Below are 57,671 nucleotides of genomic sequence, written 5' to 3' on the forward strand. Positions count from 1 at the left end.
GCTTGCTACAACGCTGAGTCGCCGCGAAAAGCGCCCAGCCCGCAGGGTTTGGCGGCTTTTGGCCTGATGCTGCGTTACAAAGCGCTGGCGTAGAATGACTACGCTACGCGCTTCGTGCCTTGCCTCAGGCCAAAATCCGCGCAAACGCGGTTGGCAAACCAAACGTCAACAGACCCTAAGGAAAAACTAAAAATAACCATCTTAATTCGCGCTTAGGAGTCGGATTTGGTGGTGAATTTCTTAGTGCCTCTGTGGTGAGTTTTTAATTTTTATCGGAGAACTACAAATGAAAAAAATCGCTCTAAGTATCATGATGGCCGCCTTGTTAGGCGCTTGTTCAACCACCCCACCGGCAGCGATTGTTGATCCTGCGGCACAAGGTAATGCGGGTAAAGACGGCAATAGCAGCGAAATCAAAACCGTGGATACCAGCAAAACCAGCGGCAAGTCGATGTACCCAGAATTAACCGACCCAAGCAATGTGTTGTCGCAACGTCGGGTTTATTTTGATTACGATTCGTATGTGGTTCGCCCAGATTTTAATGAAATGGTGCAAGCGCACGCTAAGTTTTTGTTAAGCCACAAAGACGTTAAAATCATCTTGCAAGGCAATACCGATAACCGCGGTACCGCTGAATACAATTTGGCTTTAGGTCAAAAGCGCGCCGAAGCGGTGAACTCAATGCTCAAAGCTTTGGGCGTACCAGCTGGCCAAATCGAAGCGGTGAGCTTTGGTGAAGAGCGTCCGCTAGAAAACGGTGATACCGATGAAGCATGGTCACGCAATCGCCGTGCCGACATCGTTTACGCGGGTGAGCAAAGCCAGTAATCGACAGCGAGTTGGCGATTTATTGCCGTTGGCACCCCCAACGTCAATAGACCCTAGCGTCATCCGCACAAGCCCCGCCGGTCGGGGTTTGTGCTTTTTATAAGAAAACGGATTAACTTATGACTCACTTCAAAAAAAGTCTGATTGCTTTGGCGTTTTTGGCTTGGAGCGCGCATTCACAAGCCGGTTTATTTGATGACAATGTGGCGCGCCAGCAAGTGCTGGATTTGACCAATAAAGTGCAGACTTTGCAGCAGCAAAATCAAATGCGCATTGAGCAACTTGAAGCCGGCAATAAACAAATTCTCAATTTGGTACGCCAAATTGAACTGCAAAAAGATGAATTGGCCAAACTCAATGGCCAAAATGAAGTACTGCAATTTAATTTAAATGAAGCAATTCAGCGGCAAAAAGATTTGTATATCGATTTGGATAATCGCTTACGCGCGATTGAACAAGTGAAAGCCGAGAATAAAGCCGTACATCAAGCCAGTGAGCAAGAGAGCTTTGATGCCGCAGTGGCCTTGGTGCAAGCCAAAAAATTCAAAGATGCGAGCGCAGCTTTAAATAAATTTGCGATTGAATTTCCTAAAAGCGACAAACTGCCCGCAGCGCAATATTGGCTGGGCACCAGCTACGCGATGAGTAAAGATTATAAATCAGCGACGACCGCATTTAAAAACGTGGTAGAAAACGCGCCAACTGATCCGAAAGCCGCCGATGCCTTATTGGGTTTGGCGTCCGTCGCGGCGGCAATGAATGATAAAAAGACCTCGCGCAACTATTTAATTACGATTATTGAACAATATCCGCAATCAGATGCGGCGGTGCGCGCCAAGAAAGCCTTGATGGCGCCCAATTAAGCCATCATGCGCATAGGCAATTGTTACCTGCTGTAAACATGATTTCGGTATAAAATAGCTCCTCGGCATCGATCATCGATGCCGTTTTTTATTCCCCCGGACTGTATTCCGGCTAGGAGATTGGTAATGCGTACCACCCTTAGAATCACTGAAATATTCCATTCGCTGCAAGGCGAAACGCGCCGTATGGGTTTACCGACGGTGTTTGTACGCCTGACTGGCTGCCCAATGCGCTGCGGTTATTGCGATAGCGCGTATGCGTTTACTGGCGGCAAAACGCTAGAAATCGACGACATCCTGCAGCAAATCCGTGATTTTGGCTGTAAAACGGTGTGTGTCACTGGCGGTGAGCCTTTGGCGCAAAAAGCAGTGCATCTATTATTTGCGCAGCTGTGTGATGAAGGTTTTGACGTGAGCGTTGAAACCGGTGGCGGCCAGCCGATTGATACGGTGGATCCACGCGTGTCACGGGTGTTGGATATCAAAACGCCGGGCTCGGGCGAGATGCACAATATGCATTGGCCGAATGTCGATGCGGTAAATCAAAACGATGAAATCAAATTTGTTTTGGTCGATCGCGCCGATTATGAATGGGCACGCGATAAAGTGCGTGCCGAGCAACTTGAGCTGCGTGCGCCGGTGATTTTTTCTCCGGTTTGGGAAAGCCTCAAACCCGCCGATTTGGCGCAGTGGGTGATTGATGATCGCTTGCCGGTGCGAGTTCAAGTGCAATTGCATAAAATCCTCTGGGGCGATAAACCAGGGGTATAGGCTAGCAAGCCAATATAATAGCAATTCAGCTGAATATACCTAGGATATCCGATGGTCTTTAAGCGTTTAGCAGTCAAGCTGTATCATTTGCCCAGTCGCAGTCGAACCACCATTGCTTTGTGGTTAGGCGCGGCAATTGTTGGCTTGGTGGCTTTTTTGCTGGCGAGCGCGGCCGATTGGGCGTTTGCTGGTTTTAGCGCGATGCAGCAAAAATGGTGGTGGTGGCCTTTGCTGTCGCTGCCATTGGGCGGGATGGCGATTCGCTGGATTATGGAGCACATTGGTTCTGGCGCTCAGGGCAGCGGGATTCCGCAGGCGCAAGCCGCTTTGCAGCTCAATCATGATGTCGGGCAGATCGAGCGTTTATTATCACTACGGATTGCTGTCGCTAAATTTATCGGCATTGTGTTGGGGCTTGGTAGTGGTTTTGTCTTAGGCCGTGAAGGGCCAACGGTGCAAATCGGCGCCAGTATTATGTTTGCTTGCCGCAAGCTCCTACCGATTGATGATCCAGTTTTTCGCCGGCAATTGATTTTGGCGGGGGGCGCAGCAGGGATTGCAGCGGCATTTAATACCCCGTTGGCGGGGATTGTGTTTGCTTTTGAAGAGCTGGCGCGCTCGGTGGAAGAAAAAACCTCGGGTAAATTGCTCGGCGCGGTGATTTTAGCCGGTTTGGTCTCTTTGGCTTTGCAAGGCGATTACGTTTATTTTGGCAAGATTCATGTGCCGCCGTTTAGTTATTCTATTTTATTGCCCTTGGTATTGATTGCGGTCTTGGCAGGTTTGATTGGTGGGGCGTTTTCTTGGCTTTGTGTGAATGTATCGACTTGGATGCCACCCAAGATCAAGGATTACCGGCAATACCACCCGTATTACTTTATTGCCGCGTGTGGATTTTTAATTGGGCTATGCGGTTTGATCGCGCCGATTTATGGCAGTGGTGCTGAAATCACCAGCGAAGTGATTGCAGGGCATACCGATTTGGCGTGGTACTTTTTGCCGCTTAAATTCATTGGGCAATTGGGTACGTTTTTAACTGGATTACCGGGCGGGATTTTTGCGCCGTCATTGAGTTTGGGCGCGGGGATTGGCAGTTGGTTTGTGCCGTTTTTTGATCCTGAGCTAAAAATTAAGTTGATTGCCTTGGGCATGGTGGCGGCATTGGCGGCGATTACCCGCGCACCACTGACGTCGGCGATTATTTTAATGGAAATGACCGACGGCCACGATATGGTGATTTCGATCATGATCTCGGCGATGATCGCTTCGAGCGTGGCCCGAATTTATAAAACGAATTTATATCATGATCTCGCTGAACAAGTGCTTGCTGGATTAAGCCAAGCGGCAAGCGCGCAGACGAATCAACAAGAGAAGTCAAAATGATGAAGAAAAAAGCAGTTATTTTATTGTCCGGTGGTTTGGATTCGGCAACGTGCTTAGCGATTGCCAAAGCCAAAGGTTTTGATTGCTATGCATTGTCGTTTGATTATGGTCAGCGGCATAATGCTGAATTGCAAGCTGCGGCGCGGGTAGCGAAAGATTTAGGTGCGATTGAGCATCGGGTGATTAAGATTGATTTGGCAGGCTTTGGCGGTTCGGCGCTGACTGATGCCAATATTGCCGTGCCGGTGGCTGGGATTGAGGTGGCAAATGAAATTCCAGTGACTTACGTGCCAGCCCGCAATACCGTGTTACTGTCGTTTGCCTTGGCGTGGTCCGAAGTGCTGAAAGCCGATGATATTTATATTGGCGTGAATGCGGTGGATTATTCGGGCTATCCCGATTGCCGCCCAGAGTATATTTCGGCGTTTCAAGCAATGGCGCGTTTGGCGACTAAGGTGGGTGTTGAAGGCTCTTCGCTGAATATTCATACGCCACTGATTCGTTGGTCAAAAGCGGAAATCGTCACTGAAGGCCAAAAATTGGGCGTTGATTACAGTTTGACGGTGACTTGTTATCAGGCCAATGATCAAGGTGAGGCGTGTGGGGTGTGTGATGCGTGTCGTTTACGCGCCGCTGGTTTTGCTGCCGCAAAGATGGCTGATCCAACGCGCTACGCCGCTTAAATTTTTTTCGGCCGATGATGGCCATTCTTTTTATTGGTTTTTATGTCAAATTCGATTCAACATCGCCTTGGTTTGGTTTTTGCCATGGTCGAAGAGCAGCAAGGTCTTACTCAGTATTTGCAAGATACACAAACGCAAACCGTGGGTAATCGTGAATACATCACCGGTACTTTATGGGGCGTGCCTTGTGTTTGCGTCTTATCAGGAATTGGTAAGGTGGCGGCAGCGAGCACCGTAACCAGCTTGATTCAGCAATTTGGCGTGTCGCACATTGTATTGAGCGGTGTGGCTGGCGCGGCCGATCACGGCTTGAGCGTCGGTGATATTGTGATTGCCGATCAGCTGATTCAGCACGATATGAATGTATCGCCCATGCTGCCGAAGTTTGAAATTCCGCGCACCGGCAAGAGCCGTTTTGATAGCTGCACCGATTTAAGCGCGCAATTGCGTAGCGCTGCTGAGCATTTTTTGGCCAATGAATTTGCTGAAAAAATTAGCAATGAATCACAGCAACAATTTGCGTTAAATCGCGTCAATATCGTCAATGGTTTGATTGGTAGTGGTGATCAATTTATCAATGATATGAAGGTATTGGCGGGCTTAAAGCTTGAACTGCCGGATTTATTGGCGGTTGAAATGGAAGGCGCAGCGATTGCTCAGGTTTGCGATGATTATCAAATCCCCTTTGCGATTATGCGAACGATTTCAGACGAAGCCAATGACAGCGCACCGCTGGATTTTAAATTGTTTATTGACGAAGTGGCAGCGCAATACAGCATCGGTATTTTGCGACAGTTTTGCGCGCAATGGACGCATGCCAATCGCTAATTACCGCGAATAAGAAAAAAGCCATTCATTGCTGAATGGCTTTTTTTATGGGTATGTCGATCAACATAATGAAATGTATGGCATACATCTATATACCCATGATTTTAGTGGCAATGTTCAGATTACGTGTTGATGATTTTAAGTGCCTGCGGCACATTGTTTTACAGTCGCAGTCCGCGACGGGGACCCCATTTTCTTTGACTCGCCAAAGAAAACGGGGGAAAAGAAAGGCGACCCGAGCGCGCCCAGCTCCGCTGTGCCCTCGATTGTCGTGAGCCAAACGATAAAACCGTTTGTCTCTCTCCTCACTCGGTGCGCTTAAACGGGATTTAAAGCCCCAGCCCGAAGAGCGAGGCACAGCATCAACACCAAATCTGAACATCGCCGATTTTAGTAGCCATAACCCAATTCATGAATTTGCGTTACATCACCCGCAATAAAGCGGACTTTGGCCATAAAGCGATTGGGGCCAAAATTATAAATCCATTCGGTATAAACCTGCTCGCCACCATTGCGGCGATAGCCGCGAGCGTCGATATACGTTAAGGGCATGGTGTATTGCTGCGCTTCGGTAGGCTCGCCGCAATATTGTTCAACTCGACGCATTGAGTCGCCAACATCAATTAATGCTTGATTGCAGCGCAAACTGCCCGCCATCACTGAGCTGGCTAAACAGGCGAACAACACGATGGCAAATTTCATATTGAATTCCTTTTTGGCCACAATAAAAGTGGCGCAGCAATGCCAAAAGCCAGCGCTAAGACAATCATCACGGCTTTTACGCCGCTGACACCTGCCGCCACCAGTAAAGCTTGGCCGGAATCCGTCGCTGGCAGGCTGGCAATCCCCAGTAACGCTTGTACTGATTTATACATATACGTGCCGGGCACCATTGGAATTGCGGCGCTAATAGCATAGATAATGGCGGGTTCATTGCGCCGAGTCGACCACCATTCGGCAATTAAGCCAATTAAAATCGCCGCCGCTAAGGTGGCAAAAACAATATCACCTTGTAAAAAAACCACCCATTTTCTTGCTGCATGCCCCAAAACCGCCAAACCAGCGCATAGCCATAAAGCGCGTGGCGGCACATTAAATAACAGCGCAAAGCCCAAAGCTGCCGGCGCCGCCCATAATTCTAAAAGCCAAGTTTGCATTTATATCCCCAAGATACGCAGCGCTAAGCTCACCCCAATGGCAATCCCCAGCACAATCACGCCACTCATAGCAAAGCGCACCATGCCATTGAGATAGTTGGCATTAAGTAAATCGGCTGCGCCATTAATCAGTGGTACGCCAGGAATTAAAAACAAGACTGAAGCGGCTAATGCCGCCTCCGGCGTTTGCGTCCAATGGCTGAGTAATCCGGTGCTGAGTAGTGCAACAAAGCTGGCAGCGGTGGCAAACACTGAGGGTTTGAAATGACGCAGCACACAGTAAAAACGCACCAGCATGCCTAGCGTTGCACCAAACGTGGTGATAACGATTGCTGCGTTATCGCCACCAAACAAGGCAGCAAAGCTGCCGCAAGATAGACCGACCAAGATAATGATGAGCCAACGCGGATAGTGGACAGGCTTTTGCGCCATTTCATCCAGCGCTTGCTGCGCTAATTCGGGATTGGCCTCGCCCTGTTCAATGGCGCATAGCCACTGATTGAGCGTGGTGAGCAAAGCAAAATTAGCCCCCATATGCGGCGCTTTGCGAAACCCCGTCTCGCGCTCACTCCCCCATTCAATGGTGGCGCCAATATTGGTCGAAGAAATAATCACCTCAACCCGCGCAGCACCGAGCGCCTTCGCTGTGCGCTGAATCGTTAAAGAGGTGCGATGCGTTCCTGCGCCGGATTGATGCGCGAGTAGGCCAGCCTGTAAAGAAATAGTCAGTATCGTCGCGAGAGAGTAGCTTGGTTTCATAGGCTCTATGATAAACAAAGCAGAGTCAATCTTCTTGGTATCTATCAAAAATACAGGCTTAAACCACATAAAAGTACTATAAAAACACCACTTAACAAGTAAACATAACTTGATGTCCGGCGGCTTAAGTAGAAACCAACTAGCGCTGCATTTACTTTTTGAATTCGCGTGTTGAACTTAAAATCAATGAAAACACCCACACTTTTAACTGCATTTATTTTTTCACTCAACATTCATTTATTGACATTTCTTTTTTTAATTTTTTTTATCAACAATGAACCCGTAGCCAATAAAAAAGATCCTTTTAAATTTAAGATAGCAATTAGTAGAAATAACATTCACGCCAACTTAGCGCCCATTCCGAAAGCAATAAAAAACAAAAATAAAAATACATCAGTAACGACGCAAAAAATACCAGACGCAGTGAAAAATTTAACGTTATCCCAAGACTACATCAGCAGTTTAGTGATTCAAAGTGTGGCTGCTCCTAAGGAGACGGAAGCGATACTAATTAATGCTGATGAATTTGAAATCAACACCGAAATTGATGTAATTTTTAAAGCTAAAATTTACATCAACGAGAAGGGGCTGGTTGAAGATATCGTGGTAGAAGAAACAAATATGGAGGGAGATAAATTGATTGAATTAAAAATAGCCATCGGAAAACTAAAATTTATACCCGCTATAAAAGAAGGTAAAGGTATACCGAGTGTAAAATCGATCCATCTTTAATTACCATTTGTTTTCTGAGTCGCTAGCATAGTCAACAGTGCCACTATTGTCCTTGTCCCACCCTTTTCGGCCGGTATGGCTGATTTCTAATATCCCGTCGTCTGCTTGACTTCCTTCAGGCGTTGCGGTCAAAGTATAGCTAGATGGCTCACAATTACTTAATGCAATAGTGTAATATTTTGTTGCGCCATCAACCGGACTCGCAGTAATAATACTGGTGGAGCATGTACCAGAGACACTATACTTATTCTCGGTGGTATAAATTCGTTCTAATATATTAGTATTTTGCATTAAAACAGTTTGTGCATCAGTTCGCCGTGCTTTTTTAATGTAAGTGCTATAGCTAGGAATTGCAATGGCTGCAAGTATGCCGATTACTGCCACCGTAATCATTAGTTCCATTAATGTAAAGCCACGATTTATATTCAACATACTCACCTCGAAAAATGGGCTTTGTATAAAAGCCAATTATAAATTAAATTATCGAATGACTTCGGTCCAATTAATAGGTACGACCACGCGAGAATCACACACCTTAACTCCAGTGCCTTTGCCTGAAGGATCTACGTCAATTGCTTTTTTACATGGCTTTACACCTTGATGATTATAATCACGACCAAAACCACGCTCATCATTTAAACCGGATGGTGTAGCACCTTCTACCGTGGTGGTGCCATTGGGGGACGAAGTGGATGAAATCAAACCCACATTAGGCGCAGAAACTTTAGACTTATCGCTACTATTGGTCATCTCAAAACGCTGGCGGGTCTGCCCACCATCATCCAGATTTAATGCCATTAATGCAGAGCGTGCAGTAAATGAACACTGGTTAGTTAGATCTTGATAGGGAATTAAAGTATTGAATAAAATAGTGTTGCCGGCGATGCGTGGCATCCCCACGCTGCGTTCTTCAGCCAAGGTGTAATCAATGTACCAGCCAAATTCAACACTAACATTTTTAAATAGGTTTTCATCCGTGCAATTAGCTTGAAAAGACCCATCGACTTTTTTTGGTAAAATGCAGCGGTAGTTTTCAATGTCACTCAAGGTTAAACCCGGCTTATTTAACTGAATTAAATCATTGCTATTATAGGACTGAATTTTTTGCTGTATTAATTTAGAGCTTGTTATGGAGGCAAATGAAGCGACATCACCAGATGCAGCACCGGTAGAGCTCAGTTGCTCTTCTTTATCCACGATGCCATAGAAACTAGCTACATTAGATTGACCTGAGCAAGACGCAGCAAATCGATCACAATCCTCAGAAAACTTACCCGTGCCAAAATAAACCATCAAGCGTTTATTCACAATACTGAGTGCAGTCTCGACTTTTTTCTCAAACGCCACCGCAGGTGGGCTCACAATCGACTGTGCACCATCAGTGCGGGTGGCTTTAAATAAGGGTTTGCTGGCCAACCCCAGTTTCCAATTCGCTGGATCTGCGCTCTTGACATCAAATTTCCATAAATTACCTAACATATCACCCGCATAAATTACGTCTGCGGTACCGTTGTTATCTAAATCAGCGGCAGTGGGGGCTGATAAACCATTTACGCCAGTACCTGCCAGCGTTGCATCAATCAATATTTTCTTCGCGGTAGTTGTATTCCAGCCCGATCCAGGGCCTGCGACATCCAATAAAAATAAAGCCGCATTGCCGTTGTCGCTATTAAAGCCATTGCCGATGATGGCATACCATTTTCCATCATTCATTTTGCTAATGAGTGGGCTATACGGTTGATAGCCCATATCAGGGCTACCCTGTGTGGTGTTGGTGGTATTAAAATACTCCCAGCGGGTGGTGCTAGGGATGGTTGTGGAGTTCACACTGAGTGGCGTGGTGATATCCAGTGCAAATACCCCTTTTCCGCCAAAACCAGCGGTGGCGATTAGCAGTGTGCTCCAATTACTGCCTATTTTCACATCCTGTACTGCAGCTTGGCCATTTAAAAAATACTCATGGTTATAAGATTGGTCTTCTAATTTCCTTAATTTATCAAATACAAACGATGGAATATAGCCAAAACGCTCTGTCCCATTATTGGTTTGATTAGTCACTACATCGTCCATAAAGGCATGAAATACCCCACCATTGGCACCGGCATAAACGAAATTAGTCCGATCTTTATTTGCACCGGCAAAAGTCTTATAACCGGCATCTGAATAATAATTTTCGTCTCCAACAGGGCCCACTGCATAGGGTTGGGCATCTAATATATCGGCGATGTAATTGGTTTGATTGACAAATTTTTCCCGTGCTCTAAATTTGCCGGTCACCGTGCCTTCGTTACTATTATCACCACGAATATAGTTTGCGCGCGCTGCCATCACAGGCGTCACTACCGAGCCACCCGGATCGCCACTGGGATAATTAAGTGCGGCTTTTTGATTCGATGATAAATCCTTCAACCCAGCGGCACTATCAAAGGCAGTGCCTGTCCGCGTATCGGGATTCCAGGTCATTAATACTCGCTTTACCGGTGATAACAGTTTTGAAGGATCATTGGCATCCCAATAGACGGTACCCAATTGCAGCGTAGAAGTGGAAAGGGACAGCGCCGAAAGATTGCCGCTCCATTGCTTGGCTTTATAAGCGGTACGATAAATGCGGAAGTCGCTGCTGGTTGAGCTGCCCCCAGCAGCACTGCCGACGGGCGCACTCGAACGGCTGGTGGCATCAATGCGGGAAAAAGCGCGGTCTAGCTGCTCTTTTAATTTTAATGGATTAGTGACTAAAAAATAATTATCTGGAATCTTGTCACCATCCACATCCCATTCGGCGTCATTATCAATGACGTTTTTATTTGGGCTGGTATCTTCGTCATCGTCAACAAAGCCGCCGTACTTAGCCGCATACCACAGTGGTGATTTCAAATCGGTCACCGTTGCCGACGTGCTATTCACCGCAAAAATCCGTGAATCAGTGAGTGCGGTTAAATTGCCAATGGGGCTGATTGGCGCGCCTGAGTCAGTTGGCTTGCCTAAGACCACTGTTGCTGGTTTGGCATCCATCCAATAATTAACATTAGCACCGCCAACATCTTTAACTACTAAATAAACCCCGTCTTTAGTCGAGCCAGAAACCACATAGCCCATATGCTGATCAATACCCCCTGCGGCGTAGGTAGAATCCACTGTGACTAAGATTGTATTGTCGCTTTGCAACTGAATCGTATATTCAGCGATGGCATCCATATCGTGGTCGCCACCGTACTCAACGTCTTCGAAGTTAATACGGAATTTATAATAGGGGCGACCACCGTTCAAAGCTAAATCGGTTGGGAAACCCGGAACATTCCGAATCTTATCGATATAGTAATCAACAATTTGATTGGTTGGGCGGTAATTCGCTGCGGTACCAGTTCCGCCACCATTGGATGGTGATTTGGCAAATGGGGTAAAAATTACATTTTTACCATTCACAGGAACTTCAATTTTTGGCAATGGCGATGACAGTGCAATTGCAAATGTGCTAACCAATTGCTTTTCTGCTACTGCATTAATGTCGTTAATGCGGCCAAATTGAGCGACTGCAGCAGTCGCAAAAGTCCCTGATTTGCCAGGCTCATCAGGCAAGCCTTTTAAATTTGCAAATGTTGTTGCCGTTTTAACCGTTGGCGCTAAATCATTATTGCTACCATTTGAGCCAATCACTACTGATTTTGCACCAGAGCCAAACTCATCTTGCCATATTTTATCTAAAGCGTTCGATTGATTAAATGAATTGCCATTCAGGCTGGCATTGCTAATACCATCATCAAATGATGGATTAATATCTGACAGTAAGGTGATGACGGGTTTAGCACACACACTATTGCGGGGTACACCATTATTACTGCCATAGGGATTAGTCCATGCTGCGACTGATAAACCTAAGGCATTGCCTTTGGCATCAGTGGTTAAGTTGGCGTTCGCACCAGAAAAATAGCGCATGGTTTCCCACATCATTTCGCCGACTGGATTACCCCAGCCACTACAACTACCGTTGATTAATTGCTTAGCAAACGCATTGGCATACGAGCATTCACCATCATTAGCACTAACACCAAACCACTCTCGGCTATTGGCAAAACCTTCAACTCTAAAGTTATCAATGGATCGGATCACCCCAACCGCCGCTTTGAAAGTACCATTCGTAATATCCACTTCATCATCAATGGTGGAAATATTTTTGCGTAATACTCCGCCTTGTGTATTACTTGAATAACTACCACTCATTAAACCAAAACGCATTGAGTCAGCGTCACCATACTGCTGAATTAGGCCAAATGGTTTGAATGAGGTGCCATACTTTTTGCACTCAGTTTCTAATAGCCCCGTTTTACAGACCTGCACCCGAACGTTGTAGTTGGTCATATCAGCAGTTGGAATGTTGACGCGGTTATTACTGCCGTCGGCGTATTGCGCATCAGCAACCGGCCTTTCAATACTGAGCCATTCCCAAATACGGCGCGGGCTATTTGTAATGGTTCTAAGTAAAGGTGGATTATTAAAACTGGTGCTGCACGGATTGCTAGTTGTACACATGGTGGTGTTGGCAAATAAATGTCGGCTTGTACCAGTAGGTAAAGCCATAGGGGTATATTCGGTAATGTTATATCCATCATTGGCTACGCTTTGATACTCTTTACCCCAGCTGTGGGCGTCTTGGGGAATAAAAGCGCGCTCTAATTCGGTCTCGGTGGCGGTGTCTTTACTGCGCTTCCCGCCATATAGCACCCGGCGAATCGCATCAATCCGCGAAGTGGTGAGGTAATTTAGAAAATCACCGCTCCAAGGTGCGGAGCCATTATTTAGGCATTTTTTATTTGTCGTGATTTCGATCGGTTCAAAGCGACCGCCAGTATATTGATAGCATTTATAGCTATCAAAATAGCCATAATAATCAATTTTGAAATTGCCTTTTACCGCAGCAAAACTGGGTTTAACTTGCCAGCCTTGATACCCCACATCATAGATACCATCACCATCTAAATCGGATGCGTCGTTGTAGGCTTCATAAAAAAGCCGATGATCCTTGCCTACGACCAGCATATTGAGGGGTGGTTCATTCGAGGATTGGTACAGCGGGGCAAATGGATCGCGACCGCTTTGGGTGAAGTTTTGCACAGGAGCAGCATGAATGACTTGTGCCGAAAAAATACTAAAAATCATTAATGCTAAAAATTTAATTTTCATGATTTTGCTCCTAGTGATCAACATGCCTTAACAAGCGAACGAATTAAAACAGAACTATTGGCTTCAGCGCCTGTGCCTGCGGCCCAAACTTCATACAGAGTACAGCCATCGGCATCTTGTTGATTTAAATCGCGCAATGCCCAGCGTGGTTGAGCGGCTACACCTGATATTGCTAATGTCTGTGATGTATTAGCACTGTTTACTTTATTGCAAGTTGCATTGTTTATATGACAGGTTTTATTGTCGTCTGTCCAAGTTCCATTTGAAATTAACGTAGCATATGCATTTTTTCCACATAGACCTTTTTGACATTGATCTAAAGGAATACCAGAAAATGAAATATCGTCTACTAATTGCGCTTGAGCACGCTGTAAAGCCAATTGCGCCATTTGAAAAGCTTGCGCTCGCGCTCTATAATTTCCTGCGGAACGCTCAACTGAAGTTGCACTTTTAACTGCATATACAACTGCGATTGTAATTGCAATTAAAAAAATAATACTGGTAATTAAAACGAAACCATCTTGCCTGTTTGATTCGTACATTTTATTTGCCTTTAATCAATTGTATTTATTTCTTAAGCTGACCGTGGTATTAAATGTGCGATAGTTTGCACCATCATTAGCATCGATAGCGGCTTGAGTGTTATCGCACTTAAGGTAAGTTCGGCCTGTGGTTTTTGCTGCAATATTATTTTTGCTACTCTTTGTAACTAAGCAGACTTTAATTGAGTAAACATCCTCCCAATTTACTGACGTGTTTTTATATGCATCAGCAATATGATCTTTTTTTCCTATGTTTATGCCGTCAGCATCCGCTTTGTCTTCGCCATATAGAATATTAAAATCAATAACATTGTCAGTGATGACTTGCTCATCGGAAACTACCCCTGCTGCTGATAGCTTGCCACATTTAAGTTGTGCCCCATCTAGATAAATCTTATAACCGTGCAGAGCTGAGTCTTTCAGTTGTGGAAAATTGCTATTTCCAGCGCTATCAGCAGCACAGCTAATACTATGCCCTAGTGGATCGCCATAAAAACGAGCACTAATTGAATTGGCATTACCTTTGATAATATTTTTGGCATCAATCCCATGAGTAGTTGCCATATTTTTAAAATATACTGCGATGTTGGCTTCATCTATATATCCAGCTTGATATGCAATTCTTTGAATGGTAAATAATGCATATTTCCCTTCATCAGCTTGTCGATTGACTTCAGATTGAGTGCTGAATGTATTTTTAGTTTGCAAGTAGATATTAGCCACTGCCAATGTTAATAACATTGCAAGTGATAATCCAATCATTAATTCAATGAGTGTAAAGCCTAGGTTGTATTTTATTAATTGATGTTGGCTCATTTTCTTCTCAATTAAATTAATTAGATATTGTGGTAGAAAAACGCTTTAGTATTCTGACTTGTTTATCATTAGCATCGGAGTCGTCTGTTGCCGCACCCGAGGTATTTTCTGTTTTTGCAACTTGCTCTTCATACCAAATCTTGATGACATAGGGCGCCGCGGCATAATCGGCACTGCTTGCTGCTAAGCAACCTGTGCCACCATTGGGTTTGGTGCCATCCTCAGGTGTATCGTCCTTGCAAATTACTGCGCCACCTTCTGCCCCCATTGGTAAAGACTGTTTCACCAATAAAAGCCAATCTGCGACTTCTTTTTTGGCTAAATCTTGGCTAAATGTTGCTGTTTTAGTATTTTTTGTGAAGCCAGTTGGTTCTGCACAGGTATATTTGCTGGCTGAACTGTCGTAGGTGCACGTGAGCTGAGCGTAGTCAGGGGCGACAGGAATTTTCACGTCGGAATTGTAATAAACAGCATCATTCCCTGGCTCTGGTACATCAAATTGCTTAGGCGCGTTAGTTTGGATTTGCTCAGCCATGGTGGTGGCTAAATCGCTGGCAATTGAGCGTAAATTCGAGCTGTGTGAGGCGCGTAATGAGTAGGCTTGCAGTGAAGCTAGGCCTAATATACCAAACGCCAACACCACGATAGAAATCAATACTTCGAGCAGAATGGTGCCGGACTGGTTTGACTGTTTCATGATGGTGGCTCCTAGCTGCAAGTGCCATTTTGGGTACGACTAATCCGGCCCAATTTATCGACATTGACGACTCTTTTAGTGGTACCTGAATTGCAGAAGGTGATATTGGTATCAGCCAAGTCACCTAAGATGACAGCGCGAAACCTTATGGCTAGTTGATCACTATCAATACTATCGACGTTTTTAATCGCTTGGGTTACCCGCAATACTTCTTCATCTGTATCTTTGAGTTTGTCGCCATTGGTATCGACAAAGATGATCCAGCCAGTGCGCCAGTCTGGCGTGCCGGTTTTGCAGGTGGGCGCATCGGCGGATGGATTACCTGAGTTGCAAATGGTGATGCTTATGCCTCTTTTGATCGCTTCTGATTTGGCGAGGCCAAGGCTATTGATCAGCTCTTCGGAGGCCCCGGTTAACTGACCATTTTTCATAAATGTCTGCAGATTGGGGGCGGCGATGCTGGCAATGATGGCCAGCAAGGCCACTACAATCATCATTTCTATTAATGAAAAGCCTACTTGTTTCATATTATTTCCAATACATTAAGCGTGCGCTAAGTAAGTGAAAAATAAGGGAAAGTTTTTTTTTATACAATCAAGCGTTTAAAAGCAGGTGTTCTGTTGTATGGCGATTTTAATCGCTGAGCCGTTTTTTAATTTAGTCGCGGATTTTATTCTTGTCGCAACGATAAGATAAACGACTGTGTTTTTGCTATAAACGGTTTGATTTGTGTAAGTTTTTGATGATTTGCAATATTCATTCGTCGAATATCAGCAGTAGCAATGGCCGCTACACCACCGCCAGCGGCGGAACGACTTGCGGCGTTGCCAATCCTAGCGGCACCCCAAGTAATACCTATTACACCTTTACTGCGGCGTGTACTGACACTACATTTACGCTGACGGCGACTCCCATTACTGGCAAGTCACAGGCGAGCGACGGCACGCTCATTCTGGATAATACCGGCGCACGTACTGGTACTGGAACTTGGCCTACTTAATCCGCAGCCGAGCTGGATAATCTGGCTTTTAGCTCGGGCAAAATAAAATCAATAAAGGCGCGGTATTTTTTGGGCATCGCGCTGCGTTGTGGATAGACCAAATAAATTGGCGTTGGTTTTTCGTACCACTGTGGCAGCACCGCCTGTAATAATCCCAAGCGACAATAGCTTTCACCAACGATGTCGGGCAATAGCGCGATGCCGTGTCCGGCTACGGCACTCATTGCGAGTGTGGGATTGTTATTGCTGCACAGTACCGGTTGCAAGTCGACAGTGAATTTGGCGCCGGCCGATTGCGTTTGCCATTGCCGCGTTGTTTGATATTCGTCGTTAATTAAAATGTCGTGGAGAGTCAGATCTGCTGGGCTGTGTAATTGCGGCGCTTGTTGCAAATAATGCGGTGAGGCGTAGAGTTTTTCCAGTGAATGGCCGGCAAGTCGTCCGACTAAGCGCTCATCGCCGACCGTGCCTGAACGAATACAAAAATCAATGCCTTCCAAAATCGGGTCTTGTATTCGGTTATTGGCGTCAACGCGGATATTGAGTTTGGGTTGTAATTTGGCAAATTGCGCCATTAAAGGCCCGATGACGTATTGCGCCATCGAGGGCGTGGTGCTGATGAATAATTCGCCTTCAATATGTTGCTGGGTATCTTCAATATCTAAACGCACTTGGCCTAATAATTCGCGTAAAGCTTGCGCATGAATTAACAGTGTTTGGCCGGATTCAGTTAAAGAAATACGCCGCGTGCTGCGTAGTAATAACACCGAACTTAATTCCAGCTCTAATTGGCTAATTAGCTGGCTCACATGGCTTTTGGCGCAGCTCATTTCTTGCGCTGCCGCCGTAAAACTACCAAGACGAGCGAGAGATTCAAAGGCGAGCAAAGCTTCGGGCAGCAATTTTGTTTTCATTGAAGAACAACTTGTTTTGAGTTTGATGACTAATCAATGCCACATTATGCCCATAGGATATACCGCTGGGTCAATCAATGTGGGATGAGACATGTACTGTTATTTAAAGCAATTTTGGCGGAGTTGGCTGATGGATGAGCGAAAATATGATGCTTTTTCGCGCACTCATCGCTGGGTAACGCCGCGAAAACCGATTCAGCACGGCGGGAAATCTAACGTCAACAGACTCTAATACGCGTGAATGGATTGTTCCGGAAAGCGAAATTGGGGCGTTGATACATATCTTGTTATGGCGATCAGCGCTGACTGCACATGGTTTGGTTTTTAAAGTGGCATCAATCGCTGCCACGCCAAACGTCAGCAGGGTTTAGAGGCCGATTGAACTGGCACTCAATTACGTTTTTAAAGAGGCACGGGTATAGGCTTCTGGGCTTTGTATTTAAAGGCTTGTATGTTTATACCTGTTGACTGCTTGGCCAATGGCGCATGCTGAGCTTGAATTTCGCCACTTAGCCGCCATATCTTGCAGATCCCTTTCTAACTTTCGCCGGAGTCGCCATGAGCGTGCCGCACTTGACCACAGCCTTAACCGGGCCTCTCTTAGACCTTGAGCGAAAAATTCTCGCCGCACAACCCGAGATTGAGCATTGGTTTCGCAATCAGTGGCAAGAGCACACGCCGCCGTTTTATGGCTCGGTTGATTTACGCAACGCCGCGTATAAATTGGCACCGGTGGATATGAATCTATTTCCGGGTGGCTTTAATAATCTGAATCCCGATTTTCACCCGCTGGCGGTACAAGCGGCGATGACGGCGCTGGAGGGCTATTGTCCTGATGCCCGCCGCGTCTTGTTGATTCCAGAAAATCACACTCGCAATCAGTTCTACCTACAAAATGTCGCGGCGCTGAGCAAAATTCTGCGCCAAGCTGGGATGGTCGTGCGCATCGGTAGCCTGAATCCAGAAATCACCACCGCAACAACGCTAGAGTTGCCTGATGGCAGCAGCATGGTGCAAGAGCCCGTGATTCGTACTGGCAACCGCGTTGGTTTGGCCGATTTTGATCCTTGCGTGGTATTGCTCAATAACGATTTGTCAGCCGGTATTCCGAGCATTTTAGAAAATATCGAGCAAACGCTATTGCCACCGTTGCATGCGGGCTGGTCAACGCGGACCAAAACGCAGCACTTTACGGCTTATGACCGGGTGGTGAATGATTTTGCACAATTGATTGGCATCGATCCTTGGGTGGTGAATCCTTATTTTGATCATGTCGATGGCTTGGATTTTCAGTCGCGCGAAGGCGAAGCGAAGCTGGCGGCGACGGTCGATGACATGATTGCTAAAATTAATCTTAAATATGCCGAACATGGGATTGAGCAAACACCGTTTGTCATCGTAAAAGCCAATGCCGGCACGTATGGCATGGGGATTATGAGCGTGAAATCGGGCGAAGAGCTACTCGGACTCAATCGTAAGCAGCGCAATAAAATGTCGGTGATTAAAGAAGGGATGCAAGTGCACGATGTGATCGTGCAAGAAGGCGTGCCAACGATGGAAATCGTCGATGACGGTGTTGCCGAACCGGTGGTGTATATGCTGGATCGATTTGTAATTGGCGGTTTTTATCGCGTGCATACCGGCCGTGGTGTCGACGAAAACCTCAATGCGCCGGGGATGCACTTTAAACCCTTGGCTTTCGCGACTCCGCTCACTACGCCCGATTGTGACGGTTCGCCTGATTGTGAAGTCAATCGTTTTTATGCCTACGGTGTGGTGGCTCGCTTGGCGCTGTTGGCCGCTTCGCTTGAATTGGAACAAGAGTAATGTCGGCTTTAAGCCAGGCTTGGCTGCTGTTGCTTGGTGCTGGTCTTTGTGAAATCGGTTGGCCCTTGGGGTTTAAGCTGTCACAAACCAGCCAGTACCCCAAATTAGCCATCGCCGCGTCGATAGTCTCGATTGCCGTGAGTGGTCTGTTGCTGTGGATGGCGCAAAAGCAGATTCCAATTGGTACGGCGTATGCGGTGTGGACTGGGATTGGCGCTGCGGGGACATTTTTAGTTGGCGTGGTGTGGTTTAACGATCCGCTCACCGTGATGCGTAGCGTGGGGGCGATGATGATTGTAGGTGGCGTGATTGTGATGAAATTAGCGCACTAATTGACCTCGGTTTTCCAGAATCTCTCTGAGTCAACGCGCCATCATTGTTAATAATGATGGCGATTCTTTATCTCAAGTGATGGCTTTCAATCCGTGCAATCGCTTTGGGCTATTTAAAAAGGATTCAAAAATGCGATTTTTATTTGTTGTTGATCCACTCGCTAGTTTCAAAATTTATAAAGACACGACTTTTGTGATGATGCGCGAGGCGATTGCGCGTGGGCATGAGGTTTGGACGTGTTTGATCGATGAATTGAGCTTGAAACAAACGCTGGTGCAAGCGACGGCGCGGCGTTTAACGCTAACGCCCAACGCCGATGATTGGTATCAAGAAGCCGACGCTGAAACAATCGCCTTGCGGGATTTTTCTGGCGTATTAATGCGTAAAGATCCGCCGTTTAATCAGCAATATTATTACGCGACGCAGCTATTTAGTTTGGCTGAAGAGCAAGGCGCCAATGTATTTAATAGCGGCCAAGCTTTGCGTGATTTTAATGAAAAATTGGCGATTTTTAAGTTTCCGGAATTCACTACCGAAACCATGGTCAGCCAAAATCCTGCCGATATTCGCGCCTTTGTCGCAGAGCTCGGTGATGTGATTGTGAAGCCGCTCGATGGTATGGGTGGGGCGGGTATCTTCCGCTTGCGCACAGACGACGCCAACTTGGGCTCGATACTCGAGATGCTCACCGCCAATGGCAGCCAAACCATTATGGCGCAAAATTATCTGCCAGCGATTAAAGACGGCGATAAACGCATTTTGCTAATTGATGGGGTCCCCGTCGATTGGTGCTTGGCGCGTATCCCAGCGCAGGGCGAAACGCGCGGCAATTTAGCCGCTGGCGGCACCGGTGTTGCACGACCATTAACAGCGCGTGATCGTGAAATTGCCACTCAGCTCGGCCCGCGTTTAGCCGCTCAAGGCTTGCTTTTGGTCGGCTTGGATGTGATTGGCGATCATCTCACCGAGGTGAATGTCACTAGCCCGACGTGTTTTCAAGAAATCACCGCTCAATCGGGGATTGATGTCGCGGCCCTGTTTATTGACGCTTTAGAGCGTAAGGTGCTTGAGCAGTGCTAAACGCCGCTGAGCGAGTCGCAGATGCAACAATCGCCGGCATCATGCCGCGTTTTTTGCATGCGGCGAGGCGCTTTGGGGGACGTTATGCTTGGATTGCCGCAGGTTTGTTATTGAGCGCTTGCAGCCCGCCGCAGTTGTATACCCAAGAAAGCTATGTGTTTGGTACTCGAGTACAAATTAGTATTTATGGTTTAGAGCCTGATGTGGCCGCAAAGCATGCCAATGTGGTTTTAAAAGAGCTCGATCGCTTGCATGTTAAGTTACATGCTTGGCAGCCGTCGGAAATCACCCGCTTAAACGCTGCTTTTGCTCAAGGTGAAACGGCAGTGGTGGATGTTGAATTGGCACAAATGATTCAGCAAGCTGCCAATTATGCGCGGCGCTCAGATCAATTATTCAATCCTGCCGTGGGCAATTTGGTGCAGTTATGGGGCTTTCATCAAGACCAATTTGCACCGGTAACGCCAGATCCTCGTGCATTACAGACGGCGCTGGCGGCACAACCGAGCTTAGAAAACTTAAATTGGCGTGGCGCTAGCGTAAGCAGTAGCAATCCACAGCTGGCGATTGATTTTGGTGGTTTTGCCAAAGGTTGGGCTTTAGATCACGCGGCGAATTATTTGCGTAAAGCGCGAGTGATGAATGCTTTGGTGAATATTGGCGGCAATGTGATTGCGCTGGGCAAAAAAGGCGGCGAGCCTTGGGTCGTTGGCTTGCAGCATCCGCGCAGTCCTGAGGCGATGGCCACTTTGCCTTTATACGATGGCGAAGCGATTGGCACCACCGGTGATTATCAACGTTTTTTTGAAATCAAAGGACAGCGGTTTTCGCATGTGATTGACCCTCGAACTGGACAGCCTGCTCAAGGCATGCAAGCGGTCACGGTGCTTAGTCCAAGTCATGCCGAAGCCGGCGCGGTGTCAGATGTTGCCACCAAACCGATGTTTATCCAAGGTGTGCCATCCGCGCTGCGTTATGCGCAGCGTTTTGGTATTAAAGACGTTTTAATGGTGAGCGCCAATGGCGATGTTTACATTACTGAGCAATTACAACAGCGACTGACGTGGTTAAAACCACCGCCCCATTTGTATCGATTGCGGTAAATTGTTGTAGTGATGTTGTTAGGTACTATGAACATGTCGTAAGTTTTAAAACAGCTATATTATATCTAGGTAATGTTTTGATCATCCAAGCGTTAACTGACTTTAGCTAAACAGATTTCAAAGCTCTAACAACGAGCTGTAAAAGGATCCCGTCACACATGGTAGGAATCATCATTGTCACTCATTACACCATGGGTGAAGCGCTTATTGCCTGTGCTCAGCACATTATGGGACGTGCTTTGCCGCAATTGGCTCAATTGGCCGTGAGTAAAGCGGATGATCCCGATGAAATAATGAAGCGAGCGCAAGAGCTAATCAATCAGCTGGACGATGGCTCTGGCGTCTTATTGTTGACCGATATTTATGGCGGAACACCTTCCAATATCGCCAATCGCTTAATCATTCCGGGCCGAGTCGAAGCGGTGGCAGGGGTTAATTTGCCGATGCTGGTTCGGGCGCTCACTTATGGTCATCAATCGCTAGATATTGCCGTGAGTAAAGCCATTACCGGTGGTTTGGAAGGGGTATTGTATATGCTACCCACGGTGCCACACGATGAAAAAGGCGATCAATAATGCTGCAGCAAGAAGTTGAAATTATCAATAAATTAGGCTTGCATGCGCGCGCATCGAGTAAGTTGACGCAATTAGCTAGCCAGTTTCAATGTGAAGTATGGATTACCCGCAATCAACGTCGCGTCAATGCCAAGTCAATTATGGGCGTAATGATGTTGGCAGCAGGCAAGGGCAGCAAGATTACGATTGAAACCAGTAATGCCGCTGATGAAGCTGAGGCGATGGCGGCTCTTTTAGCCTTAATTGCCGATAAGTTTGGCGAAGGTGAGTAAAGTCGGGCGCACAAATGGCCTGTGAAGGCGCTAAAGCCACAGGCAGGATCGATGGCGTAGCAATGCGGCGATAAAAATTTTGATTCACAATTGCACAGCAACGCGCCTTGTGAACTAAACCGTAAGCCACGGCGTTAAGACGGCGAAATGCTCGCCTTGGAGGGAAGTGGATGAGTATTACTTTGCATGGTTTAGGCATTGGTGGCGGTATTGCCATCGGTCACGCGCATTTAATATCGCAAGCCGATATTGAAATCGTGCATTACCAATTGCCGCCCGAAGCGATTGCCGGTGAAGTATTGCGCTTTGAAGACGCAATTCGTAGTACACGCAAAGAGCTTGAAATGCTATGGGGAAGCATCCCCGAAAATGCGCCCACTGAACTGGGGGCATTTTTAAGCCTGCATATCATGCTGCTCAATGACCACACGCTATCTAAAGACCCGATTCATTTAATTCAAACTCAGCATTGCAATGCTGAGTGGGCTTTGCAGCAACAATTAGATGTATTGTTGGCGCAATTTGATGAAATCGAAGAAGAATATCTGCGCGAACGGCGCACCGACGTCATTCAAGTGACGGAGCGTATCTTTAAAACCTTGGCCGGCCATGAGCCGATTTTTCATGCGCCGCATTGCGGGGGCGACGACTGTATTTTAGTCGCGCATGATTTATCACCTACCGATATGGTGCTGTTTAAAGACAGTAATTATCGTGCTTTTATTACTGACGTTGGTGGTGTGACGTCACATACTGCAATCTTAGCGCGTAGTTTGGATTTGCCTTCGGTATTGGCTTTGCGCCATGCGCGGGAAATGATCCGTGAGCAAGAACTCATCATCGTCGATGGGATTAATGGCGTCGTGATTATTGATCCAGACGAGCGTATTTTGGCCGAATATCGTTTGCGTCAAAACGATTGGCTGCTAAAACAAAACGCGCTGCAAGACATCCGCACTAGCCAAGCCATTACACTGGATGGCACGCCGGTTGAGCTGTATGCCAATATTGAGTTACCTGAAGATTGTGAGCTGGCGTTAGAAAACAATGCCTTTGGCATTGGCTTATTTCGTTCGGAATTTTTGTTTTTAAAAGAAGACGATTTACCCAGCGAAGAAGAGCAATTTATTGCGTATAAGGCCGTTGCCGAATCAATGCAGGGCAAGCCGGTGATTATTCGCACCGTCGATTTGGGTAAAGATAAAATCCCATCATGGCAATCTGAAAGCGAAGCCCCCAACCCCGCCTTGGGTTTGACCGGGATTCGCTTATGCATGGCTGAGCCGCAAATGTTTCGCACGCAATTGCGCGCACTATTACGCGCCTCGGCCTTTGGCAAGGTGAAACTGCTGTTGCCAATGCTATCGACGATTAATGAAGTCAAGCAAACGCGAGCCCATCTCGATGAAGTCAAAGCTGATTTGCGTCGTCAGCAACTTCGGTTTGATGAAGGCATCGAGCTCGGCGGCATGATTGAAGTGCCTGCTGCGGCGATGGCGGTTGCTACTTTTTTAAATCATCTGGATTTTGTCTCGATTGGTACCAACGATTTAATTCAATACGCTTTGGCGGTCGATCGCAACGATGATGCCGTTAGCCATTTATACGACCCACTCAATCCTGGGGTGTTGCAGCTGCTGTATCACGTCATCAGTACCGCCAATCGCTTGGGTAAACCGGTGTCGATGTGTGGAGAAATGGCCGGCGACCCGAGTTTAAGCCGTTTGCTACTGGGTTTAGGTTTACGGCGTTTCTCGATGTTGCCGATTCAATTGCTCAAAGTGAAGCAGCTGATTTTATCGGCAGAAATGGCGTTTATCACGCCGATTGTGGCGCAGATGCTGGCTGCAGAAGACAGCGAGCGTTTACGAGATTTATTGCAAGAGCTAAATAAATAACGGGGTATTTGCCTGTGATTGATCTATGCAAACCCTTAGCTATTAATACCTAGGTGGTGTATTAATTGGCTAAAGTTAAATCTAGTCATGTATCGACCGATGTCGAGGCGGTACTACGTGCGGCACGTCAGCAGTATCGTTGTGATTGCCAGCAAATGCTTTCCTTGGCCGAGCAGGCGTTGCAACTCGCTTTGGCCGACGATGTTGCCAGTTTGGCGCATGCGACTTTGCTGCAAGGCCAAGCCACACTTATTTTATCCGGCGCCCAAACCGCCTTGCCCATCTTACGCAAAGCCCTCAGCCAAGCCAAAGTTATCGCGGCCAATCCGTTGGTTGCCGAAAGCTGGATTGGCATTGCCAATGCATTACAAAGCTTGGGCCAGCATCATGCGGCTTTTTTGGCTTATCTCGATGCCTTACAAGCGGCCATGCAAGATAATTCATACATGCTCTACGCTCAAGCTTACTTAGGCATGGGTAATTTGTATGTGCAACACAGCGAGCACAGCAAAGCATTGCATTATTTAGCCTTGGCCCGTGAATGGGCCGATGCATCGGAAGATCAGGATTTACGCTGCAAAACGCGGCTACACCTAAGTGCCACCTTGCTGTCTTTACGGCAATTTCCTTTGGCTTATGCGGTATTGCAAGAGGCTCAATCGCAGCTGATTTTGCCGTTACGGCGTGATTGGCAGGCCGAAATTTATAATTATTTGGGCTTAATTCACGTCGAACAAGGCGAGTCAGCTCAGGCGCTCGATTGCTTGCAAATGGCGTGTCAAATTAATATTCAGGCGGGGTTTTTTTGGGGGCAAACGGTTAATTTATTGGGTTTAGGTAAATTAAGTTTTCGCCTTGATCAGCCTGAATCGGCCTTAACTTATTTGCGGCAAGCTTTGAACTTAGCCGATGAATTTAAAGATATTCATCTGTTACAAGATATTCATTATCAGCTCTCTCTGATCTATGAAGCGCAAGGTGATGATGTGAGCGCCATGCAACATCATATTGCTTACCACGATCATTATATGCAGCTGCAAAAACTCAAAGACTCCAGTCAATTTCGCGCCACAGATCAACGCCGCTTACAAAATGTTGAGATGAAGTTGAAATTGCTCAGCTCTGAGCTGGAAGTAAACCAGCTGAAACAGCAGCGTGATCAGGAAGTTGGCCGCTTGCGAGCGCTAGAAAGTGCGGTGTACCACGATAGTTTGACTGGCGTTTATAACCGTCGAGCGCTGGATGAGCGTTTGCCGGACTTACTGCGTTTAACGCAAGAAGAGCAAGGCAATTTATTGGCGATCATGATTGATTTTGATCATTTCAAACAAATTAATGATCTTTTTTCTCACCATATTGGCGATATGGTATTGCGCACTGCTTGCGATGTGCTGTCTCAATTAACGCGCGAGAACGATATGCTGGCTCGCTATGGTGGTGAAGAATTTGTCTTGATTGTGCATCATATCGACACCGCCATTGCCAATAAAATTGCTGAAAGAATGCGGCAAAAAATCGAGCAATTTAATTGGTCAGAATTGCAAATCGGTTTACAAGTCTCGATTAGTTTGGGCGGTGCCGTGTGGCAATATGGTGAAAGTGCCACCGAGTTATTGGCCCGTGCTGACAAGGCGCTGTATGCCGCTAAACACAGCGGGCGCAATTGCGTGCGTTTTGCTCGGATTGGCGGCCATGCCTGAGCTCAATCAACATCAGGCGCGCAGCAACGCCATTGCCGCGCTCGCCATTCATGATGACGTCAATGCTTTGGCGCAGGCAGAAATCATGCTTAGCGAGGCACAAGCCATGCGCATGCCTGCGGTTATTGCGCTGGCGATGCAAACCAAGGTGCGGGTTTTACAACTGCGACCGAATAAAGCGCCTGCGATTAGCTTACAAAATGAATTAATTCGCTATTTAAAACGCGAGCAATTGCAGCAAGATTTAGCTGCGGCATATTGGCGGTTAGGGCAGATTTATTACGATAGTTTGGCGTATTACCGCGCTTTGGATGCATGGTTAAAATCACTGGAGATTGCCAGTGAACGCCAAGATATTTATGCTGCGGCACGGGCGTATATCGGTGTAGGTAAGTTCTTCTTTGGCTTGGGAGAATATACCCGAGCTTTGCATTGTCATAGCATGGCGCAAACTATCGCCAACTCGCTCAATTTGATTCAGCTTGATACTGAAATTGGCCTAAACATTGCCGCTGATGCTTTTCGTTTGCAAGATTATGAGACGGCGTTAAATGCATTAAATAAAGCAAGGGCGGCATTTGATGCGGGCTTGAATCGGCCTTCTTGGTTGGGTGAGGCGGATTTTTATCAAGGCATGATTTATTTTGAGCAAGCGCAGTTTAGTCTGGCGCAAGAATACTTAAGCCGAGCGTATACCATTCATCACCAGCATCATAATACTTGGGGTGAGAGCCATGTTTTATTGGCGTTGGCGCGCACCTTTATCAAGCTGGGTGAGTATGCTGATGCGGTCGCATATTTAGAAACCGCCTGCACTTTGAGCGAGCAACATCAGCAAATTTTACTGAGTATTGAAGCGTATGAGATTTTATCCTTGCTCTATCTTGAGCAAGGAGACGCGGCCAAAGCTTTGCAGTTTCATAAGCGTTTACATGCGCTCATTCGCAGCAACCGGCATGAGCAAAACTCAGGGTTACGCTTGAGTCGAAATGCGAGTCAACGTTTGCAAGACATTGAATCACAGCTCGAACTGGCCCGACTGCAAGCGCGTGTGCTGCATTAGGACCTTGAGCGGCAAAAAAACCAAACGTCAACAGCGCCGAGTTCACACGGTATAATGACTTTCTTTGCTGTAATGAATGAGTATTATGTCTCGCGAAACGCTGTCTTTAAACGACGAAATGCGTCAATATTTCCTCGATACCGCTTTGCGCGAACCGGCTATTTTAGGTGAATTGCGTGATTTTACTGCCCAACATCGGGTGGCAAAAATGCAGTTTGCACCAGAGCAAGGTGCGCTGTTGATTTTTTTATTGCGCCTAATTCGTGCTAAAAAATACCTCGAGGTGGGCACATTTACCGGCTATAGCTCAATCGCTGCTGCGTTGGCGATGGGGCCAGAAGGGCGCGTGATTGCCTGCGATTTGGTCGAAGAATTTACCAAAATTGCCCAAGAATGGTGGAAAAAAGCCGGTGTTGAGCAGCAAATCACGCTTAAATTGCAAGCGGCGGTATTTTCCTTGGAGACCTTAGTCGCGGAAGGTCACTCAGGCACGTTTGACTGCATGTTGATTGATGCCGATAAGCCGTTTTATCCAACATATTATGATTTTGCCTTGGAATTGGTGCGCCCGGGCGGTTTGATTATTTTAGATAATATGTTTTTGGGTGGCCGTGTCGCTCATCCCAAGCCACATCATCCGGCCAGCGTGCAAATCTTGCATGATTTTAATCGGCAACTGCGTGATGATCCTCGTGTCGAGCACGCCATGTTGCCAGCGGGCGACGGGATGACATTGCTATTTAAACGTTGAGTTTTTTGCTGAATAGAAAAAAGGAAGACATAAAAAACCCTAGGGTATATACCGCTAGGGCTTTTTTGTTAAGGGCTGTGGCTCAATACCAAGTTACTTGGCCATTACTGGTGTTGTACATTGCACCAACAATTTTGATTTTGCCTTGTTCTTCCATTTCTTTCAGAATCGGGCTCATTTGGCGGATTTTTTCAACCGTTTGCTGCACATTCAGTTCGGCCACATCTTGCACGAACTCATGATTGTGAGAGTTCCGCTCGCCAGTGGTTTTGGTGGCGTTGACTGCTGGCATCAGTTTATCGAGTAAACCGGTTAAATTGCCCATTTTTACGTTGTCGCACGCGCCTTTAATTGCGCCGCAGCTGGTGTGGCCCAGTACCACAATCGCGCGTGAACCGGCCACTTTAGCGGCATATTCAAGACTGCCCAAAATATCTTCGTTCACCGTGTTGCCTGCTACACGTGCCGTAAACAAATCGCCAATTCCTTGGTTAAACACTAATTCAGGTGCTGAGCGCGAATCAATGCACGATACCACGCTGGCCAGTGGATATTGGCCCAGCGCAGTTTGCGTGATTTGTTTTTTATAATCTGGGGTAATGGCTTTGCCTGCACTAAAGCGGGTATTGCCATTTTTAAGGATGGTAATGGCTTGCTCTGGCGTAATACTAGCTTGCACTGCCTTAGTCATCGTTTTGCCAACGGCATAGGGCTCTGGTTTCACTTCACCACCGTGATCATCGGCAGCCCAGGCCGAAGAAACGGCCAAAACCGACGATAAAACCAGAGGAAGTAGTAAGCGTTTAGTTTTCATATCCATTAACTCCAGAAGTAAAAAATGAAATTACGAGTAAATTTAATCGCTTTTGTCAGCAATTGTGGCAATAAGTCACTTTTTTCTGAGTATAGTTCCATTTTTTGCTGACATTTAACTTTACTAAAAACAAAGAATGGTCTTGAAATACAAAGATGCATCATGTGGTGCTTGGCTTTGCGTTCATCACTTTGATGAAGGGGATGACAGAGATTGGAGTAAGGGCCTGAAAAATACTTAAATCCTTAAAAACATTAAGGTTTTTCGTTTCGTAGCGAGACAAAAAACTCGCGGTTTAGCTCTGCATTCCAGCAAAAATCTGCGACAATGCGCGATTAGCCTTGTTTGTGATCAGCATGAATACCTCTCATTCCCCGATTTATGATTTGCCCGCAGGCGTGACGCCGCGTCAACCTGTACCTTTTTTGCCGATGAGCCGCAAAGAAATGGATGCGCTAGGGTGGGATGAGTGCGACATTATTTTGGTCACTGGCGATGCCTACATTGATCATCCGAGTTTTGGGATGGCGCTGTTGGGGCGTTTACTCGAGGCGCAGGGTTTTCGCGTTGGCATTATTAGCCAACCCGATTGGACCTCGGCCGAGGCGTTTAAGCAGCTTGGCAAGCCGCGGCTGTATTTCGGTGTTACGTCGGGCAATATGGATTCGATGATTAACCGCTATACGGCGGATAAAAAGCCGCGCTCAGACGATGCCTACACCGCTGGCGGCATGGCGGGCAAACGACCCGATCGCGCGCTAAATGTATATTGCCAACGTTGCCGCGAAGCCTATCCGGGCGTGCAAATTATGGCGGGCGGCATCGAGGCCAGCTTGCGCCGTATCGCGCAATACGATTATTGGAGCGATAAAATCCGCCAATCGGCGCTGATTTATTCTAAAGCCGATCTTTTACTGTTCGGCAATGCCGAGCGCGCCTTGGTTGAAGTCACGCAGCGCGTTGCCGCCGGCGAAAAAATGAGCGAAATCCGCGATGTACGCGGTACGGCTTTTTTAGCGCCAAAAGGCTGGTTGCCTGCCGGTTGGGTTGAGCTGGATTCGTCGGTAGTGGATATTCCAGGCAAGGTTGATCAACATATCAACCCGTATGCGACTGAAGAAGATAAACAGCAAGGCGTTGAAGGCAATACTCCCGACTCCCCAATCCCAACTCCCCAAGTTATCCAGATGGTTTCTCGTGAAGCGCGCCTTGCTGCGCGCCGCGAAGTGCGCGGCCGCACGGTGATTCGGATTCCGTCGTTTGAAACGGTCACCTATGACCCAGTCAGCTACGCGCATGCCAGCCGCACCTTGCATTTGGAATCCAATCCGGGTAATGCCCGCGCCTTGGTGCAGCAACATGGTGAACGAGATGTGTGGATGAATCCGCCGCCGATTCCACTAGAAACGGCGGAGATGGATTACGCCTTTGATCAATACTTTGCGCGCAATCCGCATCCGAGCTACGGCCAGCAGGTGATTCCAGCGTGGGATATGATCCGGTTTTCGATCAATATCATGCGCGGCTGTTTTGGCGGCTGTACGTTCTGCTCCATCACCGAGCACGAGGGGCGGATTATTCAAAGCCGTAGTGAAGGCTCGGTATTGCGCGAGATTGAAGAAATCCGCGATAAAACTGCGGGCTTTACTGGGCATATTTCCGATTTGGGTGGGCCGACGGCGAATATGTATCGCTTGGCGTGTAAAGACCCAAAAATCGAAAAATCTTGTCGCCGCTTAAGCTGTGTTTATCCCGGTATTTGCGAGAATTTAAACACCGATCACAGCAGCCTAATTCAGCTGTATCGCAAAGCGCGTAAGATTCCGGGCGTGAAAAAAATTACCATTGGCTCGGGTTTGCGTTACGACTTGGCCGTGACGCAACCGGAATACGTCAAAGAATTGGTCACGCATCATGTGTCGGGCTATTTAAAAATCGCACCGGAGCATACCGAAGAAGGCCCGTTGTCCAAAATGATGAAGCCGGGCATCGGCACCTTTGAAAAATTCAAAGCGATGTTTGATAAATTTAGCGCTGAAGCCGGCAAGCGGCAGTATTTAATTCCTTACTTTATCGCCGCGCATCCGGGAACGTCGGATGAAGACATGCTGAACTTGGCGCTGTGGCTGAAGAAAAACGATTTCCGCCCCGACCAAGTGCAAGCGTTTACGCCAACGCCGATGGCAATGGCCACGACGATGTGGCATACCAAGCGCAATCCATTGAAGAAAATTCATCGCAGCTCGGAAAAAGTCGACGTGATTCGTGATGAAAAACGCCGTAAAGCGCATAAAGCGTTCTTGCGTTATCACGATCCAAAAAACTGGCCGCTACTACGCGAAACGCTGCGCGAGATGGGCCGTGCTGATTTGATTGGCAATAGCCCGAAACAGCTGATTCCAATGGAGTCGCCCGAAGAGCGCGCGATGCAAGCCCGACCGGTGCCGAAGGGCAATGCGCGTGGTGGCGGTGGCCCGGGTTCGGTTGGTAAAATACCCAATAGGAGTAATGGCGCGCGTACTACGACAAACAACGGTCAGCGAGCAATACCCCGTGGCGTTACGGCAGGAAAACCCAAAGCAGCGGCGACGGCTAACCGCCCGCAATCGGCTAAACCGAGTACCACATTAGTGAAAAAACCACGCGCTCGTTAGCATCGGGAAGCGCTCAGCCACGAGTGATGGATTGGTGGCTGAGCGTGCAAACTCAGCGTTTCAACACGAGATACTGGCAAAAGCGCTGGCATGTAGGTCGAGAAAATCCGCTGCGGCGGTTTTGGGGTTTAGGGAGCAATGGAACAGAAAGTGAACTTAAGCCTCAATTATTCCAGTATGAGCATCAAGTCTTGCCAGTGTATCAATCAGCGTTGTCCGTTTTACCCCAAAATTCCGGCACACCGCAGCCTTGGACATTCCGCCTTTTAGCGCAACCAGAATAGCTTCCAGCTTTTCACCTGCAATTGAGGGAGGCCTGCCGCCAACACGGCCACGACGCCGAGCCGCCGCCAGTCCAGCTACAACGCGCTCCTTGGTTAAGGCGCGCTCGTATTGAGCCAGAGCACCAAAGACATGAAACAGCAATTCTCCCGATGCGGTTGTGGTGTCCATGCCTTCAGTGAGAGAACGAAAAGCAACCTGCTTTTCCTTTAGTGTATTCACGATGGTCAGCAGGTGCGGCAACGACCGGCCAAGACGATCCAGTTTCCAGACCACCAACACATCTCCAGGGCAAACGAAGGCCAGAGCTTCGGCCAATCCTGGACGATCATCTTTTGCACCTGAAGCATGATCTTCAAACAAGTGGCGTGCATCAACCCCTGCCGCCAGCAGTGCATCACGTTGCAAGTCGGTAGTTTGGCGATCTGATTCAGATGAAACCCGCATGTAGCCCACAAACATATACGAAAAACCTCACTTTCAGTATTTCCGTACAATAGCAGATTGCGACATAGTTTTCCGTACATTTTTTCCTATTTAATTGGCGGTTTCTCCTCTCATTTTCATCGGACATCGTAACCAGTCGGCAAACAAGTGTTATCCGACACTTTGACATTGCATTTATGGGTGTATAGGTGTAAAAACACATAAACACAATCAACGGAGGTGCACCATGCAAACCACTCGCTGGAATGTGGCGGTTTCTGCCACGACCGACCAAGCTTTACGTATGTTTCTTGCCAGCCAAGGGCGCGGCAGAAAGGGCGACTTGTCGCGCTTCATCGAAGATGCAGTACAAGCGCATATTTTGGAGTTGACCGCTGAACAAGCCAAAGCGGCTAATGCCAATGTCAGCGAGACTGAATTAGACTCAATGGTTGATGAAGCACTTGATTGGGCACGTCAAAGTTAATGCGCGTCGTTTTGGATAGCAATATTTTGTTCAGTGCATTGATTTCTCCGCACGGTGCACCCGATATGATTTATCGGGCCTGGCGTGCCGCACGTTTTGAGCTTGTGACTTCGCGGGTGCAACTGGATGAAATCCGCCGCGCCAGCCGATACTCAAAACTGCAAGCGGTATTGCAACCGGCCAAAGTGGGGGCAATGCTCAATAATTTGCAACGCGCTATTGTTCTGGAGCGATTAACCATTGAGCACGAAGCCGACGATCCCGATGATGCATTTTTACTGGCGATGGCACTGGCAGGCGATGTGGATTATTTGGTTACCGGTGATCGGCGTGCTGGATTATTGCAGCGAGGCCACATCGGACGGACAAGAATTGTAACCCCTGCTGTTTTTTGTGCGGAGACGTTGTAATCAATGCCAGTTGGCTTTCTAACTCAAGAACAACGCGATGGCTTTGGCCGTTATGTCGGCTCACCCAGTTGCGAAGAGTTGGAACGCTACTTTCATTTGAGTGATGACGACCACAATAATCTGCGGCCTTTGCGGGGTAATCATAACCGACTCGGCTATGCAACACAGCTCACCAGCGTTCGTTATCTGGGCACATTTCCCGACGATTTTTCAGCGGTACCACTTGCCGTTATTCAGTTGCTTGGCCGTCAGCTAAACATTGCAGATATTGCCTGCATTAAAGATTATGCAGACACCCGACAACGATTACGGCATCTCACTGAGATTCAGAATCTCTATGGCTATCGTTACTTTGCCGATCGTAGTGTTGGTTTTCGTTTGAGCCGGTGGTTGTACGCACTGTGCTGGACGGGGACTGACCGACCAAGCGTGCTATTTGAACGTGCCACAACTTGGCTACTCACACACAAAGTCTTGTTGCCCGGCGTTAGTGTATTGGAGCGCTTTATCGCCCAATTACGCAGTCGGGTTGAGGAACGTCTTTGGTACACGCTGGGGCGCAGCGTGACCGAGCAACAACGCCAGCAACTATTAAAACTGCTGACTGTTGAAGAGGGCAATCGCGGCTCACGATTGGATCAGATCCGTTCTGGCCCCGTCATGGTGAGCGGCCCTTCACTAGTAAAAGCATTGCTCCGACTTGATGAAGTACGCGGTTTCGGCATTACGCTGCCAGCCGCAGCGCATATTCCGCCCAGTCGAATTGCGGCTTTGGCACGATTCGCCAACACAGCCAAAGTGACTGCGATTAACCGATTACCACCGGCTAGACAGTTGGCCACACTGGTGGCTTTCGCTGTTTGCCTTGAAGCGACATCGCATGATGATGCGCTGGAAGTTTTAGAAGCCCTGTTACGCGACATTTTTAGCCGTGCGGAAAATGCGGATAAAAAAGCACGCCTGCGGTCGCTGAAAGATTTGGATCGCTCAGCGGCCACGCTGGCCGTTGCCTGCCAGATGGTGTTGGATGCATCCATTGCCGATGGTGCATTGCGCACCGAATTATTTACCAGTTTGCCACGTGCCGAATTAGAAAAAGCCTTGGAAGAAGTTAATGCACTCATTCGCCCGGCCAATGATGTATTCCTTCATGCGCTGGACGACCGTTATCGCAGTGTCCGTCGCTTCCTGCCGGACTTATTGGCTCGCTTGCATTTCGGTGCCAATCCAACGGGTAAAGCCGTCGTTGCGGGTCTGGAATGGCTACACAAAAACCTGAAGCGCAAACAGGCAGAAAGCGATGCACCACAAGATGTGGTGGGTAAGTCTTGGAAAAAGCATATATTTGGTAAAGACGGTGCGCTGGATATGCGCGCCTATGTATTTTGCGTACTCGATGAACTACGCACGGCCTTATGCCGTCGGGATGTGTATGTCACACCCAGTTGGCGCTATGCCGACCCACGTCTTGGTTTGCTCGATGGTGCGGAATGGCTGGCGGCACGCCCCATTGTATGTCGATCACTGGGCTTGACCATCGAAGCCAAGCCCACGTTGGACGCATTCATCGCAGAAGTAGATGCGACTTGGCTGGCGGTTGCAAAACGCTTGCCAGAGAATCCAGCCATTCAGCTGACCGAAACCGACAATGGCAAGACCGAATTATCACTTGGGGCGTTAGACAAACTGGACGAACCACCCTCTTTGTTGCAACTGCGTGCCGCAGTAGCCGATTTGATGCCACGTGTCGATCTGCCGGAGATTTTGCTGGAAGTAGCAGCACGTACAGGTTTTACCAGTGCCTTTGCGCATGTTTCCGAACGCAATGCCCGTGCCGATAACTTTGCCACCAGCTTATGCGCGGTCTTGCTGGGAGATGCTTGCAATACCGGGCTGGAGCCATTGATTCGAGCAGACATACCGGCCTTACGGCGTGATCGGCTGTCTTGGGTGAGCCAAAATTATATTCGTGATGACACCTTGGCCGCAGCCAATGCCATTTTGGTTTCAATGCAGAGCCAACTTGAATTGGCTCAAACGTGGGGTGGTGGTGAAGTCGCTTCTGCCGATGGCATGCGCTTTGTCGTGCCGGTGCGCACCGTTCATTCAGGTCCCAATCCGAAGTATTTTGGTTCGGGTCGAGGCGTGACCTGGTACAACATGATTTCAGATCAGTTTTCAGGGATAAATGCCATCACCGTACTAGGCACGTTGCGAGACAGCCTGGTTTTGCTGGCCGTGGTACTCGAACAGCAAACCGAATTACAACCAACCCAAATCATGACCGACACCGGCGCTTACAGCGATGTGGTTTTTGGCCTGTTTCGTCTGTTGGGCTACCACTTTAGCCCACGATTGGCCGATGTAGGTGGCACCCGCTTTTGGCGCTCGCGTCCAGATGCGGACTATGGCCAACTCAATGGGCTGGCCAAACAATCGGTCAAATTGGAGCTGATTACTGAACATTGGGATGACTTGTTACGGCTGGCCGGCTCGCTCAAGCTTGGCCGCATTCCGGCCACCGGCATTATGCGCACTTTGCAAACTGGGGATAGACCAACCCGCTTGGCGCAAGCTCTGGCCGAATTTGGTCGGCTGGAAAAAACGCTGCATATGCTGACCTACATTGATGATGAATCAAAACGCCGTGCCACACTGACTCAGCTCAATCGAGGAGAAAGCCGACATAGTTTGGCGCGTGCGGTATTTCACGGAAAACGGGGTGAGTTACGCCAGCGTTATCGTGAAGGCCAAGAAGACCAACTGAGTGCGTTGGGTTTAGTGGTCAATATGATTGTGCTGTGGAATACGATTTATATGACGGCGGCACTGAAACAGCTCAAACAACAAGGCTACCCGATGCTGGATGCAGACGTCGCACGGTTGTCACCGTTGGGCTGGGAGCATATCAATATGCTGGGGCGGTATTCATTTGCAGTGCCAGATGAAGTTGCACGGGGCGAGCTTCGACCGCTAAGAAATCCAGCAGATGATTTGTAATGGCTCAAGAAAAAGCCTTAAGTACACTTTCTGTTCCATTGCTCCCTAAACCCCGTTTTGCTGCTAAAGATGGACGGTGTGGTTTGATTGGCTTCACGCAGCATCGCCACCAAATCGGCATCGTCAGTGAAGGCCATTTTTTTGCCAAATAAAATCAGCCAATCACCGTGCACTTCAACGATGCGGGCATGCAGTTGTGGCGCTTGATCGCGTGCTTCTGGCAGGGTGTAAAGATTAATACCTTGAAATTGAATGGTCATTGGAAAGGATGGATTCGTCGTTAATAAGCACGATCTTGCCGTGACTGGCTGATTTTGGCTATTGCGGATTTAAAAATAAGATCTGGCGCTGAGCGAGTATCATCAAAGCGATCTTGAAGTTTATTGGAGTGATTATGGAAGCGCGCATCACCGAATTAGAAATCCGCCTTGTATTGCAAGACGAATTACTCGATGATTTAAATCAAATCATCGCGCAGCAACAGCAGCAAATAGATCATTTGCAACAACAAATGCGTTACTTACAAGAACGCAGTGTAGGCCCCGAGCAATCTGGACGCAGTCTTTTGGATGAAATCCCGCCGCATTACTAGGGTCTGTTGATGTTTAGTTTCCCAAACCCTGGGCTGCATTGTTGCTTGATCAATGTGACGCAACGTCAAAATTTAGGCGTATTCATGTTTGATCCAATGATTGGGTTTTCGTCTTACCAAGGCCGCCATTAGTGCGGCTTTTTTGTGTTTAAAACATGATTTTTTCATACTGAATGTGGTTGGTAATTTTTTAATTTCACCCTGCTTTTCCTTACAAAGATGTGCATATTTGGCTGGGTTGATCAAGTTCAGCATGTTATGGTGTTTTTTCTGAAAATGAAAAGGAGTAGTGGATGAAGACGTCTACCATATCAACACGAACGACCTTTTGCTGGCCGGTAGTGCTACCTAGTTTGGCTTTAGTGGTGGTGCTATTGTTATTTTCAATGCTTGCGCCTAGCCAAGCTGAGTACATTTTTTCTTCAAGTAAGAGCTGGATCACCGCGTATTTTTCGTGGTTTTATACTTTAGCGGTTGCCGCTTTCGTTATTTTATTAATTGGTATCGCGATTAGCCGATACGGCAATATTCGCTTAGGGCCGGATGATGCCGAGCCCGAGTTTCGTTTTTCATCGTGGATCGCCATGCTTTTTGCTGCAGGTATGGGCGTAGGGCTAATGTATTTCGGGGTGGGCGAGCCAATACAGCACTTGATTGCGCCGCCAACGGCCGTCGTTGGCACGCCTTCGGCCGCGCGTGAAGCCATGCTGATGACCTTCTTTCACTGGGGGATTCATGCTTGGGCGATTTATGGTGTGGTTGGGCTGGTGCTGGCTTATTTTGGCTTTCGTTACAATCTGCCGCTAACGGTGCGCTCAGGGCTTTATCCCATTTTAAAAGATCGTATTAATGGCCCATGGGGTCATGCGGTCGATGTCTTTGCGCTGTGCGGCACGATTTTCGGGATTGCAACCACGCTAGGTTATGGTGTTTTACAACTGTCCGCTGGCTTAACTCACGTCACCGGCTGGGACTTTGCGGGCCTGCCGATGCAATTGGGTTTGATCGCTGCGGTGGTCGGTTTGGCGGGTTTATCGGCCGCATCCGGCTTAGGTAAAGGGGTGAGAATCTTAAGCGAGATTAATTTATCGCTGGCTATTTTCCTGATGCTGTTTGTCTTAGTGGTTGGCCCGACGCTCTATTTATTGGGCAGTTTTAGTGAAAATATTGGCAATTATTTAGCCAATATTGTGCAACTGACTTTCCGTAACTTTACCTATGAACCAGCCAATTCAGAGAATTGGTACCAAGGTTGGACCATTTTGTATTGGGCTTGGTGGATTTCTTGGGCACCGTTTGTGGGCATGTTTATCGCGCGGATTTCGCGTGGTCGCACCATCCGCGAATTCATTGTTGGGGTTTTGGTGATTCCAGCAACGTTTAATTTCTTGTGGATGACGGTGTTTGGCAATGCCGCTATTTGGGTCGATACCCATACCGCGATGGGGGCGCTGGGGGCCAGTGCTGGTAATGTCGATGCACTGTTGTTTACCTTCCTCGATTATTTGCCACTGGCTAGCTTGAGCTCAGTCGTTGCCTTGGTGTTGATTGCGATTTTCTTTGTCACCTCGGCCGATTCTGGCGCTTTTGTGATCGACAATATCGCGAGTCGTGGCAATACGAAGTCTCCCGTTTGGCAACGCTTGTTTTGGGCGGTGATTTTGGGCTTGGTCGCCGGTTGCTTATTGACCGCTGGCGGTTTAAAAGCCTTGCAATCAATGACGATTGTTGCTGCGCTGCCTTTTGCTGTGGTGATGTTGTTATTGTGCTTTAGTTTGCTCAAGGGCTTGCGAGCCGATGAACTGCATGCACGGCAAAAATTATCGCATGCGAGTAATTTTTGGAATGGGCAGCGTTGGCGTTCACGCTTGGTGCAGATTTTACGTCAGCCTACGCAGCAAGATGTTCGGGCTTTTTTAAGTGATACGGTGCAACCCGCGATGGAAAAAATCGCCGAAGAATTACTTAAAAATGGGGTTGAAGCGAAGGTTGAGCGCATTAGTGACGATAAAGTGCAGCTCGAAGTCATACAAAATCAGTTGCGTGATTTTGTTTATGGTGTGGCCTGCACGCAAAAACAGGTGCCTGATTTTGCTTTAGCTAATACCGCTTTACCGACCTCAGAACAAGCCGAAACGTTTGAACCGACGACTTATTTTACCGACGGGCGCAAAGGTTATGACGTGCAATCTTTGGTCGAATCTGAAGTGTTGGCGGATATTTTGAAGCAATACGAGCGGCATTTGAGTCTTTCACTCAATGCGGATGCCTCTTTATTACAACATGCGCCATCACATCGTTAATTTGACGTAAAGAAACAGCGCACATTGCTGCGCTGTTTCAACTTATACGCTATAAAAAACATACATCCTTTCTTCATAAGTAGGTCAAATGCGTCATTCTTTGACTCGACGCTGCTGCCAATGGTTAAAACCACTGGTTTCTCAATTTGGCGTGTATTTCTTTTTTGCGCTGGTGATTGGTCTTGGCTTATTGCTGAGCATTGTGGTGTTTTATAGCGGCAAGCAAGTGAATGCCGTCATTCAGCCCTTAGTCAATGAATCCGTACCGATTTTACGCACGATCAGTGAGCTTAAAACCAAGGTGACTGAGCGCCAAGTCATCATGAATCAGTACTTTGCGTATGGTCTTAATCAAGCACAGTTCAAAAAAAAATATGCTGATAATCAGTTGGCATTAACTCAGCTTTTGCAGCAATCTCACCCTAAGCGCCACCAACATCCTCGACACCTCGCGATTATGGCTTTAGATGATAATGCCAAATTATTAGCGATTCGCTTAGAGCAAGCCATGCAAGCCAAACCGGTGGATACCGATGAGGCGCGGGCGATTTTGGTGGAGAGTGCGATCGATACCAATGCATTTTTATCTGAATTAGATCATTCCTTTGTCGACGTGAGTCAAGAAATCGAAACCGCGAGTCGTCATTCTTTGCGTGACGTGAGCGTGATGATCAAGCTGGTGCTGGCGTATAGCTTGGCGATTGTAGTGATTGCGATTTTGGTTGCGTATTACATTCATGCGCGTCAGCGCGCTGAAAAAAAATTAGCGCATGCTGCACGCCATGATCGCTTAACCGACCTGCTCAATCGACGCGTTTTTGAAGCCGATATCACCGCTTTGGGTGATACGCCGTATGCCGTCATTTTGATTGCGATTGATCGTTTTCAACGAGTACAAGGCGGTTTGGGTTATGAGGCGGGTGATGAATTATTGGTCGCCGTCACCGCCCGATTGCAGCCGATTATTCAGCAGTTTGGTGGTGTGTTATATCGATTTGAAAGTTCTTATTTTGCCGCTTTATTGGATTTGCGCGGCGAAGACCGGCCTCCGGAGTTGCTGGCTAAAGCACTGCACGACGCGTTGCAAGTTGGTATTTTGATTGCGGGACATGAATTATTTTTAACTTTGAGTATGGGCGGTGCCATTTATCCGCAAGATGGCAGCGATGCGGTGACTTTGATCCGAAATATGGACGCCGCGCTCGAGCAAGCGCAGCAGCAAGGTGGCAATGCCTTGCGCTATTACGATCAAGAAATGAATGCACGTGCCTTAGAGCGTTTGGCACTTGAGGCGGATTTGCGCTATGCGATTGAGCGCAATCAATTACAGTTGTATTTTCAACCCCAAGCCGATATTGATTCATTAAAAATTGTTGGCGTTGAGTGCTTAATTCGTTGGCATCATCAAGGGCAATTAATTTCACCGATTGAATTCATTCCCTTGGCCGAAGAATCCGGATTGATTATTCCGATGGGTGAATGGATTTTGCGAACCGCTTGCCTGCAAGCCAAGATTTGGCAAGACGCTGGCAGGCCACTGATTGTAGCGATTAATATTTCGGTTAGGCAGTTTCAACACCCGCATTTTTTGTCTTTGGTGCGCCAAGTTTTACACACCACCGCGGTTGATCCAGCGTGGATAGAGCTCGAGATTACTGAAAGCGTCGTGATGCAAGATGCCGATCATACGATTGAGTTATTGCAGCAATTACGCAATTTAGGGGTGATGCTGTCGATTGATGATTTTGGTACTGGTTATTCCAGCCTGTCCTATTTAAGGCGATTTCCGATTAATAAATTAAAAATCGATCAGAGCTTTGTTGGCAATCTGGTATCCGGTAATCAAGACGCCGCCATTGTCGATGCCATTATTCGTCTAGGACATAATTTGGGCCTAACCGTGATTGCTGAGGGTGTTGAAACCGAAGCGCATTTAGCGGTTTTGGCGCAGTTGCATTGCGATGAAATACAGGGTTACTACTTCTCTCGACCCCTACCTTTAGCCGAGTTAACGCGGTTTTTGTCTCCGCAAATCGCTTGATCGGTGTCTTATCACGGTTAATCGCCATCTGAGCCGATTTTTTTTCTGGTAAAAAATGCGTAAAAACAGCAAATTGTGCAGTCTTAGCCGGTGAATTTCGGTATAAGAGAGCCTTCGCGTTTTATTGCTATTGAGTTTGGATTTCCTATGCCTAAGAAAAAATCGACTGCCACTCCTTCTATTGCCATTATTGGTGGCGGTCCTGCGGGCTTGATGGCTGCTGAAGTGATTGCTGCGGCGGGATATTCAGTTGAATTATTTGATGCAATGCCCTCAGTTGGGCGTAAATTTTTATTGGCTGGCGTTGGCGGAATGAATATTACGCACGCTGAAGATTCAGCGCTGTTTTTAGGCCGCTATGGCGCAGCCAGCCAAGACCTAGCGCCAATGCTTGCGCCGTTTGATGCCAATGCACTCACTAGCTGGGTGCATGAACTTGGCATTGAAACTTTTATCGGCTCATCCGGGCGGGTATTCCCCAAAGAAATGAAAGCCGCGCCATTATTGCGCGCGTGGTTAGCGCGGCTTAAAGCCAGTGGCGTTAAGTTTCATGTGCGTCATCGCTGGTTAGGCTGGGATCAAAACCAAGCATTGCGTTTTGCCAATCCAGAAGGAGAAGTGCAGCGCACATTTGATGCCGTGGTGTTGGCTCTAGGCGGTGGCAGCTGGGCCAAACTGGGCTCTGATGGCGCTTGGGTGCCATTATTGGCCGAGCAAGGCGTGGATATTGCGCCTTTAAAGCCAGCTAATTGCGGTTTTGACGTGGCTTGGAGTGCGCATTTAAGCGAAAAATTTGCCGGAAGCCCGCTCAAATCAGTGGCGGCAGCAACTCGCCCGCATGATGCAAAAAAAGTCGGTGAATTTGTACTCACCGCAGGCGGCGTTGAGGGTAGCTTGGTGTATGCGCTGTCTAGCCAATTGCGAGATGATATTGCCGAGCACGGTAGCGCAACGTTGTGGCTGGATTTAGTACCGCAAAAATCGTTGGCGCGGGTGACTGAAGAATTATCGTTGCCGCGTGGCGCCGATTCAATGGCCAATCATTTACGCCGCAAGTTAGGGATTGAAGGCGTTAAAGCCGGCTTATTGCGTGAATTCGTCAGTAAAGAAGACTTTATGCAACCGGCAAAATTGGCGGCGGCGATTAAATCATTGGCCATCACGCTTGTGGCGCCGCGCCCGATTGATGAAGCCATTAGCAGCGCCGGCGGAGTGATGTTTGCTGGCTTGGACGACAATCTGATGCTTAAGCCAGCGCCCGGCGTATTTTGCGCCGGTGAAATGCTCGATTGGGAAGCGCCAACCGGTGGCTATTTACTCACCGCTTGTTTCTGTAGTGGCCGCGCAGCCGGCTTGGGCGTCATCAATTACTTGCAAAGCGCACCAGCGACTCAAGCTAAAAAAGCCGCCGTTAGCCCCACTGAAGGTAAAGTGGCCAAGCCTAAAGTGGCGGTTGCAATCGCCGATGAAGCGCTGCCGGTGAAAGCCAAACGAGCGAGTAAAGCCAAGGTTGACGCAGTAGCATCCATCGTGGATGCCGCTGAAGCGCCCAAAAAACGCGCCGCTAAAGCCATCTCCGTAGCGAGCAGCGAACTTGAAGTTGCACCGGTCAAAGCCAAACGCAGCCCGAAAGTCGCTGAAGTAGCTGTCGCCGATGAAGTGGCAGCGGCAGTAGTTCCAGCCAAAGCCAAACGCAGCACGAAAGTCGCCGCAGTAGCTGTCGCCGATGAAGTGGCAGCGGCAGTAGTTCCAGCCAAAGCCAAGCGCAGCAGGAAAGTCGCTGAAGTAGCTGTCGCCGATGAAGCGGCAGCGGCAGTAGTTCCCGCCAAAGCCAAGCGCGCCCGTAAACCAAGCCAAGAATAAACCATAAGTAAGCTGCGGTTGATGGCCGGCATTGATGCGGGTGGCGCGGTTTACTGATCGACTGATTACCATTTAATTGAGATAGACCATGACTGATATGATGCAAGAACCGTTGTTTTCCTTACTTGATACCGCATTAGCCAACCGCGCGGACTTAATTACTCAACTCGCCGCCGAGCAAACTAATACTTACCGTTTATTTCACGGCAGTATTGAAGGCGTACCGGGTTTAACGATTGATCGTTATAACGATTTAATCCTGATTCAAACTTTCCACCGCGCTTTGTCGATTGAGCAATACGCCGAAATCGAAGCGTTTTATGCCCGCACTTATCCCGCATGCGCGCTGGTTTATAACGACCGCAGCCACGGCCATTCGCGGGTGATGAATCGCCTGACCGAAGCCGAAGAAATCATCGCTTACGAGCCACGCATTGCCCAAGAGCTAGGGGTGAATTACCGCATTCAAGGTCGTCACAACGGCCAAGATCCATGGTTATTTTTAGATTTACGCGCCGGCCGTCGCCGCGTGATGCAAGAAGCGGCGGGTAAATCCGTGCTCAATTTATTTGCCTACACCTGCGGCGTGGGGATTGCAGCCGCTAAAGCGGGTGCACGCCATGTGGTGAATATTGATTTTGCTGAATCGAGTTTATTGGTGGGTAAAGACAACGCCAAACTCAATGATTTGCCAATCCGCGTGCGCTTTGTGCAATCGGATGCTTTTGCCGCATTAAATCAATTGTCGGGTAAAGGTCAGGCGACGATGGTGCGCGGTAAACGCATGCCAACGTTCCCAAAATTGGAAAAACAACAATTTGATTTGGTGATGCTCGATCCACCCCGCTTCTCAAAAAGCCCATTTGGCGTGGTTGATTTAGTCAATGATTACGCCTCGGTGTTTAAGCCAGCACTATTGTCGACCAACGAAGGCGGTACGCTGATTTGTTGCAATAACGTCGCCCAAGTGTCACGCGATGCTTGGCTCGATCAACTCGAGCGCTCTGCGGCTAAAGCTGGCCGCCCTATCAGCAGCATGGAATGGATTAAGCCCGATAGCGACTTCCCAACATCGGATGGTCAGCACCCGCTTAAAATCGCGCTATTGCGCGTTTAATCTGTCTTATCACAATGGCCTGCTTTGCAGGCCATTTTTTTATCCCGATGCGTGTATTCAATTGCTACGTTGCAATGTAAATTATGCTGGGTATTTATCTACAAGCTATTATTAATAAGGATTTGCTGGCAATACCTTATAGCAAAATACCCTTGCGTTGATTTAGCCACTTGGCAAATCAAATGCATGCCGGATTCGTGCGCCGAGCTCTTCTGGGGTGCGTGAAATAATCACTTCGGGCACCGCGTATTTAAGTGTCAGCCGTTGTAGATCTTCAAAGCCGTAGGACACCATAAAGGGATTCACGCCGGCCGCTTGCATGGCCAGATAATCTTTATGCTCATCACCACAAGCAAAGGCACGAGCGGGGTTGATGCCCAGCTGATTCAGTGCGGTGCTGAAATAGACGTTTTTCGGCGTTTTGAGCGCAATGCAGCTAAAAAAATCCAATTGTTGAATGTCTAAATCATGCCGAGCAAACAGGCGGGCCAGAGTGATCGCCGGCTCGTGCGTCACGTTGCGCGTCACCAGACCGACTTTAATGCCCGGTGTGGCGAGCAATTGCTGCAATAAAGGCGCGATGCTGGGGTAGAGCATGGCTTGTTCGCGGTAAATGTCGGTCAGGGTGGCGATGAGTTCTTTGCGATTGGAATTGCCGAGGCTTTTGGCTAGGTTGCGTGGAAATTCTTTGAGTCCACCCAGATATTTGAATAAATTGCGCCTTTTTTGAAAGCGTTCCAAATCGCCAATTTGCATACCATGCAAGCTAAATGCGGTTTCTATGGCGCTAAATGCATCGATAATAGTGCCATCGGCGTCTAATAAGATAAGGCGATCGCGGCTGGCATACATAGGCGTTCCGATGCTGGAAATAAACGCTAAGGTAGCGATCAATTATTGAAATAAGATGAATCGCCGATTTTATGCACATAAAGAGACAAATGGCGCTGAGTGCCGCGCTTTAAAAATAGGCGTGGATTTTGTTGCTCACGCCGATTTGGGCAGATTCCGTTACACTGTCGGCCTTCATAAGGACGACAATCAATGGCAATTAAATCAACGGTATTCAAAGCCGAGCTGAATATTACCGATATGGATCGTGGTTATTATCAAAGCCATGCCCTCACAATTGCGCGCCATCCTTCGGAAACTGACGAGCGCATGATGTTGCGTTTGGTGGCTTTTGCGCGCCATGCCAGTGAATCATTGGAATTAACTCGCGGCCTTTCGGCTGACGACGAGCCGGATGTGTGGCAAAAAGACTTAACCGGTGCGATTGAGACGTGGATTGAGTTGGGCTTACCCGATGAAAAACGCATCAAAAAAGGCTGTGGCCGTGCCAATGAAGTTTGGATTTATGCCTACGGTGGCCGAGTGGTGGATATTTGGTGGGATGGCATTAAAAATGCGCTGACGCGTTTTGAGCATTTAAATGTGCTGAGCATTCCAAGCGATACTTTGGCCGAGTTAACCCAAATGACCGCGCGGACCATGCAGTTGCAGTGCACCATTCAAGATGGCCAATTGTGGATGTCGGATGCTAACCACAATGTGCTGGTTGAAGTCACCACACTACAATCTGCAGCAGTATAAGCCTGTAGGCTTTTATTTATATTTGATAGCGAGATATACCCACTATTTATCTCATGAATAGTGGGGCTTGCGCAATTTGCGGTGCACTGCTTTTATTCTATGGTGCATTGCGGTTTCAATTTCTATACTCAATGGCCACCTTGAGGTTGCCATGCTGCCACTCTTTTTTCATCATCTATTTCAAAGCGCCAAAGTCGAGTCGGATTTGGCGGCATTTGAACGTCTTAATGCTTTATCGCCTCGGCTGAGCGATGCAGAAATGCCAACACAGCATCCAGAAGAAAAAACCATTATCTGTCGTGAAAGCATCGTCAATCGACAGGAGCGGGTGGTCGGGCATGAATTTATGCTGAAAAAGAACATTACCGAGCGCGTGCATACCGGTCATGCGATGCGGCGTTTATACGATCAGGCCTTGCTTAGCCAATTACTTAATTTGTCGTTGTTGCACTTATTGGGGCATCGTTTTGCCTTGGTGCATTTTGAGGCATCGCATATTTCGGATGCGCAATTTACCAATTTGCATGGACGGCATTGTGTATTGGTGCTGCGTTTTGGTGATGAGCCGGTGACGGAGGTTATTTATCAACAGATTGTTGCGCTGCGCAAAACCGGTTTGATGTTTGGGATTTTGGCGCATGAATGCCTGAATCCGAATATGGAAACGCTGATCGCGCAGATTGATTTGCTGGTGCTTGATTTGAATGAAGCATGGGTTTTTTTACCGGATATTGCCGCCAAAGCCATCGCGCAAACGCACTGGCCTTTATTGGCGTGCCATATTGACTCTTATGAAGCCTTCGACTGCGTTTGGGAATCGACCTTATACGCGGAGCGAGTGATGTTTTTTCAAGGGCCTTTTATCAGTGCGCGGGATGCTTGGGGAGTCAATCCCATCGCCGCTTTGCGCGGTCAAGTTCAGCATCTGCTCGATTTAATTGAACAAGAAGCGGACACCGCAATCTTGGTCGAGGCATTAATTGCCGATCCGGTGTTATTGTATAAATTACTGCGCATGGCCAAATCCCACGTTGCCGATGAGATTGGCAGCGCTGAACAAGCCTTGTTACTGATTGGTCGTGGCGCTTTGCATCGGTGGTTGTTGTTTATGCGCAATAGCCAAAGCGACGCTGCCGATTGTGATTTAGCGCTGCGACAAGGCGCGTTGCGCCGTGGCCGATTCATGCACAATTTGGCGCAAACGTATTTAGATCGTCATCAGCGTCAGCAAGTTTTTTTGACTGGGGTGCTTTCACAAATGGAGGGCGTTTTGCAGCAAACTCTCGCCGAATTGCTCAAAGCGCTGCATGTGCCGCGTTGGGTGAGTGAGGCTTTGTTGGCGCGATCTGGGCCTTATTTTGTGTATTTACAATTGGCGTCGGCTGCCGAAGCGCAGCAATTTAATGTGCTTAGTCACCTGTGTCAGGTACTGGATATATCGCCGCATGCCGTCAAAGCCGCCCAGCACGAAGCGACATTATGGGCTGAGCAGATACAGGCAAGAAACTGATGCAGATCAGTGATCGGCTGATGGTCAAGATGCTCACTATCCTTTCGTGGCGTGAAGCACTAAGATAAAGCATCTTTTAAGCCAATAGCCTAATTCATTATGTTGCCTTATTTATCTTCTTTTTTTGGTAGTTTACTGCTGGTTTTTGCCGCTTTAATGCCAATTTTAAACCCGCCCGGCCATGCGCCGATTTTTTTGGTATTAACTGAGGGTTACACCAAAGACGAGCGGATTATTTTAGCTAAGCGAGTCGGCGTATATAGCTTTATTTTGCTGGTATTTAGTATGTTTATCGGCATTTATGTATTGGAGTTTTTTGGCGTTTCTTTGCCGATTGTTCGAGTGGGTGGTGGCTTATTAGTTGCAACTGCTGGTTGGCAATTAATGTCTGCCGATACCCATGCGCCCAATGCCGTATCAACACTGGATGGCAATCGACCCAGTTCTGAGGAATTACGTCAAAGGGCGTTTTTTCCGCTGACTTTTCCTATTACAGTGGGACCGGGCTCAATTACCGTCGCCATTACGTTGGGGGCGAGCTTTAAATCGTCCGGGATTGAAACCTTTACCATGCCAATTGCCAGTGTGATTGCCGTGGCGATTACGTCGTATTCGGTGTATTGGTGTTATCGCTATGCAGATAAATTATTGAAATGGGTCGGAGCGACGGGGTCGGTGATTTTTCTACGACTTTCGGCGTTTATTTTGTTTTGTCTTGGGATTCAGATTTTTTGGACCGGTGCGACCGATTTAATGGGGGCTTTTGTGCAATTACATTGGCCACGAGGGTAACTATAGCAATCATCACCAGTAATCAATTTTTCTTTGATTTAATGATTGTATTAATTTGGCTTTATAGTTTTCTTCTTCTTGAATTAATTGTTGTTTTTGGATTTGTTGTGGTTGGATTTGCCGGCATAGTACTTCGCCAGAAGTCGGATTTAATACGATTTTTCTGGCGCAATTGCCGCCCAAATCACTCGCCAATAATGGAATTCCTTCGGCACTGAGCCATTGGTGCGTAAATTCAATATTAGTTTCACCAATGGTTTTTTTTCCTGCACTCGGCACTAAATTTCCTCCCCCAAAGGCCTTTGCTTGCAAACGGCCTTTTTTTGCGCCTTGTTTGAGTAAAGCATTCACTAATAACTCCATCGACGCCATTCCTGAATGTAATGAATCCACATCTTGTCCAGCACGTGCGCCAAAATTAGGCAGCATAAAATGATTCATTCCCGCCATTTTGAGTTGCGGATCAAATAAGCACACCGAAATACATGAACCCAATAAGGTCATGATCGGTTGATGTTGTTCGACGGCAATATCGCCAGAATGAATATGTCGCGCATGACGCTCAAGTTGCTTCATTTCATTCATTACAGGCGGTGTGCTCGCTTGCTGCAGCGCTAATATGGTTTTCACGATAAATCACCACTGAGGGTCGATTTTTCTGGCCCTACCATCATGGCTTCCCCTTGATTGCTGACTGACTTAGCCTTGATCAGCATAGCTCAAATTTCATTCCGATTATTTGTGATGCCATCGGTATAAAAATACGCTGGTGGTGTATCTACGTCTGCGCCTTATTGGCTGCTGCCCCGCAATAAATACCCTGTGGATAAATATTTATTCGCGGGTTTCTTGTGAATTTATTGGGGATAAGTAGGTGAATTAAGCGTGGGTTTGCTGGGCATGATTTGGGTGTAAGCGATTATTTGAGGAAGGGGCTTAAATTCATCACCAAAAACAGCACCCTTATTTTTCGCAAATATACCAAAACCATGCTTTCACTAAGTATTTGTAAGTCATACACAATAAGTACTTATCCACAGCTAGCTCGAGCCCTTATTTATTACTACTAATTTAAAATAAAAACCAATAAGACCAAGCTTTTTTCAAGAAAAAACCTGTGGATAAGTCGCTAAAATCATGCTGACTAAACCCAAGAAAGTGTCTAAAAAAGCTAGGCTTTACCGGCAAATTGCGCCAAAATTGAACCCCAGCTGAAATGCGCTCAACAGCGCAATGGCAATAAGGAGCTGAACGTGGAAGTGAATATTTTTAAAAGCATGAGCAACCCGAGTAAGTGCCTCGTTTTGCCAGTCGATCTCGATGTCGATCAAAGCCAATTACCCATTGACGACAAAGACTATGAAAAAGTCTATTTCCTACGGACCCGCACATTGAGCATTGGCAACGACAATGTCAGTTTTGATCCGGCCACCGCATTAGCGGCATTGCACCACCAAGGGTTTTATTTATTTCAGCTGTAATTGAGCGTGAATACGCTGCGCAAGGATGATTTTTATGCAAACGTCAATATTGGCGAACGCCCAGCGAATCGTAGTTAAAGTGGGCTCTAGCCTAGTGACCAATGAAGGCAAAGGTTTAGACCATGCAGCATTGACACGCTGGGCGAAAGAAATTGCCCAATTGACCAAGCTGGGTAAACAAGTGGTTTTGGTTTCATCTGGCGCCATTGCCGAGGGCATTGCTCGACTGGGTTGGACGCAAAAACCCAGTGCAGTGCATGAAAAACAAGCTGCGGCAGCCGTTGGCCAACTGGGCTTATGCCATGCCTACGAAAGTGCTTTTCGCCAACACGATTTAATGTGCGCCCAAGTGCTACTCACGCATGAAGACCTATCTGATCGCACGCGTTATCTCAATGCCCGCTCAACGTTGCTGACGTTATTGCAACTGGGTGTGATTCCCATCATTAATGAAAACGACAGCGTGGTGACTGCTGAGATTAAATTTGGCGATAACGATACGCTGGGCGCTTTGGTGACCAATCTGATCGAAGGCGATGCCTTGGTGATTCTGACTGACCAAACTGGGCTATATACCGCTGACCCACGGAGCAATCCCAGCGCCACCTTAGTCAAGACTGGCACTGCAGGTGATCCTAGTTTGGAAGATATGGCCGGTGGTGCAGGTTCTAGCGTGGGTACGGGGGGTATGTATACCAAAATCATCGCCGCCAAGCGTGCCGCCCGTAGCGGCGCCGCAACCATCATTGCTTGTGGGCGTGAAGAACAAGTACTGACTCGTTTAGCCAGTGGTGAAATGATCGGCACACAATTGCGCTCAGCAACGTGTGCTTTGGCGGCCAAAAAACAATGGATTGCCGACCATTTGCAACTCAAAGGCAGCGTCACGCTGGATGCCGGTGCAGTACGCGCGTTAACCCAGTCGGGCTCCAGTTTATTACCAATCGGAGTGTTGGCGGTTGAAGGCGAATTTTTACGCGGTGAAGTGGTGCGTTGTTTAAATCCTGACGGGCTCGAAATTGCTCGAGGTTTAATCAATTACAGCTCGCAAGAAACGCAGCGAATTTTACGTCAGCCAACGGGGCAGATTGAGGCTGTTTTGGGCTATATCGACGAAGCTGAGCTGATTCATCGCGATAATTTAGTGTTGTGCTAAAGACGTACACCGAACGGATTTTGGTGAACGCAAAATAAGTGGTTGTCTGCAATAAAAATGCCGCTCTATCGCCATAGAGCGGCATGGGTATACGTTGCTAGGCTATAAAATATATAGCCTAGCTGGATATACCTAGATTGCTTTGAGCATGATGCTGGTTTCGCGTGGCGCATCTTGTGTGAGCACTGGCGTTTGGGTGTCGCTGATTTTAATCAGCTTGCCATCTTGCTCTAAACGCGCACTCAGGCTGTAACGATGCTTGGGATTAATCGCTTCTGGGGCAAATTTCAGCGTTACCGTTGGCGGTGTGCCTTGCGTTAAAGTGATGACTTTTTTCGCAATCAATTCGGATGCCACGTCCATTTTGGAGACATCGCGCAATTCAACGGTGAGTACCGCGCCCGGATACAGTCGGCGGTCTAGCCACATGACTTTGGCGGTAACGCTTTCAATCGCTTTATTTTTCACAATCCCATACATCGAAAAAGCTTGTTTGACTTCGGCTGGCGTCATTTGCAAAGCGATAAACTCTTTGCCATTTTTGCTGGCCGGATTAAATGGGTTATTACTGGGTAATTGTGCTAAATAAACCCGCTGGCCATCATCGCCCAGAATAAAACCGGGCGGAGGATTTTTTTCGAGCTGATTCCATGCTGATTTTGGAAAAACTAGGATATCGAGTAAGGGGTAATGCTGTGGATCACTGCCGCCGCGAAAACGATATTCAAATTGTTGCAAAGCCGTTTCACCATAAAATGGAATCTCACTGCCCGATTTCACGTCCACTTGCACGTTATTGGCCGTCCAGCGTTCTGGCGGAATAAAAATCAAGCCGGATGCCGCATCCCGAATCGGGTTGAGCGGCTCATCAGCCGATATCAATGTGCAATTATTGGCCACAATCACCTCATCGACTTCCAAAAAGCCGCCTTGGCCTTTAAGCCACACGGTGGTGGTGCCATTGCTGTATTTGGCGCCAGACGCCGAGATCACATGCGGTAGTTTTTGGAATGTCCAGCCACTGAGTAATTCAAGCGAGTCAGGTGTCGTCATTCTGATTGTAAACGATTGGCCTTCATCACATTGATAGCGCTGTAATGGCGCATCGCTCGCGGCGATTGTGAGTGAGCTGGCAAAAAGTAGAGGGAAAATAAAGGCTTTCATGGCTTGCTCACGTCATATTTTGAGCTGATATTGTGGTCATAAACTGACGAACAATAAAGGTGAAAATTCCCTTTGTTCGTCAGTTTGTATTCAAGATCTCAAAAGATGACTTGCTCAGGAAATCCGCGTTTTTCACTCGGGGCATGCATTAACGGGCGGGGTACTGCCATTAAAATAATCAGTTTTTCAATCGGCGGTTCGCGCTGCAAGATCAGCTCTGGCAAAGCAATGCGCTGATTGTCGCTACTGTCGCTATCGATAATGCCCATTCGATCGACATTACAATAGCGAACTTCTAGCCGTAAGATATCTGGCGTTGCGGCCAATTCGGTAATGAGTTGCTCGCACAAGGCATCTGGATTGAGCTGTTGATGAATGTCTTGTAATTCGGTGGTGAGATTTTTGATGCGTGTTTGTTGTTCGATTTGCTCTGGGCTGGGCGTCATGCTGCTTGAGTTTTGCATTCTGAGCATGGTGCGAGCATTCACTAGGCTGCTTTCGAGCAGCTTTTTTTTATTTTCCACGCTGGCGATGGCCAGCTGCGCTTGAATCGCGATGGTGTCTAAAATCCGCTCGGCACCCAGTTGCACCAAGGCATCGGGCGATTGGGCGGGTTGGCCCAGTTGGTAATTAGACAAAATCAGTAATGTTTGCGGTACATCTTGGCGAATTTGCCCGGCGTGCTCACTCATGCCGTAGCGTACTTTTTCATGCGCGTCGGCAATTAAGCCCACATAGGCCATGTCGGCCAGCGGCCATGCGGCAAACCAAGCTTGCAGTCCGGGGTCGCGACCGACAACGTCACGCATTCGATCCGGCGTTGCAAACAGTAATTGCAAAGTACGATCTTGCCGCCATGTTTCATGATTGAGCGCAATCGGCGCAGGCAGTTGAGCCGCCAAAGCATTGGCGTGTGTTTGCGCCCAATGCAGGTAGGGCGCTAATCGGGTTGCATAATTGCGCGCCAAACGAATGTGCGGATGCGCAATGTCGACTATGCGTTCGATACTGGCCTCATCCTCCGCGGTGAGTTTGGGTTTGGCGGTAAACCAAGATCGGATTGTGCTCCACATCGTACTGACTCTGTTCGGTTAAGAATGAATACAATATATACGCTCAAGCCGATCGGCTGTTATGGATTTAGCGCATATAAAGTGCTTTCATCGGGTGGTGTTAATTCACGAATCACACGGGCGGGATTGCCGCCAACTAGCACGCAAGATGGCACATCGCGAGTCACGACGCTGCCAGCGCCAATCACGCTATGGTCACCAATGGTCACACCGCCACAAATAATCGCGCCCGCCCCAATCCAGACGTTATTGCCGATGGTAATGCCTTTGGCGCAATACGCCCATTTTTGGCGTTCAGTCGGGTCGACTGGATGGGTGCCGGTTTGGATTTGGACATTGGGCGCGATGATGGTGTGGTGGCCAATCGTGATCGGCGCGCCCGGCGCTGCGGCGATTTGCGCGTTGTAATTAATAAACACTTTTCGTGAGAGTTTGATTAAGTGGCCGCGGGCAATCGCTAAAGGCGGCGAAATAATAACTTCATCGGCTTGGGCAAACAGTGCTTTGAGTAGTTCTGGCCGCTCATGCTGGGCTTCTGGCGGCAGATGATTAAAGCGATGCAGTAATTCGCCTTCTCTTTGCCAGTGCGTTTCAGAACCTAAGTCGCTAAAGGGAAAACAAACAAGATCATGATTCATACATCACCTAGAGACAATCAGTCGTTGATAATATGCGTGAACAAAGCTTACGGTATATTATAAGGAAAATGACGGTGTGAATAATGCCAATAATTAAAAATTAAAGGGTGGGTATGCAAAATTGGGGCGTAAAAACACGGCTTTTAGCTGGTTTTGGGGTGGTTTTGTTGTTGTTAGCGATTGTGGCGATGGTGGCTTTATTGAGCCTGACACAGCTGCGCGGCAAGGTTAGCGAGCTGGTGGAGGAGCGTTATCCCACAGTGGTGAAATCCAATCAATTGATTGCGATTGCTTATCAAACCGATTTAACGCTGCGTAACGCCGCTTTAGCCGAAACAACGGGCGATACCGATACGATTTTGACGCAGTTAGAGTCCGAAGCCAGCGCAGAAGAACAACAAATTGCTGAATTAAAGGCGCTGATCGGCGCAGACGCCCAAGCGCAAGCGTTGCTTACTGAGGTAGAGGCAAGTAATGCGGCAATGGATTTACAAAAAACCAAATTAGCCGGTTTATTAAGACTAGATCGCACTACGGGTGGGCATTTTATTACCACTGAATACGCCAAAGTCAGCAATGCCTATCGGGATGCTTTGCTCAAATTAGCCGCCTATGAAAGCCGCTTAATGGATGAAGATAAAACCTCGGTACAACGCAGTGTCAGCACGGCGGTCAATAGCATTTTATTGGTGAGTTTGTTCGCGATTGTATTGGGTTTAATTTTGGCTTGGTTGATTGGCTCAAAAGTGATTGCCGCTTTGGATTCGGCCAGTCGTGTGGCCAGCAAAATTGCCAGCGGCGATTTAAGCCATGATTGGCGCGGAACGCAGTTTACCAATGATGAATTGGGGCAATTACAGCGCGCTTTGCAAACCATGCAAGAAAATCTGGTGCAAATTATTCGCCAGATTCAAAGTAATGCCACCGCGGTGACGCAAGCCGCGCGAACCTTGTCATCGGCCTCGCAGCAAATTACTTCGGGCTCAGAGTTGCAGTCGTCGTCAGCCAGCTCAATGGCCGCGGCAGTCGAAGAGATGAGCACCAGCATGGATCAAGTGGCTGACAATACCCATGATGTTGAGCAAAAAGCGCGGGGTGCGGGTGAATTGGCCAATGCCGGTAGCCTAGATGTTTCGGCGGCAGCGCTGGAAATGCAGGCGATTTCTGGTGAAGTGCTGGGCGCATCCGAACAAATTACTGAATTGGGTCGAAATATCAATGAAATCGGCACGATTGTGGTGGTGATTAAAGACGTTGCTGATCAAACCAATTTATTGGCGCTGAATGCCGCGATTGAAGCGGCTCGTGCTGGCGATATGGGGCGTGGTTTTGCCGTGGTGGCCGATGAAGTACGTAAACTGGCTGAGCGCACCGCGCAATCGGCCAGCCAAATCACCAAGATGGTCAGCAATATTCAAAGCAGCGCACAAGATGCGGTGACTCGCATGAGTAGCGGTAGCCAGCGTGTTGGCGACGGTTTGCAATTAACCACTCAAGCGAGCGAGAGTATTGGCCGCATTAACCAACGCAGCGGTGAAGTGGTGCATTCGGTGCACGAAATCAGTGAACAAATGCAAGAACAACGCTCGGCGGCGCGCGATATCGCGGTCAATGTTGAGCGCATCGCGGCGATGGCCGAAGAGAACTCAGTGGCGGTCCGCAATATGGGCGATTCGATTGGCCAGCTTGAGAGTATGGCCGAGCAACTGACTGCGACGGTGCAGCGTTTTAAAATGACTTAATCCGTGCGGATTGAGATGCCGCTGGCGACGATGTTGCGGTGACGGCTGCGGTCTATTAAGTTGATCAACAGTACGCTGATCGGGCTGATTTGCTCATTTAAGTGGGGCATTACCAACCGAATCTGGCGCTGATTTTTGCTTTTTTGTTGAGGTGGAATATGACTGAATTGATTGCCTATATTGCGCCACAAAATGTGTTGCCAGCCTTGTCTGACTGTATTTTGATTTTAAACAGCAGCAATACGCATTTGAATTTAGTCATGGAAGAGCAGACTAAGAGCACGCAAAAGCGTTTGGTTTTGCCGCAACCGGCGCAACGCTTGTCGATTGGGACTGAAGCTTGCCATTGGCTGATCGCGAGTTTGCATCATGAGCCACAAGCTTTAACGCCGACCAATCGGGCGGGTTTGCAGATTCGGGCGATGGGGCATTGCCTGAATCATCAAGATTTAGCGCACAGCCTTAATTTGGGTGACGCGTGCAGTTTGAATGAATTGATTGCGGCGATGTTGCAACGACAAATTGACGATGGGGCGAGCTTGACCGAGGCGATGCTGATCGCCAATGCGCAATTAAAAGGCCAGATCAGCTATCTGTGTCACCAACAAAGCCAAGCGCAGTTTATTTTGGCCAGTTGTTTGGGCCAGCCCTTGTTTGTCGGACTTGAGTCGGGCTTGCGGCAAATTTGTTGCAGTAGTTTACGGCTGATTCGCCAACGCGCTAATCAGGTGTATACGATGAAAGACGGCGACATTGTTCGCTTTGGGCTAGATACCCCTTTGTTAGTTCTGGGGGGTGGCTTTGAGCAAGTGTTAGAGATGCCGGCCGTGACCAAGAACCAAAGTGTGCCGCATTTTATGCTGGAAGAAATTGAGTCCCAGCCCGAAACGCTGGCGATTTTGGTACAAAAATACCACGCCGGCTATATCTTACCCTTGGCATTGCGCGCCAAATTATCCAGCATTCGCAGCGTGACTTTATTGGCCTGTGGTTCGAGCTATCACGCCGCTTTGATTGCGCGCTATTGGTTTGAAACCTTGGCTGGTGTTATGGTGCAAGTGGGTTTAAGCAGTGAATATTGTGATCGCGATGTGCGTGCTGATGATCATGATTTGATGATTGCGATTTCGCAATCGGGCGAAACCACCGACACCATTGCGGCGTTAAAACACGCGCAAGCATCAGGTCGGCCCCGCACGGTGGCCTTGACCAATTCTCCTGGCAGCACCCTCACCACTTTGGTGGATCATCATTTGCTCACGCACAGCGGTGCTGAGCAATCGGTGAGCGCGACTAAATCACTCACCGCCCAAATCTTGCTGCTGTTTATGCTGGCCAATGCGCTGGGTCAGGCGCGCGGGCATTTAAGTGCCGAGCAAGTGGCAAGCCATGAGCAAGAAATGTTGCTCTTGCCCAATGCGGTGGCGCAAACTTTGCTGCTCAATAAAGAAATTCGTCGCTGGGCGAATAGCTTGCACCGGAAACATAATTTATTTGTCATCGGTCGGCACACGCATTATCCGGTGGCGATGGAAGGCGCGTTTAAGCTCAGAGAAGTGGCTTATCAGCATGCCGAGGCATTTCCCGCTGGCGAGTTAAAACACGGGCCGATTACCTTGGTGAATGATGAGTTACCGGTGATTGTGTGCTTGCCGTGGAATCAGCAAGCACAAAAAATGCTCGATGATTTAAAAGCCATTCGTGCCAATCATGGTGAAATTTTTATTTTGTCTAACGGCAATATTGCGTCGGTTGAAGGCACGAGCGTGATTCGGATGCCAAGCGGTTTAACGCATTTGAGCCCGATTATTTATATCGTTGCACTGCAAATGCTAGCGTATTACTGCGCGGTATTGAGTGGCAACGCCATCGATACGCCGCGCAACTTAGCTAAAGTGACAACGGATCTGTAATGCAACGATCCCCAGATGGTTATCTGGGGATGGGTTTACTTCTTGCTGACCATCCAAACGCCGCTGAGCACAATGGCGGCACCGAGCCATTGTAAGGCGCTGAGGCGTTCGTTCAAAATCCCCATACTCAGCACAATCGACAGCACCGGGCCAAAACTCCCAATCACAGCGGTGCGCCCAGCGCCGATGCGTTTCATGGCATTGGTCATGGCATACACCGGCAAGACGGTGGAGAAAATCGCAATGGTCAGCGCATAGGCCCAAACCGGCCACGGCTGAACCACGCTGCTCAGTGGATGGCTGATTAACCAGTGCACTAAAATCCCCAAGCCCGACACGGTGAGCGCCAATTCAGTAAAGCGCATTGAACCAACGCGTTCGATCACCGCTGGGCTCCACGCCATATACAGCGAAAAAGCCAAAGTACTGGCCACCACAAAACCAATGCCCACCCAATCGGCGTGGGCATTCATGAGCTCCGGTGCTAACACCAAAACCATGCCTAGATAAGTTAACGGTAGTGCGCGTTTGATTTTGGGGGGAATCGGCTGGCCGCTAAACCAAGACACCAGCAAAACAGTAAATGTCGGATACAGGCATAAAATCAGGCGCTCTAGACTGGCGCTGACGGTTTCAAGGCCGATGAAATCGAGCACGCTGGATAAATAATATCCGAGCAAACCCAAGCCAAACAGTTTGAACTTATCTAAAGGCGCGATCGGCGTTTCTGGTGCGTCGCTACTGGCATGCAGTCGCCATAATCTCACCATCCACAGCAAAGCAATCGCAAACATCAGCCGCAGCATCACCAGCGTGACGGCATCGACGCCATAGGGATATGCCAGCTTAATAAACACGCCCTTCAT

General features: G+C 48.0%; 53 protein-coding genes (1 of these 53 running past the window's edge). 34 read left to right on the forward strand and 19 right to left on the reverse strand.

Annotated elements, in window-relative coordinates:
- Positions 1 to 286 precede the first annotated feature (286 nt).
- The 6 genes from pal (at position 287) to LG219_RS11810 (ending at position 5,357) form a co-directional block, all read left to right on the forward strand.
- Complete coding sequence (pal, locus tag LG219_RS11785; protein WP_226764684.1) at positions 287 to 829, forward strand: peptidoglycan-associated lipoprotein Pal; 543 nt, start codon at positions 287 to 289, stop codon at positions 827 to 829.
- A gap of 119 nt (positions 830 to 948) precedes the next feature.
- A complete protein-coding gene (gene ybgF / locus LG219_RS11790; protein WP_226764685.1) occupies positions 949 to 1,692 on the forward strand; it encodes a tol-pal system protein YbgF in 744 nt (247 codons plus the stop codon).
- A 126-nt stretch (positions 1,693 to 1,818) separates the two neighbouring features.
- Positions 1,819 to 2,463, forward strand: a complete 645-nt coding sequence (gene queE / locus LG219_RS11795) for a 7-carboxy-7-deazaguanine synthase QueE (protein ID WP_226764686.1) — start codon at positions 1,819 to 1,821, stop codon at positions 2,461 to 2,463.
- 51 nt (positions 2,464 to 2,514) lie between these two features.
- Entirely contained in the window at positions 2,515 to 3,846 is a 1,332-nt protein-coding gene (locus tag LG219_RS11800; RefSeq protein ID WP_226764687.1) for a chloride channel protein, read from the forward strand.
- Positions 3,843 to 4,529 carry a 7-cyano-7-deazaguanine synthase QueC gene (gene queC, locus LG219_RS11805; protein ID WP_250647310.1) on the forward strand — a complete coding sequence of 229 codons (687 nt, stop codon included), beginning with the start codon at positions 3,843 to 3,845 and terminating at the stop codon, positions 4,527 to 4,529. The genes LG219_RS11800 and queC overlap by 4 nt, the downstream gene beginning before the upstream one ends.
- 42 nt (positions 4,530 to 4,571) lie before the next feature.
- Positions 4,572 to 5,357: a 5'-methylthioadenosine/adenosylhomocysteine nucleosidase gene (locus LG219_RS11810; RefSeq protein ID WP_226764688.1), complete on the forward strand. Its 786-nt coding sequence runs from the start codon at positions 4,572 to 4,574 to the stop codon at positions 5,355 to 5,357.
- Between the two features lie 390 nt (positions 5,358 to 5,747).
- Here LG219_RS11810 and LG219_RS11815 read toward each other — a convergent pair whose 3' ends face one another.
- From LG219_RS11815 to LG219_RS11825, 3 genes are read right to left on the reverse strand one after another with little or no spacing between them, the layout of a single operon-like run.
- On the reverse strand, positions 5,748 to 6,059 hold the full coding sequence (locus tag LG219_RS11815) for a DUF2845 domain-containing protein (protein ID WP_226764689.1): 312 nt from the start codon (positions 6,057 to 6,059) through the stop codon (positions 5,748 to 5,750).
- The gene (locus LG219_RS11820; RefSeq protein WP_226764690.1) at positions 6,056 to 6,514 is read right to left on the reverse strand and encodes a threonine/serine exporter family protein; all 459 of its coding nucleotides are present in this window, start codon (positions 6,512 to 6,514) and stop codon (positions 6,056 to 6,058) included. Before LG219_RS11820 ends, LG219_RS11815 begins: the two co-directional genes overlap by 4 nt.
- Positions 6,515 to 7,273 (reverse strand): threonine/serine exporter family protein, encoded by a 759-nt coding sequence (locus tag LG219_RS11825; RefSeq protein WP_226764691.1) that lies wholly within the window; start codon positions 7,271 to 7,273, stop codon positions 6,515 to 6,517.
- A 186-nt stretch (positions 7,274 to 7,459) separates the two neighbouring features.
- Between LG219_RS11825 and LG219_RS11830 the strand changes: the two genes are divergently transcribed.
- Positions 7,460 to 8,005 carry a hypothetical protein gene (locus LG219_RS11830; protein WP_226764692.1) on the forward strand — a complete coding sequence of 182 codons (546 nt, stop codon included), beginning with the start codon at positions 7,460 to 7,462 and terminating at the stop codon, positions 8,003 to 8,005.
- On the opposite strand, the gene LG219_RS11835 is transcribed toward LG219_RS11830, so the two are convergent.
- From LG219_RS11835 to LG219_RS11865, 6 genes are read right to left on the reverse strand one after another with little or no spacing between them, the layout of a single operon-like run.
- Positions 8,006 to 8,437: a type IV pilin protein gene (locus tag LG219_RS11835; RefSeq protein ID WP_284691688.1), complete on the reverse strand. Its 432-nt coding sequence runs from the start codon at positions 8,435 to 8,437 to the stop codon at positions 8,006 to 8,008. It abuts the gene before it with no gap.
- Positions 8,438 to 8,485: 48 nt separating this feature from the next.
- The gene (locus LG219_RS11845) at positions 8,486 to 13,183 is read right to left on the reverse strand and encodes a pilus assembly protein (RefSeq protein WP_226764693.1); all 4,698 of its coding nucleotides are present in this window, start codon (positions 13,181 to 13,183) and stop codon (positions 8,486 to 8,488) included.
- Positions 13,184 to 13,200: 17 nt separating this feature from the next.
- Positions 13,201 to 13,725, reverse strand: a complete 525-nt coding sequence (locus LG219_RS11850; RefSeq protein ID WP_226764694.1) for a pilus assembly PilX family protein — start codon at positions 13,723 to 13,725, stop codon at positions 13,201 to 13,203.
- Between the two features lie 15 nt (positions 13,726 to 13,740).
- Entirely contained in the window at positions 13,741 to 14,541 is an 801-nt protein-coding gene (locus LG219_RS11855) for a PilW family protein (protein WP_226764695.1), read from the reverse strand.
- A 16-nt stretch (positions 14,542 to 14,557) separates the two neighbouring features.
- The gene (locus LG219_RS11860; RefSeq protein WP_226764696.1) at positions 14,558 to 15,238 is read right to left on the reverse strand and encodes a PilV family protein; all 681 of its coding nucleotides are present in this window, start codon (positions 15,236 to 15,238) and stop codon (positions 14,558 to 14,560) included.
- Between the two features lie 11 nt (positions 15,239 to 15,249).
- Positions 15,250 to 15,765, reverse strand: coding sequence for a GspH/FimT family pseudopilin (locus LG219_RS11865; RefSeq protein ID WP_284691689.1), 516 nt, complete (start codon positions 15,763 to 15,765; stop codon positions 15,250 to 15,252).
- A gap of 215 nt (positions 15,766 to 15,980) precedes the next feature.
- On the opposite strand from LG219_RS11865, the gene LG219_RS11875 reads away from it, so the two are divergent.
- Entirely contained in the window at positions 15,981 to 16,238 is a 258-nt protein-coding gene (locus tag LG219_RS11875; protein ID WP_226764697.1) for a type IV pilin protein, read from the forward strand.
- Here the strand turns inward: LG219_RS11875 and LG219_RS11880 are convergent.
- On the reverse strand, positions 16,235 to 17,152 hold the full coding sequence (locus LG219_RS11880) for a LysR family transcriptional regulator (RefSeq protein WP_226764698.1): 918 nt from the start codon (positions 17,150 to 17,152) through the stop codon (positions 16,235 to 16,237). The genes LG219_RS11875 and LG219_RS11880 overlap by 4 nt on opposite strands.
- A 558-nt stretch (positions 17,153 to 17,710) precedes the next feature.
- Between LG219_RS11880 and gshA the strand changes: the two genes are divergently transcribed.
- The 10 genes from gshA (at position 17,711) to LG219_RS11930 (ending at position 27,754) form a co-directional block, all read left to right on the forward strand.
- Complete coding sequence (gene gshA, locus LG219_RS11885) at positions 17,711 to 18,979, forward strand: glutamate--cysteine ligase (RefSeq protein WP_226764699.1); 1,269 nt, start codon at positions 17,711 to 17,713, stop codon at positions 18,977 to 18,979.
- Positions 18,979 to 19,311, forward strand: coding sequence for a DMT family transporter (locus LG219_RS11890; protein WP_226764700.1), 333 nt, complete (start codon positions 18,979 to 18,981; stop codon positions 19,309 to 19,311). The genes gshA and LG219_RS11890 overlap by 1 nt, the downstream gene beginning before the upstream one ends.
- 130 nt (positions 19,312 to 19,441) lie before the next feature.
- Positions 19,442 to 20,392, forward strand: coding sequence for a glutathione synthase (gene gshB / locus LG219_RS11895; RefSeq protein ID WP_226764701.1), 951 nt, complete (start codon positions 19,442 to 19,444; stop codon positions 20,390 to 20,392).
- Positions 20,386 to 21,495, forward strand: a complete 1,110-nt coding sequence (locus LG219_RS11900) for an FAD:protein FMN transferase (protein ID WP_226764702.1) — start codon at positions 20,386 to 20,388, stop codon at positions 21,493 to 21,495. The genes gshB and LG219_RS11900 overlap by 7 nt, the downstream gene beginning before the upstream one ends.
- Before the next feature lie 158 nt (positions 21,496 to 21,653).
- The gene (locus LG219_RS11905; protein ID WP_226764703.1) at positions 21,654 to 22,070 is read left to right on the forward strand and encodes a PTS sugar transporter subunit IIA; all 417 of its coding nucleotides are present in this window, start codon (positions 21,654 to 21,656) and stop codon (positions 22,068 to 22,070) included.
- Entirely contained in the window at positions 22,070 to 22,342 is a 273-nt protein-coding gene (locus LG219_RS11910; protein WP_226764704.1) for an HPr family phosphocarrier protein, read from the forward strand. The genes LG219_RS11905 and LG219_RS11910 overlap by 1 nt, the downstream gene beginning before the upstream one ends.
- A 170-nt stretch (positions 22,343 to 22,512) precedes the next feature.
- A complete protein-coding gene (ptsP, locus tag LG219_RS11915; protein ID WP_226764705.1) occupies positions 22,513 to 24,240 on the forward strand; it encodes a phosphoenolpyruvate--protein phosphotransferase in 1,728 nt (575 codons plus the stop codon).
- 65 nt (positions 24,241 to 24,305) lie between these two features.
- Positions 24,306 to 25,940 (forward strand): GGDEF domain-containing protein, encoded by a 1,635-nt coding sequence (locus LG219_RS11920; RefSeq protein ID WP_226764706.1) that lies wholly within the window; start codon positions 24,306 to 24,308, stop codon positions 25,938 to 25,940.
- A complete protein-coding gene (locus tag LG219_RS11925) occupies positions 25,933 to 27,003 on the forward strand; it encodes a tetratricopeptide repeat protein (RefSeq protein WP_226764707.1) in 1,071 nt (356 codons plus the stop codon). The genes LG219_RS11920 and LG219_RS11925 overlap by 8 nt, the downstream gene beginning before the upstream one ends.
- A gap of 76 nt (positions 27,004 to 27,079) precedes the next feature.
- Complete coding sequence (locus LG219_RS11930) at positions 27,080 to 27,754, forward strand: class I SAM-dependent methyltransferase (protein WP_226764708.1); 675 nt, start codon at positions 27,080 to 27,082, stop codon at positions 27,752 to 27,754.
- An 82-nt stretch (positions 27,755 to 27,836) separates the two neighbouring features.
- Here LG219_RS11930 and LG219_RS11935 read toward each other — a convergent pair whose 3' ends face one another.
- Complete coding sequence (locus tag LG219_RS11935; RefSeq protein WP_226764709.1) at positions 27,837 to 28,568, reverse strand: carbonic anhydrase family protein; 732 nt, start codon at positions 28,566 to 28,568, stop codon at positions 27,837 to 27,839.
- Positions 28,569 to 28,924: 356 nt separating this feature from the next.
- Between LG219_RS11935 and LG219_RS11940 the strand changes: the two genes are divergently transcribed.
- Positions 28,925 to 31,222 (forward strand): YgiQ family radical SAM protein, encoded by a 2,298-nt coding sequence (locus LG219_RS11940; RefSeq protein WP_226764710.1) that lies wholly within the window; start codon positions 28,925 to 28,927, stop codon positions 31,220 to 31,222.
- Positions 31,223 to 31,378: 156 nt separating this feature from the next.
- Here the strand turns inward: LG219_RS11940 and LG219_RS11945 are convergent, their stop codons facing one another.
- Positions 31,379 to 31,966 (reverse strand): recombinase family protein, encoded by a 588-nt coding sequence (locus LG219_RS11945; protein WP_226764711.1) that lies wholly within the window; start codon positions 31,964 to 31,966, stop codon positions 31,379 to 31,381.
- A gap of 211 nt (positions 31,967 to 32,177) precedes the next feature.
- On the opposite strand from LG219_RS11945, the gene LG219_RS11950 reads away from it, so the two are divergent.
- From LG219_RS11950 to LG219_RS11960, 3 genes are read left to right on the forward strand one after another with little or no spacing between them, the layout of a single operon-like run.
- Complete coding sequence (locus tag LG219_RS11950) at positions 32,178 to 32,417, forward strand: ribbon-helix-helix domain-containing protein (protein WP_226764712.1); 240 nt, start codon at positions 32,178 to 32,180, stop codon at positions 32,415 to 32,417.
- Positions 32,417 to 32,827: a putative toxin-antitoxin system toxin component, PIN family gene (locus LG219_RS11955; RefSeq protein ID WP_226764713.1), complete on the forward strand. Its 411-nt coding sequence runs from the start codon at positions 32,417 to 32,419 to the stop codon at positions 32,825 to 32,827. Before LG219_RS11950 ends, LG219_RS11955 begins: the two co-directional genes overlap by 1 nt.
- A 3-nt stretch (positions 32,828 to 32,830) precedes the next feature.
- A complete protein-coding gene (locus tag LG219_RS11960) occupies positions 32,831 to 35,827 on the forward strand; it encodes a Tn3 family transposase (RefSeq protein WP_226764714.1) in 2,997 nt (998 codons plus the stop codon).
- A 17-nt stretch (positions 35,828 to 35,844) separates the two neighbouring features.
- Here the strand turns inward: LG219_RS11960 and LG219_RS11965 are convergent, their stop codons facing one another.
- Positions 35,845 to 36,087 carry a hypothetical protein gene (locus tag LG219_RS11965; protein WP_226764715.1) on the reverse strand — a complete coding sequence of 81 codons (243 nt, stop codon included), beginning with the start codon at positions 36,085 to 36,087 and terminating at the stop codon, positions 35,845 to 35,847.
- A gap of 134 nt (positions 36,088 to 36,221) precedes the next feature.
- Here LG219_RS11965 and LG219_RS11970 point away from each other — a divergent pair, with 134 nt between their 5' ends.
- The 5 genes from LG219_RS11970 to LG219_RS11990 all read left to right on the forward strand — a co-directional run bounded on the left by LG219_RS11970 (position 36,222) and on the right by LG219_RS11990 (position 43,743).
- The gene (locus LG219_RS11970; protein WP_226764716.1) at positions 36,222 to 36,419 is read left to right on the forward strand and encodes a SlyX family protein; all 198 of its coding nucleotides are present in this window, start codon (positions 36,222 to 36,224) and stop codon (positions 36,417 to 36,419) included.
- 293 nt (positions 36,420 to 36,712) lie between these two features.
- On the forward strand, positions 36,713 to 38,722 hold the full coding sequence (locus LG219_RS11975; protein ID WP_226764717.1) for a BCCT family transporter: 2,010 nt from the start codon (positions 36,713 to 36,715) through the stop codon (positions 38,720 to 38,722).
- A gap of 88 nt (positions 38,723 to 38,810) precedes the next feature.
- A complete protein-coding gene (locus LG219_RS11980; RefSeq protein WP_226764718.1) occupies positions 38,811 to 40,763 on the forward strand; it encodes a putative bifunctional diguanylate cyclase/phosphodiesterase in 1,953 nt (650 codons plus the stop codon).
- A gap of 147 nt (positions 40,764 to 40,910) precedes the next feature.
- Positions 40,911 to 42,626: a TIGR03862 family flavoprotein gene (locus LG219_RS11985; RefSeq protein ID WP_226764719.1), complete on the forward strand. Its 1,716-nt coding sequence runs from the start codon at positions 40,911 to 40,913 to the stop codon at positions 42,624 to 42,626.
- Between the two features lie 88 nt (positions 42,627 to 42,714).
- Positions 42,715 to 43,743, forward strand: coding sequence for a class I SAM-dependent rRNA methyltransferase (locus LG219_RS11990; RefSeq protein WP_226764720.1), 1,029 nt, complete (start codon positions 42,715 to 42,717; stop codon positions 43,741 to 43,743).
- A 162-nt stretch (positions 43,744 to 43,905) separates the two neighbouring features.
- Here LG219_RS11990 and LG219_RS11995 read toward each other — a convergent pair whose 3' ends face one another.
- Positions 43,906 to 44,595, reverse strand: coding sequence for an HAD family hydrolase (locus LG219_RS11995; protein ID WP_226764721.1), 690 nt, complete (start codon positions 44,593 to 44,595; stop codon positions 43,906 to 43,908).
- 192 nt (positions 44,596 to 44,787) lie between these two features.
- Here LG219_RS11995 and LG219_RS12000 point away from each other — a divergent pair, with 192 nt between their 5' ends.
- The 3 genes from LG219_RS12000 (at position 44,788) to LG219_RS12010 (ending at position 47,638) form a co-directional block, all read left to right on the forward strand.
- Positions 44,788 to 45,336, forward strand: a complete 549-nt coding sequence (locus tag LG219_RS12000; protein ID WP_226764722.1) for a YaeQ family protein — start codon at positions 44,788 to 44,790, stop codon at positions 45,334 to 45,336.
- A gap of 151 nt (positions 45,337 to 45,487) precedes the next feature.
- Positions 45,488 to 46,846, forward strand: a complete 1,359-nt coding sequence (locus LG219_RS12005; protein ID WP_226764723.1) for an EAL and HDOD domain-containing protein — start codon at positions 45,488 to 45,490, stop codon at positions 46,844 to 46,846.
- A 99-nt stretch (positions 46,847 to 46,945) separates the two neighbouring features.
- Positions 46,946 to 47,638, forward strand: coding sequence for a MarC family protein (locus tag LG219_RS12010; RefSeq protein ID WP_226764724.1), 693 nt, complete (start codon positions 46,946 to 46,948; stop codon positions 47,636 to 47,638).
- 12 nt (positions 47,639 to 47,650) lie between these two features.
- Here LG219_RS12010 and LG219_RS15315 read toward each other — a convergent pair whose 3' ends face one another.
- A complete protein-coding gene (locus LG219_RS15315) occupies positions 47,651 to 48,268 on the reverse strand; it encodes a chemotaxis protein CheD (RefSeq protein WP_226764725.1) in 618 nt (205 codons plus the stop codon).
- A gap of 623 nt (positions 48,269 to 48,891) precedes the next feature.
- Between LG219_RS15315 and LG219_RS12020 the strand changes: the two genes are divergently transcribed.
- Positions 48,892 to 49,119, forward strand: a complete 228-nt coding sequence (locus tag LG219_RS12020) for a hypothetical protein (RefSeq protein WP_226764726.1) — start codon at positions 48,892 to 48,894, stop codon at positions 49,117 to 49,119.
- Between the two features lie 34 nt (positions 49,120 to 49,153).
- Complete coding sequence (gene proB / locus LG219_RS12025; RefSeq protein ID WP_226764727.1) at positions 49,154 to 50,275, forward strand: glutamate 5-kinase; 1,122 nt, start codon at positions 49,154 to 49,156, stop codon at positions 50,273 to 50,275.
- 132 nt (positions 50,276 to 50,407) lie between these two features.
- Here the strand turns inward: proB and LG219_RS12030 are convergent, their stop codons facing one another.
- The 3 genes from LG219_RS12030 to LG219_RS12040 all read right to left on the reverse strand — a co-directional run bounded on the left by LG219_RS12030 (position 50,408) and on the right by LG219_RS12040 (position 53,150).
- Entirely contained in the window at positions 50,408 to 51,439 is a 1,032-nt protein-coding gene (locus LG219_RS12030; RefSeq protein WP_226764728.1) for a YbaY family lipoprotein, read from the reverse strand.
- A gap of 98 nt (positions 51,440 to 51,537) precedes the next feature.
- Complete coding sequence (locus LG219_RS12035; protein ID WP_226764729.1) at positions 51,538 to 52,512, reverse strand: hypothetical protein; 975 nt, start codon at positions 52,510 to 52,512, stop codon at positions 51,538 to 51,540.
- A 59-nt stretch (positions 52,513 to 52,571) separates the two neighbouring features.
- Complete coding sequence (locus LG219_RS12040) at positions 52,572 to 53,150, reverse strand: sugar O-acetyltransferase (protein ID WP_226764730.1); 579 nt, start codon at positions 53,148 to 53,150, stop codon at positions 52,572 to 52,574.
- 113 nt (positions 53,151 to 53,263) lie between these two features.
- Between LG219_RS12040 and LG219_RS12045 the strand changes: the two genes are divergently transcribed.
- Positions 53,264 to 54,892, forward strand: a complete 1,629-nt coding sequence (locus tag LG219_RS12045; protein WP_226764731.1) for a methyl-accepting chemotaxis protein — start codon at positions 53,264 to 53,266, stop codon at positions 54,890 to 54,892.
- Positions 54,893 to 55,050: 158 nt separating this feature from the next.
- Entirely contained in the window at positions 55,051 to 56,805 is a 1,755-nt protein-coding gene (locus LG219_RS12050) for an isomerizing glutamine--fructose-6-phosphate transaminase (protein ID WP_226764732.1), read from the forward strand.
- A 35-nt stretch (positions 56,806 to 56,840) separates the two neighbouring features.
- Here the strand turns inward: LG219_RS12050 and LG219_RS12055 are convergent, their stop codons facing one another.
- On the reverse strand, positions 56,841 to 57,671 hold the 3' portion of the coding sequence (locus tag LG219_RS12055; RefSeq protein WP_226764733.1) for a DMT family transporter. It continues 69 nt past the right edge of the window; the window shows 831 of its 900 coding nt (coding positions 70-900); its start codon lies off the right edge, out of view; the stop codon is at positions 56,841 to 56,843.

Source organism: Deefgea salmonis (genome assembly GCF_020531905.1).
GTDB classification, from domain to species: domain Bacteria; phylum Pseudomonadota; class Gammaproteobacteria; order Burkholderiales; family Chitinibacteraceae; genus Deefgea; species Deefgea salmonis.

Excerpts from the sequence above, each read along its gene's own strand:
- pal (WP_226764684.1), top strand. The coding sequence starts at position 287 with ATGAAAAAAATCGCTCTAAGTATCATGATGGCCGCCTTGTTAGGCGCT.
- ybgF (WP_226764685.1), top strand. The coding sequence starts at position 949 with ATGACTCACTTCAAAAAAAGTCTGATTGCTTTGGCGTTTTTGGCTTGG.
- queE (WP_226764686.1), top strand. The coding sequence starts at position 1,819 with ATGCGTACCACCCTTAGAATCACTGAAATATTCCATTCGCTGCAAGGC.
- LG219_RS11800 (WP_226764687.1), top strand. The coding sequence starts at position 2,515 with ATGGTCTTTAAGCGTTTAGCAGTCAAGCTGTATCATTTGCCCAGTCGC.
- queC (WP_250647310.1), top strand. The coding sequence starts at position 3,843 with ATGATGAAGAAAAAAGCAGTTATTTTATTGTCCGGTGGTTTGGATTCG.
- LG219_RS11810 (WP_226764688.1), top strand. The coding sequence starts at position 4,572 with ATGTCAAATTCGATTCAACATCGCCTTGGTTTGGTTTTTGCCATGGTC.
- LG219_RS11815 (WP_226764689.1), bottom strand. The coding sequence starts at position 6,059 with ATGAAATTTGCCATCGTGTTGTTCGCCTGTTTAGCCAGCTCAGTGATG.
- LG219_RS11820 (WP_226764690.1), bottom strand. The coding sequence starts at position 6,514 with ATGCAAACTTGGCTTTTAGAATTATGGGCGGCGCCGGCAGCTTTGGGC.
- LG219_RS11825 (WP_226764691.1), bottom strand. The coding sequence starts at position 7,273 with ATGAAACCAAGCTACTCTCTCGCGACGATACTGACTATTTCTTTACAG.
- LG219_RS11830 (WP_226764692.1), top strand. The coding sequence starts at position 7,460 with ATGAAAACACCCACACTTTTAACTGCATTTATTTTTTCACTCAACATT.
- LG219_RS11835 (WP_284691688.1), bottom strand. The coding sequence starts at position 8,437 with ATGTTGAATATAAATCGTGGCTTTACATTAATGGAACTAATGATTACG.
- LG219_RS11845 (WP_226764693.1), bottom strand. The coding sequence starts at position 13,183 with ATGAAAATTAAATTTTTAGCATTAATGATTTTTAGTATTTTTTCGGCA.
- LG219_RS11850 (WP_226764694.1), bottom strand. The coding sequence starts at position 13,725 with ATGTACGAATCAAACAGGCAAGATGGTTTCGTTTTAATTACCAGTATT.
- LG219_RS11855 (WP_226764695.1), bottom strand. The coding sequence starts at position 14,541 with ATGAGCCAACATCAATTAATAAAATACAACCTAGGCTTTACACTCATT.
- LG219_RS11860 (WP_226764696.1), bottom strand. The coding sequence starts at position 15,238 with ATGAAACAGTCAAACCAGTCCGGCACCATTCTGCTCGAAGTATTGATT.
- LG219_RS11865 (WP_284691689.1), bottom strand. The coding sequence starts at position 15,765 with ATGAAACAAGTAGGCTTTTCATTAATAGAAATGATGATTGTAGTGGCC.
- LG219_RS11875 (WP_226764697.1), top strand. The coding sequence starts at position 15,981 with ATGATTTGCAATATTCATTCGTCGAATATCAGCAGTAGCAATGGCCGC.
- LG219_RS11880 (WP_226764698.1), bottom strand. The coding sequence starts at position 17,152 with ATGAAAACAAAATTGCTGCCCGAAGCTTTGCTCGCCTTTGAATCTCTC.
- gshA (WP_226764699.1), top strand. The coding sequence starts at position 17,711 with ATGAGCGTGCCGCACTTGACCACAGCCTTAACCGGGCCTCTCTTAGAC.
- LG219_RS11890 (WP_226764700.1), top strand. The coding sequence starts at position 18,979 with ATGTCGGCTTTAAGCCAGGCTTGGCTGCTGTTGCTTGGTGCTGGTCTT.
- gshB (WP_226764701.1), top strand. The coding sequence starts at position 19,442 with ATGCGATTTTTATTTGTTGTTGATCCACTCGCTAGTTTCAAAATTTAT.
- LG219_RS11905 (WP_226764703.1), top strand. The coding sequence starts at position 21,654 with ATGGTAGGAATCATCATTGTCACTCATTACACCATGGGTGAAGCGCTT.
- LG219_RS11910 (WP_226764704.1), top strand. The coding sequence starts at position 22,070 with ATGCTGCAGCAAGAAGTTGAAATTATCAATAAATTAGGCTTGCATGCG.
- ptsP (WP_226764705.1), top strand. The coding sequence starts at position 22,513 with ATGAGTATTACTTTGCATGGTTTAGGCATTGGTGGCGGTATTGCCATC.
- LG219_RS11925 (WP_226764707.1), top strand. The coding sequence starts at position 25,933 with ATGCCTGAGCTCAATCAACATCAGGCGCGCAGCAACGCCATTGCCGCG.
- LG219_RS11930 (WP_226764708.1), top strand. The coding sequence starts at position 27,080 with ATGAGTATTATGTCTCGCGAAACGCTGTCTTTAAACGACGAAATGCGT.
- LG219_RS11935 (WP_226764709.1), bottom strand. The coding sequence starts at position 28,568 with ATGAAAACTAAACGCTTACTACTTCCTCTGGTTTTATCGTCGGTTTTG.
- LG219_RS11940 (WP_226764710.1), top strand. The coding sequence starts at position 28,925 with ATGAATACCTCTCATTCCCCGATTTATGATTTGCCCGCAGGCGTGACG.
- LG219_RS11945 (WP_226764711.1), bottom strand. The coding sequence starts at position 31,966 with ATGTTTGTGGGCTACATGCGGGTTTCATCTGAATCAGATCGCCAAACT.
- LG219_RS11950 (WP_226764712.1), top strand. The coding sequence starts at position 32,178 with ATGCAAACCACTCGCTGGAATGTGGCGGTTTCTGCCACGACCGACCAA.
- LG219_RS11955 (WP_226764713.1), top strand. The coding sequence starts at position 32,417 with ATGCGCGTCGTTTTGGATAGCAATATTTTGTTCAGTGCATTGATTTCT.
- LG219_RS11960 (WP_226764714.1), top strand. The coding sequence starts at position 32,831 with ATGCCAGTTGGCTTTCTAACTCAAGAACAACGCGATGGCTTTGGCCGT.
- LG219_RS11965 (WP_226764715.1), bottom strand. The coding sequence starts at position 36,087 with ATGACCATTCAATTTCAAGGTATTAATCTTTACACCCTGCCAGAAGCA.
- LG219_RS11970 (WP_226764716.1), top strand. The coding sequence starts at position 36,222 with ATGGAAGCGCGCATCACCGAATTAGAAATCCGCCTTGTATTGCAAGAC.
- LG219_RS11975 (WP_226764717.1), top strand. The coding sequence starts at position 36,713 with ATGAAGACGTCTACCATATCAACACGAACGACCTTTTGCTGGCCGGTA.
- LG219_RS11980 (WP_226764718.1), top strand. The coding sequence starts at position 38,811 with ATGCGTCATTCTTTGACTCGACGCTGCTGCCAATGGTTAAAACCACTG.
- LG219_RS11985 (WP_226764719.1), top strand. The coding sequence starts at position 40,911 with ATGCCTAAGAAAAAATCGACTGCCACTCCTTCTATTGCCATTATTGGT.
- LG219_RS11990 (WP_226764720.1), top strand. The coding sequence starts at position 42,715 with ATGACTGATATGATGCAAGAACCGTTGTTTTCCTTACTTGATACCGCA.
- LG219_RS11995 (WP_226764721.1), bottom strand. The coding sequence starts at position 44,595 with ATGTATGCCAGCCGCGATCGCCTTATCTTATTAGACGCCGATGGCACT.
- LG219_RS12000 (WP_226764722.1), top strand. The coding sequence starts at position 44,788 with ATGGCAATTAAATCAACGGTATTCAAAGCCGAGCTGAATATTACCGAT.
- LG219_RS12005 (WP_226764723.1), top strand. The coding sequence starts at position 45,488 with ATGCTGCCACTCTTTTTTCATCATCTATTTCAAAGCGCCAAAGTCGAG.
- LG219_RS12010 (WP_226764724.1), top strand. The coding sequence starts at position 46,946 with ATGTTGCCTTATTTATCTTCTTTTTTTGGTAGTTTACTGCTGGTTTTT.
- proB (WP_226764727.1), top strand. The coding sequence starts at position 49,154 with ATGCAAACGTCAATATTGGCGAACGCCCAGCGAATCGTAGTTAAAGTG.
- LG219_RS12030 (WP_226764728.1), bottom strand. The coding sequence starts at position 51,439 with ATGAAAGCCTTTATTTTCCCTCTACTTTTTGCCAGCTCACTCACAATC.
- LG219_RS12035 (WP_226764729.1), bottom strand. The coding sequence starts at position 52,512 with ATGTGGAGCACAATCCGATCTTGGTTTACCGCCAAACCCAAACTCACC.
- LG219_RS12040 (WP_226764730.1), bottom strand. The coding sequence starts at position 53,150 with ATGAATCATGATCTTGTTTGTTTTCCCTTTAGCGACTTAGGTTCTGAA.
- LG219_RS12045 (WP_226764731.1), top strand. The coding sequence starts at position 53,264 with ATGCAAAATTGGGGCGTAAAAACACGGCTTTTAGCTGGTTTTGGGGTG.
- LG219_RS12050 (WP_226764732.1), top strand. The coding sequence starts at position 55,051 with ATGACTGAATTGATTGCCTATATTGCGCCACAAAATGTGTTGCCAGCC.